The sequence below is a fragment of the Citrobacter cronae genome (assembly GCF_016893685.1).
GTDB lineage: Bacteria > Pseudomonadota > Gammaproteobacteria > Enterobacterales > Enterobacteriaceae > Citrobacter > Citrobacter werkmanii.
The window spans coordinates 4,213,120-4,270,790 of sequence record NZ_CP069763.1; the positions used below are offsets into that span (position 1 = coordinate 4,213,120).

Sequence of the window (57,671 nt, forward strand, 5' to 3'; positions counted from 1 at the left end):
AAGGATAAAAAAAGGCCCCTGTTGAAATTGCAGGGGCCTGGTACGAGCAAGCATCATATTGGGCGACATGATGCAACGGTAAAAATCAGCTGGCCTGATGGCGTGCCATGATTGCTTTCATTTCAGCAACCGCCGCTCCGTCTACCGCATAGCGAGAATACTCATCCGCCTGCGTATCCGAAGACATCGACAACCCCGAATGGCGATAACGCATTGGGGAAGCCAGCCATACTCCGGCAGAACTATGGACTTCCTGCACTCCAGCATCCAGGAACAGGGACAAATTCGAGGCGCGAACCCCCGCTCCGGCCATAATGATTGGAGCACCCGCCTGCGCAATAAGTTCCATTATTTTTGTTAAACCTTGCACTGCATCTGATTTTTGCCCGGAAGTCAGTACCCTGGCGATGCCCAATTGAGAGAGTTTTTGTAGCGCATTGAGTGGGTTAGCGCACATATCAAACGCCCGATGAAAAGTGACATTCAGCGGACCGGCAGCCGCCATTATTTTTTCCATGCGCGGCATATCGACATTGCCATCCACATCTAAAATACCGGTCACCAGCCCTGGAAATCCCAGTTCTCTGACTATCGCAATATCATCCAGCATTGCCGCGAATTCACCGTCGGTATAACAAAAATCCCCTCCACGCGGGCGGATAATCGGGTTGACGGGAATAGCAACATGCTGACGAACCGAACGCAATACGCCCAGTGACGGCGTTAAGCCCCCTTCTTTGGGCGCCGAGCAAAGCTCAATGCGATCCGCGCCGTTTTGCTGCGCCGTAAGCGCGCATTCCATGCTGTAACAGCAAACTTCCAGTAAGGCCATGTTTACTCCTGTCGCTCACTTGCCACAATGGTTTCAATCGACCACGGGTGAAACTTTATCGTCACACTGCCATCGCTGACTGCCAGCGTAGGATTGGGTAATCGCTCACGCTCTCCTTTCGGTGAGCTGGTTTTCACGAAAATGCCCGGCTGACTCAAGCCTTGATCGGAAAGCAGCGCCAACGCTCGCGCATTCAGCGTTTGTGCATCACCCGGCAGGACAATCTCAATATGCTCCCAACCTTCATGTGGATAACGCTTTTCTCCCGGCCACGGTAGCTCTACGATGGAAAATGTCCAGTGCAGTACGCAAACCGGCTCATGAAGTTTGAACAGGCAAATGGGTCTGCCATTGATGATATTCTCTGACAATAGTTCACCGCACTGCTCAAACCCACGACGCCAGCGCTCTGCGGTAGTATTTTGATGGCAACGCAAAGAAATGTGATCGGCTTCAAGCGGTGTGACATCCAGACCAAGACGGGTGGAAAGTTCTGTTAACGCCTGCGTGAAATGCGGTAAATCTGCGGAAATATCATGCAGTTCTGCAACTGTTTGCCAGTTCGCCATAATAAAAGCTCATATCCATGTTCAAAGCCGCTAATTTACTCTGTTGCACTGCGCCATCCAACCGCTGTTTTTTTCAAACGCGATATGCATAATTATACGTTATTGCGTTGCTTTCATTTCCGACAGCGCACTGTACTCGCAATGCTGACGGCAACGAGCATTTGCAGTATACTCCCGCCCTAAATTCTTAAACTGGCGCGGTGAATTTTATCCCGCTTCATAAATGTAAGGTATTCCGGTGAATATTCAGGCTCTTCTCTCAGAAAAAGTCAGTCAGGCCATGATTGCTGCAGGCGCGCCTGCAGATTGCGAACCGCAGGTTCGTCAGTCAGCAAAAATACAGTTCGGTGACTATCAGGCCAACGGCATGATGGCTGTCGCTAAAAAACTGGGTATGGCGCCGCGACAACTGGCTGAGCAGGTGCTGACTCATCTGGATCTCAACGGGATTGCCAGCAAGGTTGAAATTGCTGGCCCGGGCTTTATCAATATTTTTCTCGATCCGGCATTTCTGGCGCAGCATGTTCAGCAGGCGCTGGCCTCCGATCGTCTGGGCGTAACCCAACCGGCTAAACAAACCGTTGTTGTCGACTACTCCGCGCCTAACGTAGCGAAAGAGATGCACGTGGGTCACCTGCGTTCCACCATCATCGGTGACGCTGCGGTGCGTACGCTGGAGTTCCTCGGCCACAATGTTATTCGTGCTAACCACGTCGGCGACTGGGGTACTCAGTTCGGTATGCTGATCGCATGGCTGGAAAAACAGCAGCAGGAAAACGCCGGAGAGATGGCGCTGGCTGACCTGGAAGGTTTCTACCGTGACGCGAAAAAACATTACGACGAAGATGAAGCCTTCGCAGAACGCGCCCGTAGCTATGTTGTTAAACTGCAAGGCGGCGACGAGTACTTCCGTGAGATGTGGCGCAAACTTGTCGACATTACCATGTCGCAGAACCAGTTAACTTACGACCGCCTGAACGTCACGCTGACCCGTGACGACGTCATGGGGGAAAGCCTGTACAACCCGATGCTGCCTGGTATCGTGGCCGATCTGAAGGCGAAAGGTCTGGCTGTTGAGAGCGAAGGCGCTACCGTCGTATTCCTTGATGAGTATAAGAACAAGGAAGGCGAACCGATGGGCGTTATCATTCAGAAGAAAGATGGCGGCTATCTCTACACCACCACCGACATCGCCTGCGCCAAGTATCGTTACGAAACGCTGCATGCCGACCGCGTTCTCTATTACATCGATTCCCGTCAGCATCAGCACTTGATGCAGGCCTGGACCATCGTCCGTAAAGCCGGCTATGTGCCGGATTCCGTGCCGCTGGAACACCACATGTTCGGTATGATGCTGGGCAAAGACGGTAAACCGTTCAAAACCCGTGCGGGCGGTACGGTTAAACTGGCCGATCTGCTGGATGAAGCGCTGGAACGCGCGCGTCGTCTGGTGGCTGAGAAGAACCCGGATATGCCTGCCGATGAGCTGGAAAAGCTGGCGAATGCGGTCGGTATCGGCGCAGTGAAATATGCGGATTTGTCCAAAAACCGTACCACTGACTACATCTTCGACTGGGACAATATGCTGGCGTTCGAAGGCAACACCGCGCCGTACATGCAGTATGCCTACACCCGCGTACTGTCCGTGTTCCGTAAAGCGGAAATCGACGAGAGCACGCTGGCAAATGCGCAGGTCATTATCAATGAAGATCGCGAGGCCCAGTTGGCTGCGCGTCTGCTGCAGTTTGAAGAAACGCTCACCGTCGTGGCCCGTGAAGGTACGCCGCACGTGATGTGTGCCTACCTGTACGACGTAGCGGGTCTGTTCTCCGGCTTCTACGAACATTGCCCTATCCTCAGCGCGGAGAACGAAGAGATTCGTAACAGCCGTCTGAAGCTGGCGCAACTGACGGCGAAAACCCTGAAGCTGGGTCTGGATACGCTGGGTATCGAAACCGTAGAACGTATGTAAGTACGCAATGATTGAGGCCTGAGTCTGTAACGCGGACTCAGGCCTTTTTTATTTCCGTAACAGGCTATCTGTAACAACTCACAAGGAATGACACATTTCCGTAGAGATATGGAACATTTTTTGCCTGTCATCCCGTTTGAGCCTCCGTATCATTAGGCGGCGAATTAATCGGGTACGGGTCAATGACATTCAGAGATTTTGAGGCGGAAGAAAAACTCTTCCAGCGGCGTGTGATAGTGGCCTTTGGCCTTGTGGTTATCTGTTTTGGCATCCTGATTTACAATCTCTACAATTTACAAATCTGTCAGCACCAGTATTACACCACCCGCTCGAATGCAAACGACATCAAAATGCTGCCCGTCGCCCCAACGCGAGGCATGATTTACGATCGCAACGGCATCCCGCTGGTGCGCAACGTAACCTGGTACGACATTTCCGTTACGCCTTATAAAATCAGCGATATGGATACCCTAATCAGGCAGCTAACGCCGATCGTTGACCTCACCCCGGATGACATTGACCAGTTCCGCCATGAGTTAAAATCCAGCAGCCGTTATCGCCCGGTAGTGCTAAAAAATGCGCTGACCGATGTAGAAATCGCTCGCTTCTCGGTTAACCAGTTTCGTTTCAGTGGCGTCAATATCAATAGCTATGAAGACCGCCAGTACCCCTATGGGGCCGCACTGGCGCATGTCCTTGGCTATGTTTCAAAAATCAACGACAACGATCTGAAAGCACTGGATAAAAAAGGTCTGGCAGAAAACTACGCCGCCGATCACAACATCGGCAAGCAGGGTATTGAGCACTATTACGAAAACGAACTGCATGGAAAAACCGGTTATCAGGAGGTGGAAGTCGATAACCACGGACGCATCGTCCGCTTGATCAAGGATGTGCCGCCCGTTGCCGGGAAAGATATCCATCTGACGCTGGACTTACATTTACAGCAATACATTGAGAGTCTGTTGGCGGGCCAGCGTGCGGCAGTACTGGTGGAAGATCCGCACGACGGTTCCGTGCTGGCGATGGTCTCCAATCCCAGCTATGACCCCAATCCGTTTGTCAAAGGCATCAGCTATCAGGACTATAACAAGCTGTTGCAGGATAAAGACCTGCCTTTAATCAACCGCGTCACGCAGGGGTTATACCCTCCTGCCTCCACGGTCAAACCCTACATGGCGATGTCAGCGTTACTGAACGGCGTCATCACCCCGCAGACCAGTTTCTTCGGCGCGCCCACCTGGACGCTACCCGGCACCGAGCGACATTATCGTGACTGGAAAAAAACCGGTCACGGTATGCTGGACGTCACCAAAGCGATTGAAGAATCCGCCGATACCTTCTTTTATCAGGTGGCGTATATGATGGGGATCGACCGGATTAACAGCATGCTCAGCCAGTTTGGTTACGGTAAACCGACCGGTATCGATCTTGATGAGGAGTATAACGGCCTGCTCCCGAGCCGCGAATGGAAGCAGAAAGTACATAAAAAAGCATGGTATCAAGGGGATACCATTTCTGTCGGTATCGGCCAGGGCTACTGGATTGCCACGCCGATCCAGATGGTAAAGGCTATGGTAGCGCTGATTAACAACGGCAAAGTCATCGCTCCTCACCTGCTACTCGATGAAGAAAGCGGCAAAACCCTCACGCCATACCAGGCTCCTGAACCGCCGTCGCAAATCGCCTCTGCGTCGTCACCCTACTGGGGGCTGGTGCGTCAGGCGATGTTCGGCATGGCAAATGAACCAAACGGTACCGGGTATAAGTTCTTTCACACCGCACCTTACGGCATTGCGGCGAAAAGTGGCACATCGCAGGTCTTCAGCCTGAAAGAAAATCAGACCTACAATGCGAAAATGATTCCTGTCCGTTTGCGCGACCATGTGTTTTATACCGCTTTTGCGCCCTATAAGAACCCGAAAGTCGCCGTGGCGTTAATCCTCGAAAACGGCGGCAGCGACGGTGTTACCGCCGCACCGGTCATGCGGCAAATCATGGATCATCTGTTTGCGCCGCAGGATAATGCCGCGCAAACAGAGGTGAATCAACAATCAGGTCCGTTAGCGGCAGCCCCCTCTGCCAACGAGATCAAAAATACTTACGCAAGTATTCGGTAAGGCACAGTATCGCCATGGCCTGTCCATATGGCATGGAGGTCCGCGGGATATTGCGGTAAAAATCGAGATTGTGCCCCATTCCGGTGCCAAACGAGGTGTGCATCAATTCACCTTCTGGTGAGATATGTTGCACAATGCCTCTGATGGCTTTTTCGGCCACCGCGGCATAATCTTGACCGACATAGCGTTTACGTACCGCTTTGAGGATCCCATACGCAAATCCGGCGGTAGCTGACGCTTCCAGATACGACTGCGGATCGTCCAGCAGCGTGTGCCACAATCCACTTTCATCCTGGCACCTTGCCAGCGCCGCGATTTGCGCGTGCAGGACCTGCACCAGATAGCGGCGAACGGCACTGTTTTCTGGTAAATCGAGCAGTTCGAGGAAGTCCGGGATCACGATAGTTAACCAGCTGTTACCACGCGCCCAGCGGGCGTTGGCAAAATTATGCCGCCCTTCATAGCTCCAGCCGTGGAACCACAGCCCCGTTTCTTTATCCATCAGGTTCTGCACATGCAGCAGGAACTGATAGGTTGCCTCTTCAATATATTCTGGACGGTTGAGCAACTTGCCGATTTTCGCCAGTGGCAAAACCGTCATCATCAAGGTGTCATCCCACATTTGCTGATGATTCTCTTCCGCCAGCGTAATGTGCTGCATACCGCCGAATTCAGTACGCGGCATATCATGCATGGCCCACTCAGCCCAGCTGTCGAGCCACGGCAGATACGCGGGGTTACGCGTCTCTTCATAGCGATACGCCAGCGTTAAAAACGGCGCCATAGTGTTGACGTTTTTGGTGGTCGCACCTTCAGCAAAGCGATCGGCAAACCAGCTATCGATGATATCGCGCATCGTTTCATCGCCGGTTTGCTGATAATACTGATACATCCCGTACAGGCCGACGCCGTGCGTCCACTCCCATCCCGCCCAGCCTTTGGTATCAATAACGCGGCCGTCGTCCAGACGCAGCAGGAATTCGCCTGTCTCATCATGAATATTGACCAGGTTATGCGTCACTTTTTTGATCAACGTTTTTAATTCATCCCTGGCAATAAAATGGTCTGGTTGACGCAATAACGGGCTGTGTTTAACCGGGTAAACAATCATTTACTTCACCTCTGTCAATGTCGAATTCAATGCGGCACCCTTTTCCAGTTTCGGTGCTGCTGGCTTATTACGATTCAGGTAACCAATATTGTTGTTGCCCCAAAGTGATTCATATGGCATGCCCGACAGCATCTCTACGGTCGCGCGGCCTTTGGCGGAGAGCCCTTCCGGCACGGGGCGTCCCGATGCCCGCATTTTTGCGGTCTCTTCACGCAGGGTACTGTGGGTTTGCAGGTTCAGTTTGAAACGTAAGGAAACCAGGAAACCCAGCGCCAGAACAATTAGCGTACCGCAGCTCAGAATTAACAAAATGGTATGGCTGACCGCCGCAGGTTGTACGCTGTGACCGGAGACAAAACCGGACATCTGCATGACAATCCCAACCAGCATCACCGCTCCCGCTTGTGACGCCTTACGCGTTAAGGTCATAATGCCGGCGAAGATCCCTTCCCGGCGCTGGCCGGTAATCACTTCGTCAACGTCAGCAATATAGGTGTAGGTATTCCAGGGAACATAATTGATACCGCCGCGTCCCAGACCCGCAATGGCAGAGACCAGCAGCAACAGAGAATAAACATCGCTTAACCCGGCATAGTAAAGCAGCGCATAAGAGAGAGAGCTCGCGCCAAACAGGACAACCACCATCCGGTATGATGGCGCGGGTCCAAAGCGGATACACAATGGGATCATGGCGATAACGGCAATGAACTGGAAGATAGCCATCGTTCCCAGCAGGTTTGACGCCATCGAGGCTTCCTGCATCAGCACAAACACCACATAGTAAGTAAAGACGGCGTTAAAAACGTCCTGCGCTATATAGCCGCCGAGATACATTCCTAAATGCTGGCGGAAGATTCGGATGCGCAATGTTGAACTCAGTTCAACAAACAGACGGATCATGCTTTGGCTAAAGGTCAGCTTTTTCTTCTCTTCTTCGGCTCGCAGCGCGGCTTCAGTCCACTCAGCACGTGGGCGCTCCCAGGTAAAGAACCAGACGAAAATCAGCATCAGCGCGCACAGCACAGAGAACACCAGGCTGGCGTAGAAAAAAGACACCGGGTTATCTTTGCCAAACAGCGTCAGCAGAACGCCGGGTAAGAACGAGGCCAGAATAGCTGACATTTGCGCCATCGAAATACGCGCGCCGGAAAACTTGGTTTTCTGTTTGAAGTCATCGGTCATTTCGGGCACCAGCGTTTCATAAGGCACCAGAATCATGGTGTAGACCACGTCAAAAATCAGATAGGTCAGCAGGTAGTACCAGAAACCCATGTCACCCACCCACATCAGCGAGTAGCTAAAGACGCAGGGGATCCCCAACAGAATAAAAAACTTACGGCGCCCGAAGCGTTTACCGAGCCAGGTGGAACCAAAGTTATCGGTTAAAAAACCCATTAACGGGCTAACCACGGCATCCAGCACCCTGGCGGTGGCAAAAATGAAGGTCGCCTCGATAGGCGTCAGGCCACAAAACGTAGTGTAAAAATAGAGCAGCCAGGCGGCGGTTAATGCCGTGGTGCCTGCGCCCAAAAAATCCCCCGAACCGTAGGCAAAATAGTTAACCAGTCCGATTTTACGTGTCTTCATTGCCGTTACCCCTGCACATTATTGGGAGGCCCCGCAATCCTCGCGTTGATATTGGGCGTCCTTACAGGGTCACAGTAAAAGCTAACAGGAAGTGAAACCTTTCTGTTTCTGCCAGGGATGTTCGCGAAATGGCAACAGCACAAAGAGTCCGGCAACGTATGTCACCAATTTTATAAAACAGCGTTTCTTTTTAATCAAAGCGGCGGGCTAAAATTGCGAAGCAGCCAGCAGTTTCTGCTGCTGGCCTAATGAAGGAAGGCGTTAACGATAGTTTACTATTACCTGATTGCTCTGTACTTGTAAGGCGGGGATCAGACGACCGCCGCCGGGAACTTCCCAGACAAAATACATCGGTTCGATGGCGGGAACATTATTAAACCCGTTAGTGGTGCCACTTTGCCCGTCCAGCTCGACACAGCGGGACTGAGAACATAAACGCACACGTAACCCCGCAGGGGTTGGTCCATTAAGCGCATAGCGCCACGCCACCAGGGTCATCAAACCCGAGACGGGCTGACTGGGAACCAGAGGTGCGGACGAGGCTGATTGACCACGATGGTTTAAGGTGATGCCCATTCCGCTCGCCTGCCATGCCCCTTCTCCGGCCGCCTGCGCCACCAAAGGAAAAAGCAACAGCCACAGTAAGTTACGCATTATTTACCTCCAATGGTCGCCGTCATACGAATATGGCGGTTATCGGAAAGCTCCATGTTCGATAACACCACCAGTTGCGGTATGCTGCGGCGTAAAAAGCGTGCCAGTAACGGGCGCAACGCGTGATTAACCAGCAATACCGGCGGCGCACCCAACATTTCCTGGCGGGAGAGCGCTTCCTGAGTTTGGGCCAGCAGCCGGTCTGCCAGACCAGGCTCCAGACCGCCGCCGCCCTGTAATGCTTGCAGCAGCAAACGTTCAAGCGGGGTGTCCAGACCAATAACCTGAACCTCTTCATTACCCGGGAACCATTGCTGGGTGATGGCGCGCCCCAGCGCAACGCGGACTACCGCAGTAAGCTCATGCGGATCGTTTTGCAGCGGCGCATGTTCAGCCAGCGTTTCGAGAATGGTGCGCATATCGCGAATCGGTACTTTTTCGTCCAGTAAGTTCTGCAACACTTTGTGCAGTGTGGTCAGCGTCACAACCCCAGGGACCAGATCTTCTGTCAGTTTTGGCATCTCCTGTGAGACGCGGTCCAGTAGCTGTTGCGCTTCCTGACGCCCGAACAGCTCAGCGGCAAACTGACCAATCAGGTGATTCAGATGCGTAGCGACAACGGTACTGGCTTCAACCACCGTAAAGCCCTGAATCTGCGCCTGTTCCTTCAATGCGCTCTCAATCCAGATAGCGTCCAGACCGAAAGCCGGATCGACCGTTTTCTCTCCCGGCAACGAACCTGCCGCCGTCCCCGGGTTAATAGCCAGCCAACGTCCGGGATAGGCGTCCCCGCTGCCGATTTCCACCCCTTTCATCAGAATGCGATAGCGGGCGGGTTGCAGATCCATATTGTCACGAATGTGGACCACCGGCGGCAGGAAGCCCATATCCTGGGCAAATTTCTTACGAATACTGCGAATTCGCCCCAGTAGCTCGCCATCCTGCTGAAAATCCACCATTGGGATCAGGCGATAACCCACCTCCATTCCCAGTGAATCCTCCAGTTGCACATCGTTCCAGGTGGCTTCCACCACAGAGTTATTTTCCGGCATTTTTACCGGCTGAGGTTCAGCAGGCGCTTTGAGTTCGCGACCACGCATCCACCAGGCCAGGCCGAGTAATGCGGCGGTAAACATCAAAAATACCAGGTTTGGCATACCAGGTACCAGGCCCAGCAAACCCAGCACCGCTGCACTAAGCAGCATAACGCTTGGATTACTGAACAGTTGGGTCACCATCTGTTCGCCTACATCCTGGTCGGTACTCACGCGGGTCACGATAACACCCGCCGCCGTTGAGATAACCAGCGCGGGGATCTGCGCGACCAGGCCGTCACCGATAGTCAGCAAGGTATAACTTTCCGCGGCGCTGCCCATGCTCATACCATGCTGTAGCACCCCGACCAACAGGCCGCCAACCACGTTGATAACCATGATCAAAATACCGGCGATGGCATCTCCGCGTACGAATTTACTCGCACCATCCATCGAACCGTAGAAGTCCGCTTCCTGCGTCACTTCCGAACGGCGTTTTTTGGCTTCATCTTCGCCAATCAGTCCGGCATTTAAGTCGGCATCAATCGCCATCTGCTTGCCGGGCATACCATCCAGCACGAAGCGTGCGCCAACTTCAGCGATACGACCGGCGCCTTTGGTAATAACCATAAAGTTAATGATGACGAGAATAACGAAAACCACGATCCCGATGGCAAAGTTACCGCCCACCAGGAAGTGGCCAAAGGCTTCAACCACCTTCCCCGCCGCGGCCGCACCGGTATGTCCTTCCATCAAAATGATACGCGTCGACGCGACGTTCAGGGCCAGGCGCAATAATGTGGTGAACAGCAAAATCGTCGGGAATGCAGCAAACTCAAGCGTGCGCTGTGTAAACATCGCCACCAACAGCACCATGATCGACAGCGCAATATTAAACGTGAACAGCAGATCGAGGATGAAAGCCGGCAGCGGCAGCACCATCATCGACAGGATCAGCAGAATGAGGATCGGCCCGGCAAGGATTTGCCATTGCGTGGATTTGAGGTTGCCGGGCAGGCGCAGCATCGCGACCAGATTAGCCATCAGTATTCTTCTCGTTCAGGAAATCCAGTGCGTCAGGCACCGGAAGGTTTTCAGGTTGTGGTGGCGGATTGCCGCCTGCCAGACGCCAGCGTTTTAACTGCCATACCCATGCCAGCACTTCGGCGACGGCGGCATATAATTGCCCCGGTATTTGCTGACCAATCTCTGCATGACGATATAACGCACGCGCCAGTGGTGGTGCTTCTAGCGTGGGGACACGATGCTCGGCGCCAATCTCACGAATGCGTAACGCCACCAGCCCCGCGCCTTTGGCAACAACTTTCGGCGCGCTCATTTTGTTCTCGTCATACTGCAACGCCACCGAGTAGTGCGTGGGGTTGGTCACAATGACGTCCGCTTTCGGTACATCCGCCATCATGCGACGCTGTGCCGCCGCGCGCTGCATTTGGCGTATTTTGCCCTTAACGTGCGGGTCACCTTCGCTTTGCTTAAATTCGTCACGGATATCCTGACGCGACATGCGCAGCTTTTTCAGATGGCTATAAATCTGGAAAAAAACGTCGAACCCGACCATGGGAATGACGCCCAGCACCACCAACAGTGCGCACATACCGACTAAATCCAGGGCATTGCCCATCGCCGTAATCGGTGATTCCGCCATCAGCCGCATCATCGCCGGCCAGTTATGCCAGAGATAAAATCCGGCCACGCTTCCCACTAACGTGGACTTCAGTATCGCTTTGAGTAGTTCGGCACCGGTTTGCGCGGAAAACATGCGTTTAATGCCTGGCAGCGGATTCAACTTAGAGAACTTGGGTTGCAGAGATTTACCACTGAAGATCAAGCCACCAAGCATCACGGGTGAGATCAATGCCACCAGAACGACGCCAGTAATCAACGGCAACAGCGCAATCATCGCGTCTTTAATCAGCAGGATGATTTGGCTGAGGATCAGATTGGGGTCATTGACCATACTGTGGTCAAACCGTAGCCCAGCCGACAGCATGCCAGCCAGTCTGCGGGCCAGCGACTCCCCACCAATCCAGATAATGCACACTCCCACCAGCAAAATAAGCAGTGAAGTCAGCTCTTTGGATCGGGGGATCTGCCCTTCCTCCCGTGCTTTTTCAAGTCGGTGGGGTGTGGGGGCTTCTGTTTTGTCGTCGTCGCTTTCTTCTGCCACAGTACGTGCTCGTTACCCATTACGTCTGACTTATCATGCCAGCATGGTCCGTAAGCAATGGCGAGAAAAAACCGCGCAATCATGCTCTTTTCGGGGTTTACCCGGCGGATAGATCCTGCGCAATACCGTCTCATCGCGGCTAAAATCGCCATCACAGCATAATATTTATTAATTTGTGAATTAAGAAACATTAAAAAAAGACGAACATAACTCTGTTAACAGAACAAAATCGAATAAAAAAATAGCAATTCCGCCTAAGTTTTAGAAGAAAGCAATATAAGAAATACTTAACATAATCACATTATATATCATTCCCTTCAGACTCAATAATAAAATAAAAAATCATAAGCTTTAATTATAACCCACTTAACCCCGCCCTACTCCACAACGATTAAACCTCATGTATACTGGCGGCCGAATAATATTACCGTTGAGCTACGCCCATATTTTTATGGAATAAAATATTAACACTTACAGGGATTATCAAATCATGAAGATGAAGAAAAGCGCTGTATTTTTTGCTCTGCTGTCAGCATATTCATTTAATGTATTAGCCGCAGAAATGAATGCAGGGACGATTCATTTTACCGGAGAAATTATTGAACCAAGTTGTGTCATTGATGGAGATGATGGTACGGACAGTACTATACCGCTGGGTACGTGGCCGACATCATTATTTACCACTGTAGGTACAGAAACAGATCTTGTCGATGTCGATATAAAACTGACTGACTGTCCGGTGACGACTGAAGGTCTGACTTCCGTGCAGTTAACCTTTAATGGCCCTACCGCATTAACCAAGTCCAATACGCTTCTTGACGTCAGTCAGATCACGACCGCAGGAGAGACGGCAGCTACCGGAGTGGGTATTGCACTTAGCCCGATCAACTCACCAACAACATTGTTGGCCTTCGATGGTTCAGAGGGGCAAGTTTATATTCCGCTATCAACAGAGTCCACCGATACCATTCAGGCTCACCTTCAGGCTCGCTATAAATCGTTCGCAAAAGAAGTCACCGCTGGCCCGGCTGATGCGGATATGACAATTAATATTTTATATCGCTAACACTTTCTATTTTTACGCCTGGAATACTTCCAGGCGCTTAATACCATCGATAATATTTAACCTATTACGGGTCCATTTTATGCGCATCCTTATTATGGTGGCATTATTCCCTCCTCTCTTTTACTCGTGTTTTTGTCCGGCGAGTGGAATTCAGGTTGGCCGCACACGGATTATTTTTGACGCTAACAAAAAAGAGGTCGCGCTGGCGCTGACTAATACTGACACGCAACTGCCATGGTTAATTCAGTCGTGGACCGATACGGGGGATGAGAAGACGCGCGGACCTTTTATCGTTACCCCGCCGCTTTTTCGCCTCAACGCGCAAAAAGAGCAGAGCCTGCGTATCACCTGGAACGGCACGCCACTGCCAGAGAATAAAGAATCGCTGTTTTATATGAACGTGCGCACTATTCCGGCTACCGCCAAAGAAAATGAAAGTAAAAATATTCTTCGGCTAATCTATAAAACCCGTCTCAAACTGCTCTGGCGCCCTAAAAATATTACGGGTTCACCGGCACAAAGCTGCGAGAAGTTACAGTTTGTGCGTTCAGGTAACCAGTTACAGGTAACGAATAATAACGCCTTCTATACGGTTTTCGATAGCTTACACTTGGGCGCAGTTTCACTTCCGAAGGCGGATATGGTGGCACCTTTCAGCACCGCCACTTTCCCGCTGCCCGTGCAAGCTAACGGTGATCAGGTTACCTGGCATTGCATTACCGACTACGGAAATGCCTCGCAACAATACTCGGCCCCGTTGAGCAAGGGGGGTTAATGTTGCGACGTTCTACGTTTGCTCCTTCGAGGCTGTCGCTGCTAATCCGCGGTCTTCTCAGCATTGCATTTGTCGTTTCAGGCCATGCTTTCGCACGGGAATATTCCTTTTCCTCTTCATCACTGGAGGGCAACGAACTCTCGCAACAGGATATCGATTTGTCGCTTTTCTCCCGCGAAAATGCGCAACTGCCCGGTACCTGGCCTTCGCGGCTACAGCTCAATAAGACGTTGCTGGGTGAAGAACCGGTTACCTATACAAGTGCCACAGATGGTACGCTTCAGGCACAGTTCACGCCGGAAATGCTGCGCCACTGGGGCGTTAGAATTGAGAACTATCCAGCACTTGCGGATGCGCCAGCGAATGTACCTCTCCCACACCCTCTGGGGTATTACATCCCGCAAGCCTCATCATCGCTCGACTTTTCCACGATGACGCTCAATATCAGCATGCCGCAGGCCGCCATTGCGAATCCGGCCAGGGATGGTATTGACCCGTCACTGTGGGATGACGGCGTACCGGTTCTGTTTACGGATTACAGTTATTCAGGTTCACAGACCCGTGACGGTAACCATAATACCTCTGACAGCCAGTACCTCAATCTGCGTAGTGGTCTTAACCTGGGCGGGTGGCGGGTACGCAACTATTCTACCTGGAGCAAATCTGAAAGCATCAATGCCTGGGATGCCATTAATACCTATCTGCAGCATGATATTGATGTGCTACGCAGCCAGTTTACCGCGGGTGAAAACAGCACCCGTGGCGATGTCTTCGACAGTATTCAGTACACAGGTGTAAATCTGGCCTCCGATGACGAAATGTTACCGTTTAGCCAGCGTGGCTACGCGCCCGTTGTACGCGGGATCGCCAGTTCAAATGCGGAAGTCTCCATCCGGCAAAATGGCTATTTGATCTACCAGCAAAACGTTGCCCCGGGGGCTTTTGAGATTTCCGATCTCTACTCGACAACCAACAGCGGCGATCTGGATATCACGGTAAAAGAAGCCGACGGCACAGAGCATCATTTTACCCAACCTTACTCCAGCACCGCCGTGATGTTACGTCCCGGCAGGATAAAATACGAAGTCACCGCGGCCCGTTACCGGGCTGCCAGCAGCAGCGACGAGAAAGAACCCGAATTCGCCCAGGCCAGTTTTATCTACGGTTTGAACAATGCCGCAACGCTGTTCGGCGGAGTCACCTCTTCTGGTGATTATCAGGCTGCGAACGCCGGGATCGGTATAGCACTGGGCGAGTTGGGCGCCCTTTCGGCTGACGTCACGGCCGCCAGAGCCACGCTGGATAATGATCAAACAAGTTCCGGGCAGTCGTATCGCCTGCTTTACTCGGGCAAGATCGAGCGTACCGCCACCAACTTCACGCTCGCCAGCTATCGCTATTCTACGCAGGGCTATTACAGCTTCAGTGATGCCAATAAGAAATACAGCGGTAATGAAGATGACCTGATGTTCAGCTATAACAAACGCAACCGAATTCAGGCCAGCATCAGCCAAACATTGCTGGGCAGCAGCATCTACCTGAACGGTTATCAGCAGGACTACTGGGGAACCTCAGAAACTGAACGCAGCCTGTCTGCCGGAGTAAATACGACAATAAATGGGATTAGCTATCATCTGACTTATACCTACAGTAAAACCAGCGATCGACAAGACGATCAGATGCTCGCCTTTGGACTCAGCGTGCCTCTCAGCCGCTGGTTGCCCAACGCATGGTCGACCTATAACGTCAGCAGCAGCAAACATGGCTATACCCGCCATAATATCGGCTTGAACGGCACGCTACTTGACGATCAGCGTCTGAGCTATTCCCTGCAGCAAAGCCACAGCAATCACGACGGCGAAGATACCAGCAGTCTGTACAGCAGCTACCGCTCGCAATACGCCAGTTTGAACGCCGGCTATTACACTTCATCGGACCGCTCGCAACAGTTGAATCTGGGTGCCAGCGGCGCGATTGTCGCCCATCCTCACGGCATCACCTTTTCTCAACCATTGGGCGATCAGTTTGCCATAGTCTCTGCTCAAGGGGCAAAAGGCATCCGCTTTCAGAATCAGCGCGGTGTCCGCACCGACTGGCAGGGTAATGCTGTCATCCCCTCCCTGACGCCGTATCAGAAAAACAGCATCCGAATTGATACCACCAGTCTGCCGGATGATGTTGATACCGATGCAACTGCCACAACTGTCATTCCAAGCCGTAGCGCAGCGGTGGCGGCAAACTTTGTCGCGCACATCGGTTATCGGGCGCTTCTCCATCTCACCAATGCCAGGGGACAAGTGATTCCTTTCGGTGCAATGGTCTCCGTCGATAATGCCTCAATTCTCGGCATCGTTGATGATACCGGCACCGTCTACCTCGCAGGGGTTCCGGCGACCTTTCCGATAACCATTCAATGGGGTAAGGCTCGTGAACAACAATGCCATGCCAGCGTGGTCCTCCCTGAGCCCGAACACGCTGCGAATCTCGCAGGGATTCTCTCTACTCAGGCCATTTGCAAACAGGAATAATATATGCGCCACATTTTTGCGGTCGTATTGACCTCGGTTCTCTTTATATTGCCAGCCTCAGTCCAGGCTGCGATAACGCTATTATCAAATTGCTTTGGAGCATCTGCTGACTATTCAGTGTCATATGAGCATGAACTCAGCAGCACAGAAAATAACACAAATTATTCATACTTAACGGGGAGCTACATGCCAGGTACCGGGCCTGAGATCGAAGCCAATTGCACATGTCCCGCCAATACCACATCAGCATCGATGATTTATGAATACAACTTCGCCGGTAGTCCGCTGACGGCAGGCGTCAGTGGATACGGAGTCTTAACAGAGAACCTGGATATCAAGGTTTCGGGATTTAACGACGCTATCGACAATCCCGATGGCATGGGGTTAAGTGAGATCAAAATCACCGAGTACCCGACCCCAATCGGCAATATGGGCAGTCAAAAGGCAGACCAAAAACTTTCGGAAGGGACGGCAGATGTCTGTAACAACGAAACGCGACCGACCGGTGGCGCAACGGTCAAACGAAAGTTCAAGCTCAGCGTGATTCGCTTTTATCTGTACATTAAAAAACCGATATTGGGTGAAGAGATCATCGACCCCACGCTGGTTGTGCAAAGCTATGCCTGTCTGTATACAGGAAATGGTTCATGCCGCAACACCGATGCTCAACTGGTGTCCAATATCTGGCTGAGCGGTAAGCTTACCGCCCCTCTCAGTTGTACGATTAATGCTGGAAGCACCATTGAGGTTGATATGGGGAGTATTATCAGCAGTCAGTTTGTTAACCAGGGTCAACCGCCAAAAGGCTATACGCTGAAAGATGTCGATATCGCCTACCATTGTGACGGCCCCGCCATCAGCAACAGCGACAAGATTAAGCTGACGTTGACCGCCGATCAGGGCGTGGTAGAGGGTAGTCAGTCCTACATCGCCAAACTGATTGGCAGAAACGATCTCGGTATCAGAATGTTTGATGCAAATAATCAGAACGTAGTACTGGATGGTTCTGTGGACTTTCCGGTTACGCTGGATGAACAGGGAAATGGCATAATTAACATGACGGCCGCGCCGGTCTCTACCACCGCCAGCCGCCCGGAACCAGGAAGCTTTGAAGGCAACATGACCGTTAAAATGGATTTACGCTGAGAACTTTCCCCTCAGACCTACTCTGCGGCCTGAGGGGACTCGCGCAACAATCAGAACCCGAGACTATCCAGCAGGTCGTCAACCTGATCCTGACTTGCCACCACGCCGGCTTTTGAGGTGTCAACCTGTGGGCCGTTCAGCAAGCTTTCGTTTTCACGTTTTGGACGAGCGCCCTGCTCCGGAATGTTTTCCAGCAGAACCATCAGCAGCTGACGTTCAATCTCCTGGATAACATCCATCATACGCTTGATGACCTGACCGGTGAGGTCCTGGAAATCCTGCGCCATCATGATGTCTAACAACTGGGCATTGGTGAAGCTGGTATGTCCGGGCACGTCACCAAGAAACTGACGGGTGTCGGTGACCAGCTCCCGGGCGTCAGACAGCTCGATCGGATTGTCGAACCATTCATCCCAGCGTTTTGTCAGCTCTTTGGCCCCTTTTTCCATCGCGTCCTGGTGCGGTTGCGAAGCTTCCACGCTGTTCAGCGCGCGCTCTGCCGCCTGTGCAGTCATTTGCACAACGTAATCGAGACGATCGCGGGCATCGGGAATCGCTTCCGCCGCTTCGGCAATAGCCTGATCCAGCCCCAGTTCGCGCAGGCTGTCGCGCAGCATTCGGGTCAAACTGCCGATGCGCGCGATGATGTCCCCTGCTGAGTGTTCGTCAGCAGGTTTAATTTGTGGTTGCATCATCATTATCACACCCTCACATGCCCAGTTTCTCAAAGATCTTATTGAGTTTTTCTTCCAGCGTCGCCGCCGTAAACGGTTTAACGACATAACCACTGGCGCCTGCCTGTGCTGCCGCAATAATGTTTTCTTTCTTCGCTTCTGCCGTGACCATCAGCACTGGCAGGGAAGACATTCCGCCATCTGCACGAATGGTTTTCAGCAGTTCCAGGCCGTCCATATTCGGCATGTTCCAGTCGGAAATGACAAAACCGAATCCCCCAGTCTGCAGCTTATTCAGCGCATCCACGCCGTCTTCCGCCTCTTCAACATTGTTGAACCCCAGCTCTTTGAGCAGGTTACGCACGATGCGACGCATGGTGGAAAAGTCATCCACAACCAAAAACTTAAGCTCTTTATCCGCCATAAAAAATAGACTCCTGATTCAAATACGTATTGCCTGTCCGGCACTGATTTTCGCCAGCATTTGCTGGCTTACCTGGCTAAGATCGACCACTTCGCTTACGCCACCCATATTGATGGCCTCGCGCGGCATGCCGAACACCACACAACTTGCTTCATTTTGCGCAATGGTCCAGGCGCCAGCCTGGTTCATCGCTAACATTCCGGCGGCGCCGTCGTTACCCATGCCGGTCAGGATCACTCCCACCGCATTACGCCCCGCATGTTTTGCCACCGAATGGAACAGCACATCCACTGAAGGCCGGTGCCGGTTAACCGGCGGGCCGTCATGAATTTTGATTTGGTAGTTCGCGCCGCTACGCGCCAGCTCCATATGTTTGTCACCGGGCGCAATATACGCATGCCCCGGGAGAACGCGTTCCCCGTCTTCGGCTTCTTTCACCGTGATCTGACACAGTTTGTTCAGACGTTCGGCGAACGAGCGGGTAAATCCTGGCGGCATATGCTGGGTGATAAGAATACCTGGACTTGAAAGCGGCAATGGCTGGAGTACATGGCGAATTGCCTCTGTTCCTCCGGTTGAGGCGCCAATCACCAGCAATTTTTCCGAACTGAGTAATGGCCCTGCTTTCAAGGTCGTTGGTGCTGCCATGGGTTTATGAGCCGCCAGTTTTGCCCGCGACGCAGTGCGGATCTTCTCCGCGATCATTTCGCTGTAGGCCAGCATCCCTTCACGGATCCCCAACTGCGGTTTAGTGACAAAATCAATCGCCCCCAACTCCAGCGCCCGCAACGTGACCTCTGAACCTTTACCGGTCAGAGAAGAGACCATGACGACCGGCATCGGACGCAGACGCATCAACTTCTCAAGAAAGTCGAGACCGTCCATGCGCGGCATCTCCACATCCAGCGTCAGTACGTCGGGATTGTATTTTTTGATTAAATCCCGGGCGACCAACGGATCTGGCGCCGTCGCCACCATTTCCATATCACTGTGGCTGTTAATAATTTCGGTCATGATTTGACGCATCAATGCAGAATCATCAACCGACAACACCCTGATTTTACTCATGCTTTATCCTTACCTGGCGCATGCGCATACACGGTCTGTCCACGCAGGCTAAACTCGCGCACGAGGTTGCTAAAGTTTTCTGAATGACCTGCAAACAGCAGCCCATCTGGTTTAAGAAGTGGAACAAAACGGTGCAAAATGTCCTGTTGCGTCGTTTTATCGAAGTAGATCATTACGTTACGGCAAAATATGGCATCGAAGGGCCCAGGCACGTTGTACTGCTTATCCAGTAAATTCACGCTGGAAAATTCAACATGCCCCGCCAGTTCCTGCCGGACGCGTACCAGCCCTTCATGCGGTCCGGTGCCGCGCATGAAATAACGCTGCAACTGCTGGGGTGACAGCGTCTTTAGCTCATCAAGGCGGTAAATACCGCTTCTCGCCTTTTCCAGCACTTCGGTATCAATGTCGCTGGCAAAAACACGCCAGCGGCCCGGCGCCATACCTAAGGTATCGGCGAGCGTAATGGCGATGCTGTACGGCTCTTCTCCGGTTGACGCCGCCGCGCTCCAGACGCGGTATTCACCGCTACGCCGACGAGCATGATCCGACAGCACCGGAAAATGATGCCCTTCGCGAAAAAACGCGGTCAGGTTGGTGGTCAGAGAATTAATAAAAGCCTGCCACTCAGCACTGTTCTGGTTAGCTTCCAGCATGCTGAGATAGCGACCAAAGTCATCCAGACCCAGGGTTCGCAGGCGGCGGACCAGGCGGTTATAAACCATGTCCCGCTTATGGTCGGCCAGTACGATCCCCGCACGCTGGTAGATTAATTGACATATCCGACGAAAATGCGCGTCAGACAGCGCGAGGCGCTGTGTCATCTGTAACAATAATGACGTTTGCCCGGAGGGCAGAGATGATGTCATAGCGCCTTCTCAATCACATTCAGGATACAACGGGCACAACCTGCGGTTGCGCCAACTCTTGTTTTGCTACGTTTTGCTCTTCAAGCTTAAAAAATGCGACACAGGCAGAAAGATGATCGGCCTGCGTGGCGAGTTGTCCGGTGGCGGATGCGGCTTCTTCCACCAGCCCGGCGTTTTGCTGCGTCACGGAGTCCATCTGGCTGACGGCCTGCGCCACCTGTTCAATACCTCTGCGCTGTTCATCAGACGCCGAGGCAATCTCCCCCATGATGTCGTTCACCCGGGTCACAGAGCTGACAATTTCTGTCATCGTGCGCGCCGCCATATCGACCAACTGCGATCCCTGATGAACCCGGGTGACAGATTCCTCAATCAGTCCCTTAATTTCCTTTGCTGCCTGTGCGCTCCGGCTGGCCAGATTGCGCACTTCTCCAGCAACAACGGCAAAACCGCGCCCCTGTTCCCCCGCTCGGGCAGCCTCTACAGCGGCATTCAGCGCCAGGATATTGGTCTGAAAGGCAATGCTGTCAATCACCCCGATAATGTCGCCAATTTTCTGCGAGCTGGCGGAAATCTCATGCATAGTACTGGCGACCCGCGACGTCTGTTCGCCACCTTTATGGGCTGTGTCTGCCGCACTTTTAGCAATTCCTGAAGCCTGGCGCGCGTTATCCGCATTCTGCCCAACGGTGGCAGTGAGTTGTTCCATACTGGCGGCCGTTTGCGCCAGTGCAGCCGCCTGCTGTTCAGTTCGTGAAGACAAATCGTTATTGCCCATCGCGATCTCTGAAATGCCGCTGTGCATGGCTGAGCTACCCTGGCGAACTTCACTCACCGTTTCACGCAGCGCCTGCTGCATCTTCTTCAGGCTGGCAAAAATGGCCGAGATCTCATTGCGACCATAAACTGCTACCGGCCGTGCCAGGTTACCCGCGGCAATGCTGTCGAAATGGCTACCGATAATCGCCAGCGGCTGGACAATCATCTTGCGCGACCAGTACAACGCCGCACTGGTTAACAGCACCGCCAGTACCACCATGACGGCGAAAATCACCCCCGACATATGATAATTTCGCTGGTTGAGATCCCCTGCTGTTTGCAACACGCGGTCGATGTTGCTCTGCCACGCGTTAACATTCGCATCAAAAGCAGCCTGCGAAGCCTGCACCGGCGCGGTCAGAAAATCTGACAATTGGTTGTTCTCAAGCCAGGTTGCCTGATGAACCAGATCGCTGTGCCATTGGCTAAAGCTTTTCTCCGTCGCGCCAATCAGCGCCTTCTCTTCTTCTGTGGTATCCGACGTCGCCATAAAGCGTTTAAACATTGACTCGGACTGCGCCAGGCTATCGCGCGCAAGCGTCATCAAGGCTTTGATATCCTCTGGCGGATAGCTCAGTGCAGTCAGCGTTCCTGCCTTATTAAGGGCCGTACTGGCCTGTAATAACACAGCGCGGGTTTGGGCCAGCGCAGCGCGTTGTTGGTTACTCCGTTCGACCTGATTCAGGTTTTGAAAACCGTCCCGAAATGCCCAGAAGGACAAGCCATTACTGCCAATCTGCAAAACACCGCAGAGGATTAAAATCAAAAACAGCGTGGTCGAAATTCGAATACGATTAAACATCAACGCTCCCATCGGGCGGCGCAGGCCGCGGTTTAACTACCAGTCAAAATGTTTCCCAATTCGTATCTTGTTCACTATTCTGGCGCGGAGATGATGCAGTCGCATTCGCCGCCGCAGGTAACCGTGTGTCACGGGGTTTAGCCGACGTCGGACGTGACGCGAGACGGAAAATCGACACCGACTGGGTTAAGCGACTGGCCTGTTCTTCGAGCGCTGCCGCTGCGGCGGCCGATTCCTGAACCAGCGAGGCGTTCTGTTGCGTCACACGATCCATTTCAGATACTGCGAGCGCAACCTGATCTATCCCGCGGCTCTGTTCGTCTGAAGCGGAGGCGATTTCCCCCATAATGTCGGTCACCCGCGTCACCGCATTGACGATGTCATTCATGGTTTCCCCGGCGCTCTCTACCAGGACAGAACCGGTATCCACTCGGGAAACAGAGTCTTCAATCAATGCTTTGATCTCTTTCGCCGCCTGCGCACTACGGCTCGCCAGATTACGCACTTCGCCTGCGACCACGGCAAAACCGCGCCCTTGCTCACCGGCACGCGCCGCTTCAACCGCCGCATTCAGTGCGAGAATATTGGTCTGGAAAGCAATGCCATCGATGACGCTGATGATGTCGGCAATTTTCTTCGAGCTATCGGCAATTTCATGCATGGTGTTCACCACGCGATCAACCACTTTGCCGCCATGTTGTGCGGTATCAGAGGCGCTTTTCGCCAATTGAGAAGCCTGACGCGCGTTATCCGCGTTTTGCTTCACGGTTGCGGTCAGTTGTTCCATGCTGGCGGCGGTCTCTTCCAGCGCAGATGCCTGTTGTTCTGTACGGGATGAAAGATCGGTGTTACCACTGGCAATTTCGCTGGTACCGGAATAAATCGCATCAGAACCTTCACGTACCAGGGTGACGGTTTCCGTCAGCGAACGCTGCATATGGTCAACCGTACTGGCCAGCTCACCAATTTCGTTACGTCCGTGGACCGTCAACGTCGCGGTTAAATTACCGCTGGCGATCTCACGGATATGAGCAATAACGCGCGCCAGAGGGTTGAGCAAGGTATGACGGATGCCGTACCACACCACCACCAGAATCAGCACCAGCACCACGGCCAGAATGCCGAGCTGCCATTGGGCGAAGTGGTAATCACGCGCGCTTTGATCGAACGCCTGAACGTAAAGCTTCTCGCTAACGCTGGCATACTTGCCCAACGCCTCGCCGAGCGCGTTTTGCATTCCCTGAGTAGGTTGCGCGAAATAGGCGTCCATATTGCCGTTTTCCAGAAACTGGACCAGTTCTGATAAGGCCGCATGGTACTGCTGATACTTCTCATCAACGTTGCCGCTGGCTTCTGCCATCTCCGGCAACGGCGTGATGTTTTTAAATTTTGCGTAATGCGTTTCTGCCTGCGCCAGCGATGCTTTCGCATTCTTTAGCAGATCGTTTTTCGCGCTGCTTTGCTGATTGGACGCATCCATCATCATACGCGCGGAAGAACGGCTTAAATTAATTCGTGTTTGCAGCATCAGATCCCATGTCGAGGTGAGTTCGCTTTGCTGCTGTCGAAGATCGTTAGAAATAACAAAACTTTGCTGATTCTGCTGCAATGAAGAAAACAACAGACCACCGGAAACAAGCTGTAGCAGTGCGAAAACCCCCAGCACCATCATCAGCATTGTGACAACGCGGATACGGTTAAACATAAGGCACCTTCCTGAAAACGAGTTATCAACGTTATCGGCACTCGCTGAGATAACTTTACGTTTGCGCAAGGGAAATACGGGAGGGAAATACAGTCAGGCAGAACCACTGAGCAGCAGTTGAACAGCCACCACAAGTCATTCACATAAAAACATCATAATTATCATGTAAATAACATTCATATTTGCCTGTTTTTAAGGTCAGATGAGAACAATCATGCACTTTTTCGTGATTCAGATCACATATCCTCTTCCTAAATACCACAACAAAATGAATAAAAAATTAAAAAAAGTTGTATCCGATTACGCTTTAATCCAATTTATATGATGAATATTTTGTTACCACTTAATAAGTATAAAAAATGAGTAACCGAACAATAAATGTTAAATCCTTACTGAGGGCTTTTTAGTGGCAAATGCAAACAAACTCACGTTGTTTATTGTGATCTTCATGCTGGCGGGGATCCTGTCGGGTGCAGGGATCCACTCTTATGCCTCGCCCGGCGTTGTTACCGCCTGGGCCGATAATATTACGCTTCTCACCGACATCTTTTTGCGCCTGATTAAGATGGTGATTGCGCCTTTAGTCTTCAGCACCCTGACCGTGGGTATTATGCGCCTGGGCGAAACCTCAACCATCGGGCGCGTGGGTGGCAAAGCGATGATCTGGTTTATCAGCTCTTCTATTCTGTCTATTCTGGTCGGTCTGTTTGTGGTCTCCCTCGAACAACCCGGCAGCGGCCTGAACCTGGCGATCCCGCTGGAAGCCACCGATACCGGCCTGGCCGTAGGCGGTATGAGCCTGAAAGGTTTTCTGACACATACCATTCCCACCAGCATCGCTGAGGCGATGGCCAACAATGAGATTCTGCAAATCGTCGTGTTCTCGATGTTCTTCGGCATCGGTGGAGCTTCGCTCGGCGAAAAATTTAACGCCCCGCTGGTTGCCGCGCTGGATGTCGTCTCCCACATTATGCTGAAGGTGACCGGTTACGTGATGTATGTTGCGCCGCTGGCTATTTTTGCCGCAATATCTTCCGTTATCTCCACCCAGGGCCTGGGGATCCTGCTCAACTACGCGTCGTTCATTGGCGGTTATTATGTGGCCATTTTGCTGACCTGTCTGGTCCTGCTGGCCGTGGGTTATGTGATGCTGAAAAAAGAGGTGTTCCGTCTGGTCAGCATGCTGAAAGACCCGGTGCTGGTCGCCTTCACCACCAGCAGTTCCGAAGCCGCTTATCCGAAAACGCTGGAGCAATTAACCAAATTTGGCTGCTCGCCTAATATCGTGTCATTTGTACTGCCTATCGGTTATTCGTTTAACCTGGTGGGTTCTATGGTCTACTGCTCATTTGCATCTATGTTTATCGCACAGGCCTACAATATCCATCTCTCCTTTGCAGAAATCACCGTCCTGATGTTGACCCTGATGCTGGCGTCCAAAGGGATTGCCGGTGTGCCGCGTTCTGCGCTGGTGGTGCTGGCGGCAACCATCCCAAGCTTTAATATTCCGGTTGCAGGAATTTTGTTACTGATGGGTATCGATCATTTCCTCGATATGGGGCGCTCAGCGATCAACGTATTGGGTAACGGGATTGCAACGGCGATGCTGGCACAGGATGAAGGTTTACTGGAAGAAGAACCGGAACTGGTTGAACGAGAAGCGTAAGAAGGAAAGGTGTCGGATGCGCTACGCTTATCCGGCCTACAATAGCAATTATTGTAGGCTGGATAATATGTTTACTTATTTACGCCATATGAGCAGCGGCAATATCTAACAACGCCATCTCTTCGCTGTTCAGCAGTTTCTCAATGTTGACCAGAATCAGCATCCTCTCTCCCAGCGCGCCCAGTCCCGTCAGATATTCCGTTGACAGCGTAACCGCGAATTCCGGTGCCGGTCGGATTTGATCGGTTGTCAGCGACAGCACGTCAGATACGCCGTCAACCACAATCCCAACCACCCGTTGCCCCAGATTCAGTACAATCACCACAGTGTTTTCGTTGTAATCCACATCGCTCTGGCTAAACTTCACGCGCAGATCAACAATCGGCACAATCACACCGCGCAGGTTTGTAACGCCTTTGATAAACGCTGGCGTGTTAGCAATGCGGGTTACCTGATCGTAACCACGAATTTCCTGCACTTTCAGGATATCGATACCGTACTCTTCATCCCCCAGCGTAAACACGAGGAATTCCTGACCTGACGGTTCGCCGGCCAGTTTAGTTACATTACTCATACCGGTCATATTATTCCCTTTCTTACTCAATCAGGCGGCTGTGATCGCCACACGTTGTTCGCGGTTTAACCCCTGCAATGCAGACACATCAACAATCAACGCGACGCTACCGTCGCCGAGAATCGTTGCAGCAGAAATACCTGGCACTTTGCGGTAGTTGCTTTCCAGGTTTTTGACCACCACCTGGTGTTGGCCAATTAACTGATCGACAAGCAGCGCATAGCGACGACCTGCGCTTTGTAAAATCACCACGATGCCCTGCGTTGCTTCGGTTTTTGCGCCTTCAACTTCGAAGACTTTCCACAATTCAACCAGCGGCAAATATTCGCCACGCACTTCCAGAACGCGCTCTCCTCCGGCCAGCGGATGGAGATCTTCTTCGCGCGGTTGCAGTGACTCCATCACGGCATTCAGCGGCAGAATAAAGACTTCGTCCGCCACGCGTACGGACATCCCGTCAAGGATCGCCAAGGTCAGCGGCAGCAAAATTCGGATGGTCGTCCCCTGTCCTTGCTTCGATTGGATCTCAACATGGCCGCCCATCTCCTGGATATTTCGCTTCACCACGTCCATCCCCACACCGCGACCAGAGACATCCGTCACCTGTTCAGCCGTCGAGAAGCCCGGGGCGAAAATCAGCATACCGACTTCGTCATCGCTCATGTTTTCGTGGATCGGCATCCCCTGGGAGATGGCTTTGGCGAGGATTCGTTCGCGGTTCAGACCAGCGCCATCATCGGTCACTTCAATACAAATATTCCCGCCCTGGTGTTCGGCGGAAAGCGTCAGATTGCCGATGGGGCTTTTCCCGGCTTCGAGACGTTTTTCCGGCAGTTCAATACCGTGGTCCAGACTGTTACGCACCAGGTGCGTCAATGGATCGATGATGCGTTCAATCAGGCTTTTATCGAGTTCTGTTGAACTCCCCACCTGCGTCAGCTCAACCTGTTTACCCAATTTACCCGCCAGGTCGCGGACCAGGCGTGGGAAGCGGCTGAACACGTACTCCATCGGCATCATACGAATCGACATCACCGACTCTTGCAAATCACGGGCGTTACGTTGTAACTGCCCCATACTGGTGATGAGATCGCCGTGATTGACCGGATCCAGTTCATTAGAACGCTGGGCCAGCATTGACTGGGTGATAACCAGTTCACCGACTAGGTTAATGAGCTGATCAACCTTCTCAACCGCTACGCGGATGCTGGTTGATTCACTGGCGCGGGCAGGCTTATCACGTTCCGCGCGGGCGTGTGGCGCTTCACTGGCGGCGGTTTTGACCGCAGGCGCGACGGCAACCGGCTGCGGCGTCGCGACTACGGCTACCGCTTCAGTTTCCGCTTTCGCATCAACCGCCACGGGCGCTGCGCTGACGGTTTCGAATTCAATCTGATCCGCTTCAATTACGAAGCAAAGCACCGCAATAATGTCATCTTCCGCAAGGTTGCCATCCAGCGTTGCAGACAGCGTATCGCTTCCTTTTACCACGTCGGTTAAGGTCGCCAGATTCCCCAGCTCCTCTTCCAGCAGATCGACTTCACTGGATTTCAGGCGCGAGAGAATAATCCGTTTCTTGACCTCTTTACTGGCCGGAGCGGGATTGGCAACGGTTTCTTCCTGCATCGCCGCCCCGTCAACAACGCTCAGCTTTGCGGTATTGACGAGCGCGGCTGAGGTTTCACCTTTTGCTTCAAGCGCTAACTGTCGTAACGCATTACAAATGTACTCAAAGCTGGCGGCATCCGGCTCTTCTGAGTTTTTATAGGCGTCGAGCTGTTCCTGCATAATATCTTTCGTTTCCAAAAACAGGTTGATAATGTCGGCATTAAGCTGCATCTCGCCACGCCGTGCTTCATCCAGCAGGTTTTCCATCAGATGGGTCGTTTCCTGCAAAATGGTAAAGCCGAAGGTGCCCGCCCCGCCTTTTATCGAGTGCGCGGCACGAAAAATGGCATTCAGCTGTTCGGAATCCGGGGCTTCAGGAACCAAATCGAGCAGGTGTTGCTCCATGTCGGCCAACAGTTCGTCGGCTTCATCAAAAAAAGTCTGATAAAAATCGCTAATATCCATGCTCACGCTATCACCTCGGATTGGCTGGTGGCGATGTGGGAACGCTTGCCGGCGGAAGTTCCGCTGGCTGTTGTAAGACACTTACCGGCTCATTCTGGCTTTCAGCGTTTTCATGCAAAATGGCCTCTTCTGCCTGCTTATTGAGAACCAGCAGGCTAATACGGCGGTTGATGGCGTCCTCAGGACCGCGATCGCTCAGACGCATCGTGGCGGCCATGCCTACCACCCGTAATACTTTTCCATCATCCAGACCGCCGCTAACCAGCTCGCGGCGCGACGCATTAGCGCGATCGGCAGACAGTTCCCAGTTGCTGTACCCTTTCTCACCGTTGGCGTAAGGGTAATCGTCTGTATGTCCGGAAAGACTGATTCGGTTAGGGATGCCGTTGAGCACTGGCGCAATAGCCCGCAGGATATCGCGCATATACGGCTCAACTTCAGCACTGCCGGTCTTAAACATTGGTCGGTTCTGACTGTCGATAATCTGAATACGCAGCCCTTCCTGAACTAAATCAATTTTCAAATGCGGGCGCAGCGCACGCAGTTTAGGGTCCGATTCAATCAATTGATCGAGATCGCCGCGAAGTTTGCTTAAACGGCTTTGCTCCATGCGTTTTCTCAAATCATCAATATTCGGCTGCTTGTGCACTTCTCCCTGCTGCTGGGTGTAATCATCCCCTCCACCAGGGATGGGGCTTTGGCTATTCGAAATACGATTGCCGCCTGTCACCGCGGTAGCCAGTGGAGTACGGAAATATTCGGCAATCTGGATCAATTCTTTAGGGCTGGAGATGGAAATGAGCCACATCACCAGAAAGAAGGCCATCATGGCGGTCATAAAATCGGCGTAGGCGATTTTCCACGAACCATGCGCCCCACCACCGTGACCTTTATGTTTGCGTCGCTTTACGACGATAATGGGATGGGCCTGATTTTTCATGCGTCCTCGGTCGTTTGCTGCGCAGCTGGATTTCTCACCGCACGAACATGCTCTTCCAGTTCGATAAACGAAGGACGTTCGCTGGAATACAATGTCTTACGACCAAATTCGACGGCAATCGGCGGGGCGTAACCATTCAGGTTGGAGAGCAGCGTTATCTTCACGCACTGCATCATCTTGGTGGTTTCAGCGCTTTTCTGACGCAGGACACTGGCAAGTGGAGAAATAAAGCCATAGGCCAGTAAAATACCGAGGAATGTCCCCACCATCGCATGCGCAATCAGCGAACCCAGTTCAGCCGCCGGGCGATCGGCGGAAGCCAGCGCATGGACAACGCCCATGACCGCCGCCACAATCCCGAATGCCGGTAGCGAGTCGCCAACCATCGCCAGGCTATTAGCCGGAACTTCGGCTTCGCTCTCATGAGTCTCAATTTCTTCGTCCATCAGCGCTTCAATCTCAAACGTATTCATGTTGCCGCTGATGATCAGTCGCAGATAATCGACAATAAAATCAAGCATCACGGCATCTGCAAGAATGCGTGGATAGCTGGCGAAGATTTCACTCTCTTTAGGGTTTTCGATGTCACGTTCGAGCGAGAACATGCCCTGCTGACGTGACTTGGCCATCAGGCGATATAGCAGCGCCAGCAGATCCATATACATCGCTTTGGTGTATTTCGAACGACGGAAAAGCATCGGGATCGCTTTCATCGTTCCCTTAATGGCTTTCCCGTTATTGCCGACGATGAATGCCCCAATACCTGCGCCACCGATAATCACCAGCTCAGCCGGTTGATAGAGTGCCCCAAGGTGTCCGCCGGTCATCATGTAACCGCCGAAAACTGTACCAATAACAACCAGGTAACCTAATAAGATAAGCACGACATCATCCTTTCGCAATTGACTATGACAGGATGCGCAGTCGGGAAGTTAACTTGAGGTCAGGACAAAAAAAAGCAGCGGTAATCGCTTACCGCTGCTGGAGTGTTTATCCACACCGTATCAGTTAAACAGCCTGTTCGATCTGTTCATCCAGCAGTTGTGGAATAATATCGGCAGCATTCTGGGAAAGTTTACGTCTTTTTACGGCCCGTGATGGCGGCTGGCATAAACTGCAGGCAAAGCTGCCTGCGGGTTGGTGTGCGTGGGTGATAAAGTTCCCGCCGCAGCAGTTGCATGTGGACAATTCCAGCAATCCGCTGTCGACAAAACGTACCAGCGTCCATGCGCGAGTTAACGCCAGCAGTGGACCATCTTCCTGCTGCGGACACTGCTCAAGATATAAACGATACGCTTTAATTACGGCATCCACACCGCTACACAACCCTGTTTTGAGCAGGAATTGCCATGCATTGCAAAACATCGAGGCATGGATATTTTGTTCCCACGTCATAAACCAATCGGTGGAGAAAGGAAGCATCCCTTTTGGCGGAGGACTGCCGCGTAATTCTTTGTACAGCTTGATAAGACGACCACGACTTAATTGCGTTTCGCTTTCCAGCATTTGCAAACGGGCGCCCAATGTGATTAATTCCATTGCCAACTGGATATCACGCGCTTCCTGAACAATGCTTTTTTCGCTCATCATCAAGCCCTTTTCTTGCGCGCGGCATCATCGATGTCGCTTAACAGTCGCGTAGAAAGCATGATGCCGGTATGAATTTGCTGGAGATCGTCAACGCGGGAGTCTTGCGTCAGGCGAGTAACAGTCTGGTGATCGTCGAAACGGAAGTGACACACCAGTTGGTTTGTTTCAGCCAGTTTGACCATTTGAGGAAGAGTTAATGTTGCCAACGTGTCCGCCATCTCTTCGCTGATACCAAGGCGAAACATCGCAGATGCTTTGTCCTGAACGATCAAACGTTGTGCAAGCAATAAATATGACAAATTGATGTCATAAATGTGTTTCAGCAACTCGGATGTATGCATTATTTGCATCCATAATAACCAACATTATTTTCATGCGGTGAAACCGCACCCCGTGATGTCGCCGGGAAGTCCCGGTAAAAAAAAGCAAAAGGTCAAATACATAGCAGCGTGACGACACATACACGTTGTGTAAATCAGCCCTTTTGAAGAATGCGCACTTCTTACAAGCTCACATCAATTCTTACAATTGTCTAAGATTTTTCCTAATTCGACGCAACTCTACCCGCCGCCAGTTACACATACAACGGAACCGTGCTGCGAATTTAAAGAATATGTGACGCAGATCACATAAATCAACTAAACACTTAACATAAATCCATCAGCGCAGCTTTTACTTTGCCTATTTTTTAAACCGACATTCATCTTTTCGATTCCTGGCGTACGAATATTCTTGCAATAAAAGCGAATAGTATTTTGTTCACAAACGTTAATATCACACTATGAAATAGCGAGCTGGATCACATATTTTATGTAAAACGACTTTTCAATTAAATTGTTTATAAACAATAACTTAAATATTAAGGGTGATTAATTAATACCGCGCAGTGATAACCCGTCAAATGTTAATATTTGTTTATTTTTTATTAACACATTGTTTTCATTGGCGGTGAGTTTTACTTAAGTGACCAGAACCTATTTGCAATTTATATGAAGCGATTATTCTATTTATAAGAATAATTAATGAATAATAATGATGGGATTCACACTATCCTGGGGAGAAACGTTGCAGTATGGAGTAAGCTGAGTAAAGCAGAAAAGTTCTCTCATAATTCTTGAAAAAAAGGAGCGAGTTATGAGCTATGCGCACATTCTGGTGGCGGTTGCCGCCACCCCTGAAAGCCAGCAATTGTTAGCCAAGGCAGTTTCTATCGCTCGCCCTGTCAACGCCCGTATTAGCCTGATCACATTGGTCTCAGACCCTGAAATGTATAACCAGTTTGCCGCCCCCATGCTGGAAGACCTGCGTGAACTCATGCAAGAGGAGACCCAGGATTTTATCGATAAACTCAGCAAAGAAGCCCAGTACCCCATCGAGCATACTTTTATTACCTATGGGGCACTGAATGAACATATTCTCGACGTTTGCCGTAAACACGCAGTCGATCTGGTCATTTACGGCAACCATAACCAGAGCTTCTTTTCGCGCGCTTCGTGCTCAGCAAAAAGCGTGGTCGGCGCCAGCCAGGTGGATGTTCTGCTGGTTCCTCTGGCTGGAGATTAATACCGTCTTCAGGTCGTTACGCCAGTTTCGAACAGGAAGGCACACTGTCTGACAACTGGCGCTTACTCTGACGCGACGTAACTTTTCTTAGATCGCATATAAATCTCGCCTGCCAGTTGTCGATATCGTTTTTAATGATAGTCTCAAGCATTTCAGCATGACGAGAGATACGTTCAGCAAGCGACATTGTCAGCGCCTGGTTAAGTGCGCCAGCCACTTCATCCCGGTCATAAGGATTCACAATAAGCGCAGAAGTTAACTCATTCGCCGCCCCGGCAAATTGCGATAACACCAGAACGCCGGGGTTGGCCGGATCCTGTGCAGCCACATACTCTTTCGCCACCAGGTTCATACCATCGCGCAATGGCGTCACTAACCCTACGTCAGAATAGCGGAATATTTTCATCAGCAATTTGCGGTCAAAATACTGGTTCAGATAGTAAAGCGGCGTCCAGCCCAACTGCCCATATTTACCGTTAATCCGCCCGGCCTCTGTCTCCAGTTGATGGCGAATGTCCTGGTAGGCCTGCACCTCTCCGCGCGAGGTTGGCGCTATCTGCGTATAGCGAATTTTGCCATGGTGCTGCGGGTAATGCTCCAGCAGCGCCTCATAGGCCTGGAAACGCTCTGGCAAGCCTTTGGAGTAATCCAGACGCTCAACGGAGAATATATTCTTCACATTCTTAAGCTCTGCCTTTAACTGCGCCATTTTTGGCGGCAGAGGACCTGAGGCCTGGCGTGCGATTTCCTCCGGCTCGATGCCAATTGGATACACTTCTGTGCGAAACGCTTTATCCCATGCTTTGTGGCGCTTATCGCTGTGGGTAGTTACCTGAGTCTGGACAGCCAGACAGTCCAGAAAAGCCTGGCGATCGTTTTCGGTCTGGAAACCCAGTAAATCAAAATCACACATCTGCTCAAGCAGAGCCTGGTGTGGAGGGAGCGCGTTAAAAATTTCCGGCGTCGGAAAAGGGATATGCAGGAAAAAACCGATGCGATTATTCACGCCGCGTTTACGCAACTCGTAGGCAAACGGTAACAGGTGGTAATCATGAACCCAAATAATGTCATCTTCGCTCAGCAGCGGCAGCAGTTTATCTACCAGCAAGGCATTAACCCGCTGATACCCCTCCCAGGCCGGGCGCTGAAACTGAACTAAATCCAACCGGTAGTGGAATGCAGGCCATAAAACGGCATTCGAAAACTGACAGTAATACTCTTCATAATCCTGCTCGCTCAAATTAAACGAGGCCCAGGTAATATTGCCACGAGTGACCTTTTTTAACGGTTTATCCTCATTACCGATATCGCCACTCCAGCCAAACCACAATCCACCAGCAGTTTTTAACGCGCCCAACACACCGACCGCGAGCCCACCTGCGCTCCCTTTGTCATCTGGCGAGGCGATACGATTAGATACTACGACTAAACGACCCATAGTCACCTCTTCTGTTGTTTGTTGTATTCGATTGTTGCTGCGAAGAGTTAATTTGCTCCAGCCAACGCCAGACATCGCTGACGCCATCCAGACGCCATGTCGCCAGCGTCGCCCCGCTCCCCACCTTCACTGAAATACCGCCTGCGCGGTTAACTACCTCAAAGCCAGTTTCATCCGTTAGATCATCACCGAAAAATACGGGGATCCGTCCGGCAAAAGGCGCTTCCTGCATAAATGCAGCAATCGCATCACCTTTATTCGTACCTTTCGGTTTTATTTCAACGACACATTTTCCATGCTGCAATGCAAGCTGCGGCCATGTATGCGTGATGCATTCCGCCAGCGTTACCAGCGCTGCTTCATGCTCTGGCGCCTGACGATAGTGCAGCGCGAAAGCCATACCTTTTGCTTCCAGCGTCGTGCCAGGCAGTTTCGACAACGCCGTCTGTAACAGCGCGCCGGCTTCACGTTCAATACCCGCGGGCAGGCGCACTATATGGGTTTGACCATTGATGTCACGGCGTTCTGCCCCATGCACTCCGGCAAGCGGAAAACGAAAGGGAGTGGTGAGGCCGTCAAGCTCAGCCATCGAGCGCCCTGAAATCAATGCCAGCGCACCCGCGTTATGCGTCGCCAACTGATGTAGTAATTGCAGGATTGTCTTAGGGACAACGACCTGGTCAGGATAGGGCTTGATCTCAGCCAGTGTCCCATCGAGATCAAAAAAATAAGCACAGTTTGCAGATTGTTCAGGGGGTAATGTCAGTGATGCTGTCACCCGGTTATCCTCCTCATCATGGTTTGTACGCCGCGCGGATCGCGCCGTATAGATGATGTATGACGGATATAAGTATAGACAGTGTGACCATGCTCGCCATTTGGAAAAACAATCGCCAGCCGGGTAGCGGCTGGCGATTAGCTGAGGCTAGACTAAAAAGTTAGGGCTTAAATCATTAAATGGTACGCTTCGCTTTTTGCTTGTAACGGTCGAAGATTACCGCCGCCAGCAGGATGAGACCACGTACGACGTACTGTGCAAAAGGAGAGATATTCAGCAGGTTCATCGCGTTCTCAACCGTCCCCAGAATCAATACCCCGGCAACCACATATGAGATTTTTCCGATGCCGCCTTTCAGCGAAACGCCCCCTAATACACATGCAGAAATCACGATCAGCTCATAACCGATTGAGGTCATTGGCTGACCGCTGGTCATGCGCGATGCGAGGATAATGCCGGCAATTGCGGATACCAGACCGGAAAGAATAAAGATAATAATCTTGGTGCGAACAACCGGAACCCCGGCCAGGCGCGCAGCCTCTTCATTCCCTCCAATAGCCAGCGTGTTACGACCAAACGTGGTTTTATTCAACAGTAAGCCAAATACGATGAAACAAACGATCGTTATCCAGATAGGTGCCGGCAGCCCGAACCAGTTAGCATAGCCAAGGGTGAAGAAACGCTCGTCTTCAATCCCGACCGCCTTACCGTCAGAGATAATGTAGGCCAGACCGCGGACAATCTGCATCGTCGCCAGAGTGGTGATCAGGGCATTGATTTTTAACCGTGCAATCACAAACCCATTCACCAGACCGCATAAAATCCCCAGCAACAGCCCGGCAGCGACGCCAATCCACAGGCTCTCGGTCATGTTGATGACCACGGCAGTAGTGACCCCCGCACAGGCAATGACGGATGCAACGGACAGGTCGAAGTCACCGGATGCCAGGCAAAAGAGCATCCCACATGCGACCATACCCGACATCGATACCGCCAGTCCCAGCCCCTTCATGTTGATGAAGGTGGCAAAGTTTGGCACGAAGATGGCACAAACCAGGAACAATGCCGCGAACACCACCAGCATCCCGTATTGATCCCAAATGCGGCCAAGATTTAGCGCCGATTTCGCAGCACCTGAACCCGATGTAGAAACGGAAGACATCATACTCTCCTTATTCAGGCCACAGCCTGGCTGACTTTAGGCATTGCAAGGCTCAACGCCTGGCGTTCATCCGCCTGTTCATGAAGTAACTCCCCGGCAATCTCGCCTTCTCTCATCACCACGATACGATCGGCGACACCGAGAACTTCTGGCAGGTCACTGGATGCAAACAGCACGGCCACGCCGCGCGCCGCAAGGGCATAAATCACGTTATAAATTTCATGCTTGGCGCCCACATCAATGCCGCGGGTAGGTTCATCCAGCAAAATCACTTTCATCTCTTCCGATAACCACCTGCCAAGAATAGCCTTCTGTTGATTACCGCCAGAGAGGTTCATGATCAGTTGCTCCGCCCCCGGTGTTTTGATGTTGAGCGAACGAATATGGTGATCGGCATTGGTTTCTTCCCAGCCGTTATTGATCACGCATCCCCCCAATACATGTTTACGACGCGCGCTAATGTTGATGTTGTTACGCACCGAATGAACCGGAATAATCCCTTCAGCTTTGCGATCCTCCGGGCACAGCATCATCCCCGCTTCAATGGCGTGGCTCGGTTTGCGAATATCAATTGGCTGTTCATCAATAAACACCTGGCCTGCGGTGATACGCGTGCCGCCAAACAATCCTTTCATTAATTCGCTACGTCCAGCGCCCACCAGCCCAAACAGTCCGACGATTTCACCGCTACGCACCGATAAACTGATCGGCGTGCGCACGCCTGGGGCTTTGACCTCATGCAAACGCAGGCGCTCTGCGCCATAAGGCCTGGATTTCCAACCATAAATATCACCAAGGTCACGCCCTACCATCGCTTGCACCAGCGCATCGTGATCGACCTGCTGCATGTCCGTAAACGTTTTAACGTAGTGCCCATCTTTAAATACGGTAATGGCATCGCTAAGGGCAAAAATCTCCTCCATACGGTGCGAGACATACAGAATGATGCGCCCTTCGTTGCGCAGCTCACGGATAACGCGAAACAAATTCTCAATCTCGCGTGCCGACAGGGAACTGGTCGGTTCATCAAAGGCGATAATTTTGGCGTTACGCGCCAACGCTTTTGCAATCTCTACCATCTGCCATTGACCAATGGAGAGGTATTTCAGTGGCGTGTCGGGATCGATATCCATGCCCAGATGCTTAAGCTGTAGCCCCGCTTCATAGTTCAGCAGCGACCGATTCACAATGCCGCCTTTATGCGGCAGTTGCCCTAAATAGATATTTTCGGCAACGGTCATTTCCGGGACGAGATGCAGTTCCTGGTAAATAATGGCGACACCAGCGTTCAACGCGGCTGTGGTATCCGCAAACGAAACTTCTTGTCCGCGGATCGCCAGGGATCCCGTCGTTGGCGCATAGTTACCACTGAGAATTTTTAAGAGTGTTGATTTTCCGGCGCCATTTTCGCCCATCAGCGCATGCACCTGACCGGCATAGCAATCGAAACTGATATCCGTAAGCGCTTTAACGCCGGGGAACGTTTTGCCAATGCCGCGAAATGAGAGATACGGGGTAGACTGTTGCATAACGTCTCCGTGATTCAGATCTTTATACCGGATGGCGGCTTTGCCTTATCCGGCCTACTGAGTGCGTAATTCGTAGGCCGGATCAGACGCTTTGGCGACGCATCCGGCATTTATGTTACTTACCGCCTAAACCTTTCTTCGCCAGTTCTTCTTTGAAGTTATCGCGGGTAATCAGCACCACATCCGTCACTTCAGTAAACATCGGTGGCTCTGCACCTTTCGTTACCCAGTTGTAGAGCATTTGGCTTGATTTATAGCCGTGAACGTCCGGGCTTGGCAGTAATGAACCGTAGAACCCGGTCGCTTCGCCCTTAGAGAGTTCACTCACCGCGTCAACGCCGTTAATACCGATACCGATCACGTTCGGCGCTTTAAAGCCTTGCCCTTCGGTCGCACGTACGCCGCCCAGCACGGTGTTGTCGTTCATCCCCACGATCAGCCAATGTTTGACTTCAGGATGCTGAACAAGCATGGAGTTGGCGGCGTCGAATGCGCCAGGGATATCATTCGATTTGGTTGGAACCTGGTAGATCTGTTTTTCCGGGAAGCCCGCAGCTTTAAGCGCTTCCATTGAGCCTGAAGTGCGGCGGCGCGCGGTATCCAGTTCGTTCGCGGTAATGGCCATTACCGCGGTGGATTTCACATCCCACCCGCGCTTTTGCATCTCCTTGTACAGCTCCTGACCCTGGCGTTCACCAATTTTTGTTGCCGCCATCATGACCAGCGGCACGGTGTCCATCGGTTTCCCTTTCGCGTTGGCAAACTGGTCATCGACAGCAATGACTTTCATATCGTAGCCGCGCGCCTTCGCCATAATGGCAGGCCCGAGTTTGGGATCCGGCGTACAAATAACAAACCCTTTCGCACCGCTTGCAGCCAGGCTGTCAATCGCGTTAAGGGTTTTCTCACCATCCGGGACGGCGATTTTTATCACCTCAAAACCAAGGTCTTTACCGGCCTTATCGGCAAATTTCCATTCAGTCTGGAACCACGGTTCTTCCGGTTGTTTGACCAGGAAACCGAGCTTCATGGACTCAGCGATAGCGGATTGTGACATAATGGCAGCCAGGCCGATGGCCGCCAGCGCTTTAGTGAATTTGTGCATGGTCAACTCCAGCTTTAACGTTCTTTTATGTAGGGTAAAATCAGACGATTTTTTGTAATTCGGACGTAAAACAAGGCATTACCTTTTATTGATAAGATCAATGCCAGTGCTGAGAGTATTTTTAGCGGGAAATTGATTCTCCATAAGAGAGCGGCATCACACCACAGAATTACAGTAATTGCGTACATAAATTCAGCGATAAATGACATAAAAAAACGCGATTTTGACGACGAAGAAAAAGAGGAATAGCAGATTAGTCCATAACATCAGTCAGCAAATCCTTGTCCCCGAATGCTGAAGCATTCGGGAAAACAATGTTTACCATGGGTAGTAAATGTGGTCGGCGTGATCGCGAACCGGAATATCATCTCCCAACAGACGCGCCGAAAGCGTAAACGCAAAATCAAAAATATGCCCTAATCCTTTGCCGCTAATAAGATTGCCATCCTCAACAACGGGCGCATCGATATATTCGCCATCCGTGACGTTTTGCCATAAATCTCCCGAGCACACGTAGCGACGCCCCTTTAGCAGACCGTTGCCGCCCAGTACGCGCGCGGCCGTAGAGCACACAGGACAAATCAGTTTTCCCGCCTCATCATGGCGGGTGACAAACTGGATGACTGCCTCGCTGGCGGCAAGATTAACGCTACCTTGCGGCCCCCCAGGCAACACGACGGCATCGTAGAGATGGGCCTGACGCGCAGTCAACGTACTGTCGGTCACCATCGGTACGTCATGATAGCTCACTACCGCACGCGACTCCGCGCAGGCCAGCGTTTCGACTTCAATATTCAGGCGACGCAGAATATCAATGGTAACAATCGCTTCCGCCTCTTCAAAACCAGGCGCCAGCAGCACCGCAACCTTTTTCATAGGTAACTCCTCGATTTCCCCACATTCACCAAACAATAAATGCCGAATCGTACAGGTCGTTAAATTTATTAATTTCAGCAAAAATGATCTGGCGCAAAATATTAACTACCAGATAGTTTTCATTTACCTTACCCAATCGTGAAATCGCTACCAGCCGGGACTTCATAATCAGCGAGGTCAAGACAATAGCGTATTGTTAAATTTAATTTTGTGATATGAAACAACATTTCATTACCAGAATATTGCTTTAAATACTTAAATATCAATCAATTACATTCACGCATCTTATATGACGAAATGCAGGCATTAAGAATATTGCTATGACAATATGTAAAAAAACATAAATATGCAGATTTAAGGATTTTCTTATGTCAGATCACGCGCTATGCTGAATCTCGATCGGAAGCGGATATAATCCGTGATCACTAAAGGACCGGCGGAACGGATTTATTCTGCTAACAGTTTTAATTGTACGTAGATGTGAAGTGCGGCGACAGCCCGTTGCACTGACGTGAGTAACGTACATTCTCCTTTCTGGAAATAAGGATATTGATATGGCTGCAGTTGGAATTGTTCATAAACTCAACACGCAAATGAATCTTGAGTTCTACGCATCGAATCTTTACCTGCACCTTAGCGAATGGTGCTACGAACATAGCCTGACAGGTACCGCAACGTTTCTACGCACGCAGGCGCAGGGTAACGTAACTCAAATGATGCGTATGTTTAATTTTATGAAAAGCGCCGGGGCTAACCCCATCGTCAAGGCCATCGATGTTCCGGGTGATGAACTGACTTCCCTTGAAGAACTGTTTCAGAAAACACTGGATGAGTACCAACAGCGTTCGAGTAAGCTTTCACGCTTAACCAATGAAGCTGAAGCATTGAACGATGAGCCAACCGTTGATTTTCTCCACGATCTGGAAAAAGAGCAGCAGCAGGATGGCGTACTGTTACAAACCATTCTTGATGAAGTCCGCAGCGCGAAACGCGCGGGACTGTGCATGGCGCAAACCGATAAACATCTGCTGAACGTCGTAAACTACCAACATCACTAATCTTCAATTTTCATAACGCTAGCCGGATAGTCATGCCACGCATCTTATCCGGCTAGCGCTCAATGATCGCTACGCTCGCGCCTCTCATTCTCAAAGGCACAAAAAACCTTTCTAAAACCTGAAACAACGGTTTATTTTAGTGAGACTCATTCTGCGGCGTGAATTTCAACTCGATCAAGGCAACTGCTTTTTGTATTGCGCGCATAGTAACCGGATCGGCACCTGCAGGGTGACTTGAAAAGTCGATGCTTTTCAGTTGGCTGGACATTTTCTCCCGGACTTCTACCGGGGCGATAACATCAATGACATCCAGAATTTGTTTGATAACCAGCTGACAGGCAACAACGTCCGAGAGCAGTTCCTGATCGGCATTCAGTGTTTGGGACATAATGAGCTCCTTATAGAAAGGTCGTCATAGTACCCATTCAGCGATCGAAACGGTAGCGGCGTACGCATAACGGATACGCTGAAAATAAAAAACAGACCCGGTCAGTTTCTTTTGAGATGGCAAGCACAACATGAGTGAACATTTAGCAGTTGAGAATAAACGCGGTCTCTCCCCGGCGGCATTACTTGTAGCCGGCGCTTTCTTTATGGAGTTTATTGACGGTACGGTGATCGCTACCGCCCTGCCCGACATGGCCAAAAGCTTTGGCGTACAGGCGGTTGACCTGAATATTGGTATTAGCGCCTACCTGATCACCCTCGCCGTACTTATCCCCGCCAGCGGCTGGATTGCGGACCGCTTTGGCGCCAGAAAAGTGTTTACCCTCGCACTGGCGATATTTACCCTCGCCTCGGTCTTATGCGGTTTGTCCACCAGTCTTGAAAGCTTTGTCGCCATGCGAATCTTACAGGGCGTGGGCGGCGCATTAATGGTTCCTGTTGGCCGCCTTGCGGTATTACGCACCACGCCTAAACATCAGTTAATCACCGCCATTGCGACTCTGACCTGGCCCGCGTTAGTCGCGCCCATCATCGGTCCTCCGCTTGGCGGATTCATCACCAGCTATGCCAACTGGCGGTGGATCTTCTTCATTAACGTCCCATTGGGAATACTGGCGATAGCGCTGGCGCTACGTTTTATTCCGGATATTCATGACGACGAGCACCGTCCGTTTGATATAGCGGGGTTTGTCGCGACCTCTGTTGCCATGGTAAGTCTGGTGTATGCCATGGAGTTGCTGGGAACCCAGCAGCCGCAGGGTTGGCTAACTGCCGGACTTCTCACGCTGGGAATAGCGACTTTCCTGTTTGCCCTACGCCATTTTCGCCGCGCCGCCTGGCCGATGATTCGTCTTGATGCCATGAGCGTCCCGACTTTTCGCGTCACGATGTATGGCGGATCGCTGTTTCGCGCCTCTATCAGCGCCGTACCATTTCTGCTGCCGTTAATGTTCCAGGTAGGTTTTGGCATGAACGCTTTTCACGCAGGTTCGCTGGTGCTGGCGGTGTTTGTAGGCAATCTGACGATAAAACCTGCCACCACGCCGTTGATACGCTGGCTGGGCTTTAAGAAATTGCTGTTGATCAACGGGGCCCTTAACGTCCTGGCGCTGCTGGCCTGTGCATTGATAACGCCGCAAACGCCCGTATGGGTTATTTTGCTGGTGCTGTATCTGGGCGGTGTGTTCCGTTCAATCCAGTTTACCGGCGTCAGTACGCTTGCGTTTGCGGACGTCCCCGCGTCGCAAATGAGCTACGCCAATACCCTGTTCAGTACGGCAACACAGTTAGCAGTGGGACTGGGAATTTCATTAGCCGCTATTGGGATCCGCATCGGCGCTGAAGTCAGTGAATGGCTGGCGCTGGGCAATATTCCGGGGATCAGCTTCCGCCTGGCCTTTGTGGCTATCGCCATAATTTGTCTGGTCGGTATGGTGGATACGCTGCGGCTTACCCATGATGCCGGAAGTGCGGTGTCAGATAAGAACAGATAGCCCGGCGGGAGAACACCGCCGGGCCAGCAGGATTTAGCCAATAATCTCGCGCACAAACGCTTCGATTGACTTGTCCTGGCAGTTTTCAAAGAAGCACTGCTGGAAGCGTGGACCCGAGACGGCGGTTTTCACCAGTTCAGGATCGATAGCGCGCAGCGTATCCAGATAATTCTCTTTTACCACTGCCGCTTTCACCTGATTCAGAATACCGGCGTTACGCACCTGCGGCTCTTTACGTTCCGGTGGATAACCTTCCCCGGTACGTCCAGTAAACGCTTTTTCAAACATATAGCGCACATTCAGCTCGGCGCCCCAGCCAAAGCCTTTGGCAAAGGCCAGAGAAAGCGCATTCCCATTGTTGATCTGAGAAAACAAGAATGCGTCCGCCGGATCGAGGCAGTAACCGCATACGACTCCCGGATGGATATTCAGTGACATCATTGCGCCCTGACCCGTACCACAGCCGGTGACCACAAAATCCACGGCTTTGGAATTCAGCAGGATGCTGGCCATAATCCCTAAATGAATGTAGGTCAGATGATGGTCATTTTCATTGCTCATGCCGACGTTATAAACGGGAAAACCTTTCTCATCCGCAACGGCTTTAAGCTCGTTATGAATGATGGCGTTTTTGCTTGCCTGGCTGTTTTCCATCATCAATGCAATTTTCATTCTGTCATCTCCTGAATGCGTAGCTTGGACTGCTGAAAGTCATAACATTCAGGCCACATTACTATTTTGCAAACCCACTTTCAAATTTAATGAAATTTTGTTTTATAAAGTAATGAAGGGCTCACATTTTTCCCTCAGCAGCTCAGAATGGCCTCAAGAAAGTAACGTCGTTGCGATTAATCGCAGGTGATCTTCAGGCTATTCAAGCCATTGATACGTCGAAAGGCATGCCATGATAGACTATCTCCGAACTTTCAGAGCGATCTCATGAAGACCTTTATCATTGCCCTTTTGCCGCTCGTGCTGACAGGATGCACTATTACTAAACAGGCGCAGGTGAGCGAAGCCAGCGCCATCACCGGCGTGGTTCGCCTGACTTACAACCAGGCCATGTTGCAAACGGCACGAACCGATGACTACGTAACCCAGGGAACCGCCACCAAAGAGTGCCAGCGTATGGGTTATGCCAGCGCCGTTGCGTTTGGGCAGCCAGTGTCAACCTGTAGCGTATATGCCGGTTCTTTGTGTTTGAACACCAAAATTACGCTCGCCTGGCAGTGTCACGGCGTCGCGGTATCTCCAGCGTCCTCATTCAATTACTAATATTTTCGACCAGCATTTTTTTGCTGGTCATTTGTTACTTCGGTATTTATATCCTCCGCTCAATAGCGTTAATGCGTTTTATTCCCATTCGTATTTTTAATAAATAAATTTATTATTTTACCTTTTGCAAATAATTAAATAACAAATTATAGTGGCGCCACGTAATATATAATAACGTTTGTGGAGCAGAACCATGCTGAAAACAGAAATGATCGACCAACTGAATGAGCAAATGAATCTTGAATTATATTCATCTCTGCTCTACCAACAGATGAGCGCGTGGTGCAGCTATCACAGCTTCGAAGGTGCTGCCGCGTTTCTGCGCCGTCACGCCCAGGAAGAGATGACGCATATGCAGCGTCTGTTCGACTACCTGACTGACACCGGTAGCTTACCGCGTATTAATACCGTCTCTTCCCCCTTCGCTGAATATGCTTCTCTGGACGAACTGTTCCGTGTCACTTACGAACACGAACAGCTGATCACCCGGAAAATTAATGAACTGGCTCACGCGGCAATGACCCACCAGGATTATCCGACGTTTAATTTCCTGCAGTGGTATGTTGCCGAGCAGCATGAAGAAGAGAAATTATTTAAATCTGTTATTGATAAGCTATCGCTGGCAGGAAAAAGCGGTGAAGGTCTTTATTTCATCGACAAAGAGCTGGCTACGCTCGATACGCAGAATTAATTCTGTTGGATAACGGTGGTGAGATGCCACCGTTATTCGATAATCTTAATGGCGGCAGATCTTGCTTTCGTGCGTAGAGAAGCCGTCTTCTTTTGCAATAAACTTCCCCTTCGCCGCTAAAAATGCCACCAGCTCAGCCGCCGTCATTCCTTGCGCAGAACAGGTGTGAAAACGTGCCCGCTCGCCAAAACGAGCCGTAATCGCCGCTTCAAGACTGGCATTTGAATACTGCTCGCCAGATTCAATCATCATGTTGAGCACTTCATGCCCGTGAATAGATTCCATACTACCTCCTCAATAAAGGGCATAGCCTAATGTGAAGCGCAGGGCGCTGCTTTGCGCTAACACAGGTTTACCAGCAGATAAATGTCATTTCCCATACATCTTAAAATCACCCAATAATCGTAAAGATTAATGTACATGCATTGTAACGGTGATTTGACGAAAATAATGTTTTGCCTTAACCTGCGCCGCAGATATAACCGTTGATTATCTCTGGGACAGAGGAAAGCGTGAAAAACAGAACCCTGGGTAGTATTTTTATCGTGGCGGGAACCACGATTGGTGCCGGTATGTTGGCAATGCCGCTGGCTGCGGCAGGCGTGGGGTTTAGCGTCACGCTGGTATTGTTAGTCAGTCTGTGGGCGTTAATGTGCTACACCGCGCTGTTGCTGCTTGAAGTGTATCAACACGTACCGGCTGACACCGGGCTGGGTACCCTGGCGAAACGTTATCTTGGCCGTTACGGACAATGGGTAACGGGTTTTAGCATGATGTTTTTAATGTACGCGCTGACGGCGGCGTATATCAGTGGCGCAGGTGAACTGCTGGCCTCCAGCATCAGCGACTGGACCGGGACAGCTATCTCGCCATCAACAGGTGTACTGCTGTTCACCTTTGTTGCCGGTGGTGTGGTTTGCGTTGGGACGTCGCTGGTCGATCTGTTCAACCGTCTGTTGTTCAGTGCCAAGATAATTTTCCTGGTGGCGATGCTGGCCCTGTTAATGCCGCATATCCATAAAGTGAATCTGCTTACGCTGCCGCTTCAGCAAGGGCTGGCGCTGTCCGCGATCCCGGTTATCTTCACGTCGTTCGGTTTTCACGGCAGCGTTCCGAGTATCGTCAGCTATATGAACGGTAACATCCGTAAACTGCGCTGGGTATTTATTACCGGTAGCGCCATTCCTCTGATCGCCTATATTTTCTGGCAACTGGCAACGCTGGGCAGCATTAACTCGTCCACGTTCATGGGGCTGTTAGCCAACCACGCTGGTTTAAACGGATTGCTACAGGCATTACGTGAAGTCGTGGCATCGCCGCACGTTGAACTGGCGGTACATTTGTTTGCCGATCTCGCACTGGCGACCTCTTTCCTCGGTGTCGCGCTGGGGCTGTTTGACTATCTGGCAGACCTTTTCCAGCGCCGAAATACCGTAGCAGGAAGGATGCAAACCGGCGTGGTGACGTTCATGCCGCCGCTGGCATTCGCGCTGTTCTATCCACGTGGTTTCGTGATGGCGCTGGGATATGCGGGCGTTGCCCTCGCGGTACTGGCGCTACTGATCCCCGCCATGCTGGCATGGCAAAGCAGAAAACATAACCCGCAGGCTAACTACCGCGTGGCGGGTGGCGCACCGGCGCTGGCGTTGGTGTTTATGTGCGGCATTGTGGTGATAGCGGTACAGTTTTCCATTGCAGCAGGGTTACTGCCTGAAGTGGGTTAAACAAAAGGGGCTTTACGCCCCTTTCTGTTAATGCAGACAGCACTGCTTGTATTTTTTCCCACTGCCGCACGGGCACGGGTCGTTACGTCCTACCTTGGCATCCACTTTTACCGGCACCTTCACCGGCGTTTCCTGCGGATGCGCCATCCACCAGGCATGCAGATCCAACGCCGCCAGACGGATAGCGTCCACGCTTTCCTCAAACTCTTCTGGCGTCAGTTTCTCAACCACCGCGAAGTTTTCTTCTGTACCGTGCAGCGCAATAGCCTCGAGCGCCGGTTTCAACGTATCCGGTAATGTGGACCAGTCCGACAACGCGACGCCGCGCATATAACCAAAGCACCACTCTTCTACGATGGTCAGTTCATGCTCGTCAATTTCACGCAGACCAAACAGCGGCTCAAACTGCTCAGGGTATTCATCCAGACGATCGGCCGTATCCGCCATGTGCTGAAACGCCAGGTTCATGAAGCGCGTCATTTCTTTTTCGGAGGACCAGCGAGGGACATACTGCGCACCACCCCAAATTGCGACCAGCCACTGCTCCGGTTCAATTTCATACGGTGAACTGAGCACCGCCGTCAGCAAACCATCCAGTTCTGACACATCCAGAATAGCCTTGTCCGTATTGTACTTAGTCAGTACATCATCCAGCCATTCCAGTTCGCTCTCGTTTAATGGTCCCGTTTTCATAACGCTTTTCCTTAGTCAAAAATTCTCGCCTGTAATCATCCTACATGGCTGGAGGGATAACAGATACAAATGGGCGTGTGCGGCTTACAACTGCCGCCAGTTCAGGTTAACAGGAAACGAGGGGAATTCCGGTAGTTAACGCACAAAAGAGAACACCAGGCCGCCGGGCATCATACCGGGAAAACAGAACAAAACCACCCGTAGGTGGTTATTGTTGCTCAATACGGTTAAGCGTCGCGCTATACCCGGTTTTTGCTACCGCTTTAAGCAAAGTCTCGGTAGGAAAACCTTCAGGCACGATCGCTTCTGCCTGCCTTGTCTTGAGTGAGGATTTGGCCTTAATGACGCCATCGGTTTCGCGTAATGCCTGATTGACCGAAATTACGCATAACGAGCAGGTCATATTTTGTATATCCAGCACCACTTTTTGATTGGCCGCCTGAACCCACAACGGCAATAATAAGCCTGCAACTAACGTGAAAATCTTCATTCAAACACCTCATAAAACCAGGCAACCAGCGTTGGGTAAAATAACACCGGCAAAATCAACGCCAGCGCACACCAGTAGAGAACGCGCGCTTGTTTCAGGGTTAGCCAGCCAGAACACCACAACCGTTTGGAAAAATAGAGTCGCCAGAAAACACGCAGTAATAATCCCAATGACAGCAGCATCAAAGGAATTCGTAAAAACTCAAACCGGGTTAAAACAGCAAAGCTCGCCGCTGAAATACCAAATAACAGATATAACAGCGGCCCAACGCAGCATAAGCCGGCAGTGACGGCAGCCGCCGCGGCCGTCAGCAGGGTCAGTCCCGCGCCTTTAGCGTTGTTCTGTCGCGACATAGCGGTAGGAGAACACTTTAGGATCGTAGAAATTGATCGGGTCGCCATCGACTTCTGCGTAAGGATAACCAAAGTTGTTCATGGCGCCCTGCTCTGTCGCCGGATACAACTCGAAATCACGTCCGTAGTTGAATCCTACCCAGTTCATTTCCCAGTTACCAAACAGGTAAGCGTTGACGGCCTGGACATCGGCGTCCTGATGCGATTTTTTCTCAGTCAGACGCATTTTGGTCACGTCAGCGGGATCGCACGGTAACCAACCGTAACCTGCCAGATAGAATTCGGCGCGACAGTGCTGTCCACCGCTGACATCGGCAACGCCTGCGCTATCGGCCTTGCCAAAGGCGCTTGTCGAGTAGCGCTCGAGCTTATTGGCTTTGCCCAGACGGATGCCAAACAGTTCACGCGCCGGAATACCGCTGGCCCTTGCCAAAGCAACAAAAACGGAGCTCATATCGGTACATTTTCCCTTGAGCTTGCCGCTTTTTAAGATCTCCGCCACATCACCGGTACCGCAGCCAATAACGTCATTATCTCGTTCCATATGGCTACTCACCCAGTCGTAAATGAGACGCGCTTTTTTCAGCGGATCTTGCTCATTACCGGTAATTTTGCGCGCGGTTTCCAGAACCAGCCCATCAACAGGCGTATGTGCCGTCGGTAACAAGTAGGGTTTTACATCCAGCGGATAAATAATCTGCTCCGGTACTTGCCAGGTTTTTAGCGCATCCTGCTTCAACGGCTCCCAGTCGGCGGTTTCAATGTCGATATCAACGTTAATCAACAATTCGCTCTGGGAGTCTGGCCAGGTGGCGAACAGCGTCTTCGCGCCATAGGCATTGTTGGTGGTGACATACGCCTGATGATAGTTACCGCTAAAGGCAAGGGCTGTCATTTGTTGAAACGCGGTATCTACAGGTAGCGGGATCCAGAGTTTCACCACACCGCGCGATCCCTCAGGAGGGTTGAGTTTATACGTTTGTGATAAGACAAAGCGTCGACGCGCGACAGGCGCGACTGTTGGCTCCGCGGCATGTACCGTCTGGCTAAGAACCGTAGGCCCGACTAAACCGGCGGCGGAAAGGAGAACGCTATTTTTGAGAAATTGTCGACGTTGCATTGCTGTCTGTCCATGTTGTAAGAGTTGAGCTACGGCCCGTTGGGAAACCGGCGATCATCACAGCAGACAGACGCTGACTTAAAAAGGCGAGTCGATGGAGATTATTCATCAATAACAGACCTGTTAACTGTGAATGAAATGAGAGACTACAAGGTCGCTATTAAGCCATTTACAGGCAAAAAAGTACAGTAGCAAGCGGATATCAATCTGCCAGATCACCCTGTCGCATGAAGCAAACGCAGCAGAAATCCGGCCTATATTTAAATGCATGCAATAGTAGAAATAACCCAATCCATAATCCCGTTTCATATTCTGGGAGGAAGTAAAAATGGCAATGAGAATACTGTCTATTGATGGCGGCGGGATCAGAGGCATCCTGCCGGGTATGCTACTTGTGGCACTGGAGAAGAAATTGCAGGATATATCAGAAAATCCTGCCGCCAGAATTGCGGATTACTTCGATCTGGTTGCCGGTACCAGTACCGGGGCCATTCTGTGTTCTGCTTATGTTTGCCCTGACACAAAAGGAAAACCAAAGTTCTCCGCTCAGGAAGCCGTCAATTTCTACCTTCAGGATGGGGATGAAATTTTTGATGTCGGTGTCTGGAAAACAATCAGTTCACTGGGTGGCGCTACCGATGAGAAATATTCTGCAAAGGAGCTGGAGCGAGTATTAAAAATGGCATTCGGTGAAACAAAACTCAGTGAATTATTAAGACCAACCTGCTTTGTTTCTTATGACGTGAGCAGTCGTCTTCCTGTCATTTTCAAACAACATTCAGCCCTCGCCAAAAATCGGGACTTCCTGGTCAGGGACGCTTTACGGGGTACCTCTGCGGCTCCCACCTATTTCGAAGCAGCGCGTATTTATTCATTGCCCCCTGTTCCCGAAAAATTTGTCCTGGTTGATGGCGGTGTGGTAGCAAACGACCCCGCGCTCTGTGCCTATTCCGAAGCGATTAAATTCAGTAATGTCGCTGGCATTAAGGATATGATTATTGTCTCACTGGGAACCGGCAAGAAATTGCAGGGGTATTCCTATTCCGAAGTTAAGGACTGGGGCCCCTTTGGCTGGGCAAAACCGGCTATTGATATCGCGCTTGAGGGGGGGCCGCAGATGACCGCGTATTATCTGCAACAAATTGCCTCAACGGTAAAAAATTCTAAATACTACAGAATACAGCCTGAACTATACGGCGCCGATCCAACGCTGGATAACGCATCGCGTGAAAACTTAGAACTTCTGCGCCAGGCAGGTCTACAAAATGCCGCCGTGTATGATAAGACATTGACTGAGATCGCTAAGTTATTAATCAATAGTGGAGGCAATTTTAAATATCAGGACGCTCATTAATCCCCAACGCTGACTGAACTCAAAATATATGCACCTTCGTTGCCAGTTTACGGGCTAACCCTCTTGCCCCCTCACGCATGACCGTATTGTGATTCCAGCGAAATACGGGTGCCGCCAGCGGGGCAAGATAATTCATCCAACGGATAGTGGTTCGGACATTCCAGTCATATTTGACAATAGTCTCTTTGCCACTCGCAGTAAAAGACCACACACCTCGCCCTTCTACCGCCCCGCTGGCTTGTCCTTCAAGCATAGAGCAAGGGAGAATATTCAATACGTTGATATCAAAGGTTAAACGATAAGGAAGCGCCCCTTTCCAGGTATAACGATGTAGCGCGCCAATGCCCTGTAAATCCCCCTTCTTGATCTCCACAATTCTTTCCAGACTTCCCCACCATTCCGGCCACTGGTCCGGATGGGAAAAAATATCCCATACCTCCTGGATTGAAGCCTCAACCCGCCAGATCGTGGAAAACTGATACTCAGCCATAGTACGGGCTCCCTCAAGGCGTGAAGAAATTAGCGGGAAAACGGATGTTGATAACCATAGCTTCCAGAAGAACGGTTTCTAATCGCCGCCCATCTGGGGCATAGCCGATCACTTTGGCAGGGAATCCGTGATAATTATCCAGCCAGACGTCGTAGCGGTGAACGCCATCCACTGTCATTATTCCTGGCCCAACCACAGACACATGCGTCGTCTCCCGCCCCGCTAGACGCTCCTGAGCAACAACCGTCGTTGTTCCCTCGCGCTGCAGATGGCGAATATTGCCTAACAACACGCCGATATCAGAACGATCCACCCGATGACCGCGCTCATCCTGGATCAATGAATTGGTCGGCGACAGGTGCAAAATGGGCAACGACCCCACACCAAATGGCCATAATGTCACTTTACCGGTGACGGGATTAAAGATGAGCACCGCGCCTGAATGCGGCTGGGTAAAATCCATTCGTACGTAGCCGGGTTTCTGATAGCTGTAGCGAATGATTTTATTCTCATCCTGCGCAGATGAAGATCGCAGCATGACCTGATAAGAGCTCATGTTGTTAAATGACTGCAGCGAAAATGCAACAGGATCCGTGGCTCTGGCTCGCGGTGATAATCCCCCTCTTTCTTCCACCGACCATACTGAGCAACTAAAGACAAGCAATGCGGTGAACGTAACTAGCGGAAAAAATGAGACGCTCATGGCCGCCCCCTGTATCTGTACTATCTGCCAACAGGAGTCATCGCCTGTCGACTGTTATTATAGTTCTTAACCGCGTGGCGCTACTCTCCCGGCTTCTCAGACGCAGTAGGAACAGTTGGTTAAATTGTTGGTTTTCTTTTCAGTTGAGATGACAACATCAAGCTATACTTTAATAGCCACACTCTTAACAGGTATTAATCATGAAACTGCCATCGGTATTTTCATGCGCCGTTCTCATCTTATTGCTGCTGGCGTCATCATCTGCCGCAGCCAGCGCGTTACAAAACCAGGCCGCGAGTGAGCAAGCGTTAAGCGCGGCACTCCGTGCCGGTAATGGCATCATCATCATTGGTGGTACAGATGATTTCGCTTTCACGTTCAGGGCACCAAACCGAATCCACAGACATTTAGCGATTCAGGATAGCTTTGGCGATCCCACCATGATAAATGGTTTCCAGGACCTCAACGATAATCCTGCCCGAAATGGGTTTATCAACAACCCTGCCCGAGGACGATTTATGCTTAACGCACCGATTCGTCGATAGAGTGATTATCTATTGCAAATGTTTGAAGGGCATTTTACGTATCAGGCAGGATAAAACGACGAATTACAGGCACAAAAAAACCACCCGTAGGTGGTTTCACGACACTGCTTATTGCTTTGATTATTCTRTTCTTTCCCATGGTACCCGGAGTGGGACTTGAACCCACACAGCGCGAACGCCGAGGGATTTTAAATCCCTTGTGTCTACCGATTCCACCATCCGGGCTCGGGAAGAAATTGGAGGCGCGTTCCGGAGTCGAACCGGACTAGACGGATTTGCAATCCGCTACATAACCGCTTTGCTAACGCGCCGAAATCTTCTGGCTTTTCAGCCGACATCCGCTATTGCCGATGCCTTTAATTTGGAGCGGGAAACGAGACTCGAACTCGCGACCCCGACCTTGGCAAGGTCGTGCTCTACCAACTGAGCTATTCCCGCATCACCAAGTAACTTTGTTAATCACTTGATTTTGTTATCGTCTGGCAATCAGTGCTGCCGTTCGATGCGTTGCATTCTACTTACCTGACGCAATGAGTCAACGATATTTTTCACCACTGACGATCGTTTGCTGAAATTTGCGCCGAAACGATCACTGTTCAAGCAAATCTCCCCATGCAGCGCTCAAATACTGGAACATTGACCACAAAGTCAGTACCGCAGCGACGAAGAAAAGTGCGATCCCGGCATACTCTACCCAAATATTTGGACGCCACAGCAACCACGCCAATGCGGCCATCTGCGAAGTGGTTTTCACTTTACCGATCCAGGACACTGCCACACTGCTGCGTTTACCCAGTTCTGCCATCCATTCACGTAGCGCAGAGATGATAATTTCACGCGCGATCATCGTGGCGGCAGGAAGCGTCACCCACCAGCTGTGATAGTGCTCCGTCACCAGCACCATCGCGATAGCAACCAGCACTTTATCGGCAACGGGGTCGAGGAAGGCGCCAAAACGCGTGCTTTGGTTCCAGCGACGCGCCAGATAGCCATCAAACCAGTCGGTGACCGCCGCAATACAGAAGATCAGCGCACAAACAAAGGGAGCCCAGGTGAATGGCAGATAAAACGCCAATACAAAGAATGGGATCAGGATGACGCGAAACAGCGTGAGCAACGTAGGGATATTAAATTGCATATGACGGATAACTATCTGTTGTCAGTGAAATTACCCCTATGTTGCTACAGAGGGCCTAATGTTTCAACGAGTAGAAGATCTTTTCTGCCAGAGCTTGCGAAATACCCGGCACTTTTGCAATTTCTTCAATACTTGCGTTACGAAGACCTTGCAAACCGCCCATATATTTCAACAACATCTGCCGACGCTTAGGCCCAACGCCTTCAATGGTCTCAAGCGTGCTGGTACTTTTCACCTTCGCGCGTTTTTTCCGGTGTCCGCTGATCGCATGATCGTGAGATTCATCGCGGATATGCTGTATCACATGCAATGCGGGCGAATCCGGCGGCAGGCTAAAGCCCTCTCCTTCCGGCTCAAAGAATAGCGTTTCCAGACCCGCTTTACGATCGGCCCCTTTCGCCACCCCCAGCAAAAGTGGGTGCTGTTTATCCCAGGGAACATCCAGCTCAGCAAAAACGGCTTTCGCCTGTCCCAACTGACCTTTACCGCCATCGATCAATATGACGTCCGGAACCTTACTTTCTTCTATCGCCTTACCGTAACGCCGACGCAGAACCTGATTCATCGCCGCATAATCGTCGCCCGGCGTAATGCCGGTGATGTTATAACGACGATACTCTGCGCGCAGTGGGCCATTGGCATCAAAAACCACGCAGGAGGCGACCGTCTGCTCGCCCATCGTATGGCTGATGTCAAAACATTCCATGCGTTTTACAGCGGGTAACTTCAATACCGATGCCAGCGCCGTCAGTCGCTGAGTAATGGTCGACTGCTGAGAAAGCCTGGTGGTTAACGCTACTGCCGCGTTGGTACGCGCCAGCTTCAGATAACGCGCACGATCTCCGCGCGGTTTCGTCTGAACATTAATCTTCCGCCCGGCCAGGTCAGACAATGAATCCGCCAGCAGAGTTTTATCGCTAAGATTAAAATCGAGCAGGATCTCGCCGGGTAAGGTACGCATCTGACTTCCCTGCAAATAAAACTGCCCGACAAAGGTTTCCACCACCTCGCCGAGTTCTGTTCCATTCGGTACTTTCGGGAAATAGCTGCGACTGCCCAACACTTTACCCTGACGAATGAACAGTACGTGCACACAAGCCATGCCAGCGTCAAACGCCACCCCGATAACGTCCAGATCGTCTCCGGAATTCGAGACAAACTGTTTTTCGGTGACGCGACGTACAGCCTGAATTTGGTCACGAATACGCGCGGCCTCTTCAAATTCGAGATTTTGGCTGGCCTTTTCCATCCGGGCGATCAGTTGGGTTAATACCTGATCGTCTTTCCCGGACAAGAATAAACGGACGTACTCGACCTGCTGTGCATACTCTTCCTCACTCACCAGGCCCGCCACACAGGGACCGAGGCAACGGCCAATCTGATATTGCAGGCAAGGTCGCGAGCGATTGCGATACACGCTGTTTTCGCACTGGCGGATGGGAAAAATTTTCTGCAGCAGCGCCAGCGTTTCTCGTACGGCATAGCCGTTGGGGAACGGTCCAAAGTACTCGCCTTTGGCATGCTTGGCCCCACGATGCATCGCCAGGCGTGGATGAGTATCGCCGCTGAGGAAAATAAAAGGATACGATTTATCATCGCGCAGCAATACGTTATAGCGCGGCTGATACAGCTTGATGTAGTTGTGTTCAAGCAATAACGCTTCGGTTTCGGTGTGTGTCACCGTGACATCAATCTGCTGGATTTGCGCGACCAACGCTTCGGTCTTACGCGACGCGAGATTATTACGGAAGTAACTGGAAAGCCTTTTTTTCAGGTCTTTCGCTTTCCCGACATAGATAACCGTCCCGGCGGTATCATACATACGATAAACACCGGGCTGACTGGTTACGCTCTTCAGGAACGCTTTGGCATCAAACTGATCGGTCACTGGCTTGTTAATGTCTCCGCATTACACAGGCCATGGCGAATTGCCAGGTGAGTCAACTCGACATCGCCGTGAATGTTTAATTTACTGAACATTCGATAGCGATAGCTGTTCACCGTTTTAGGACTAAGATTCAGTTGTTCTGAAATCTCATTGACCTTCTGACCTTTGGTGATCATCAGCATAATCTGCAACTCGCGTTCAGACAAACTGGCAAACGGGGTTTCCGTTTTCTCAGGTTCAATCTGGCTGAGCGCCATCTGCTGAGCGATATCGGAGGCAATATAACGTTGCCCGGAATAAACCGAACGAATGGCACTCACAACTTCCTGGGGGGCGGCTCCTTTGCTGAGATACCCCGCGGCACCTGCCTGCATGACCTTTGCAGGTAACGGGTTCTCGGTATGTACCGTCAGCATAATCACTTTAATGTCTGCCGTTGAACGCGCAATTTTGCGGGTTGCTTCGAGACCGCCAATACCGGGCATATTCATATCCATCAGCACAACGTCCACGGTATTTGAGCGGCACCATTTCACCGCATCTTCACCGCAGCACGCTTCGCCGACAACTTTTATGCCTTTTATATCTTCCAGAATGCGTCGTATCCCTGCGCGCACCAGTTCGTGGTCATCAACAAGAAAAACGTTGATCAAAGGAATATCTCCAGAATAGGGATAACGCTACCGATAGTTAATCGGTCCTATGTTAACGGGTTTTATCTCAACTTTGAAATGTAAAAAACGTCCGACTTTCGATTTTGCTCTCGTTTTTGGAAATTAGATTGTACGGCGGGTGGAAAATTTCAGGCCTCATAGCCTGCTGCCACGGTTATATCTGCATAGCTGTTTCAGAATAGTGACAAAAAATTCATATTCCTGCGCTGAATGCAAAACAGGCAGCCAAAGTTGTAACAATAATTAACGAGTAAAATACTCGAAATAAACAACAAGTGGAGAAAATATATGCACTGCAACATGTTGTTTATTTTAATGTCCATCCCTTTAGCTTGCACAAAAAACAACCACTGATATTTTTAGCCTCGCTTATGGTATACTCCGCCGCCTTAAGATCTGACATCGCACTTTTTCATTGAAACATAACGAGGAAAATAAATGAGTACGCCTGACTTTTCCACTGCTGAGAATAACCAGGAACTGGCCAATGAAGTCACCTGTCTGAAAGCCCTGTTAACACTGATGCTGCAGGCAATGGGTCAAGCCGATGCTGGACGCGTGATTCTTAAAATGGAAAAACAGATCGCGCTGATTGAAGATCAATCACAGGCTGCGGTATTTTCCAGCACTGTTAAGCAAATTAAACAGGCCTACCGCCAGTAACAAGAAACCGGCTGACAGCATTGCTATCAGCCGGTTTTGCGTCTGACACTCAGAACGATAATTTATTCAGATAAGCCCGGTCGCAGCGGCGTAACACGCTATCTGCGTTTTGTTTGGCGCATTGAATTTCTTTTGCATATTCTTCTGGTGAAAGTTGACGGTATTTTCAGAAATCGACAGTATTATCGCTATCTCCGAAGACGTTTTCCCCTCTGCGGTCCACTTCAATATTTCTTTTTCCCGCTTGCTAAAACGCATCTCTGGCACCATGACCATGTCATCTTCCAGCCGCGTCAGCACCGACAGGCTTTCCCGCACCAGAAGCTGCATTCTGAGTTCCACTTCATCATTCGCAAAACGACTATTTTGGACACTTGCTCGCGATACCGATAAAAATCCCAACGCCCGATTCGGCAACATTAAACATTGCGTCATCCCTTTGCGTAAACCGTGATTGCGTGCGGCGTCCCACAGGGGTTGCGCATCACGAAACAAGCTATCGTCCCAAGGTAAATGCCCCTGGCTGAAGTTTTCAGGCTTCAGCACCGGATCAATCGCGAAATAATTCTCGGACTGATAATGTGCCACCCACGCTTTGGGATAGGTCGTATGAAGTGACGTTTTAGGACGGGTAAAGGGTACGGGATGACGAACACAGAGTGCGTAGAAATCGAACTCTAAATGCTGCGTCTGTTGTTGTAACTCATTATAGACATCCTCTGCCGTCGCCATTTCCTGAAAGCGTAACAGCATGCTCCGTCGCCAGGTAAAGAAATCATGATCCTGCATACTAAGTGGTAATGCCCCTGCGATTGATAATCATCCAAACATATGAAACAAGCTAACACATAAATGTATTTTATATATGCAAATTATCGGACAAATGAAAAATTACTTGAGCGTGACTCAATCGCCAGAGTAAGCAACAGAATCAAGCATTAATAATAAAGCAATATTTATAAATAGTTATGCGCACAGCACTCACCATAAAACAATGCCGGTGAGTGCTGCTTGTACTATTTATTGCATGAGGAATTTTTCGAGAAACTGACGGGTTCGCGGCTGTTGCGGATGCGTAAATAAAGATTTAGCGGGTCCCTGCTCCACTATCCGTCCTTGATCCATAAATATCGCCCGGTCAGCCACATCACGCGCAAAGCTCATTTCATGCGTCACAATCACCATGGTGCGTTTTTCCTGCGCCAACTGGCGAATGGTATTAAGCACCTCGCCAACCAGTTCAGGGTCAAGCGCTGAGGTGGGTTCATCGAATAAAATAACCTCTGGTCGCATCGCCAGCGCCCGGGCAATCGCCACGCGCTGCTGCTGCCCACCGGACAGGCGGCGCGGATAGCTGGTTTCTTTTCCCGCCAGCCCGACTTTTGCCAGCAGTTCGCGCGCACGGACTGTCGCTTCGGCTTTAGGTTCGCCTTTGACAATCACCGGACCTTCAATAATGTTTTCCAGCACCGTTCGATGGGGAAACAAATTAAAGTTCTGGAACACAAAGCCTACGTGCTGGCGCAACTGGCGAATCAGTCCTTTCTGCTGAGTTAACGACCGCGCGGTATCAATGGTTATCTCACCCACTTTAATGGTGCCCGCCTCCGGTTGCTCCAGCAAATTAATGCTCCT

The 57,671-nt window shown here is 51.1% G+C and carries 56 protein-coding genes and 3 tRNA genes (1 of these 59 running past the window's edge); 17 read left to right on the forward strand and 42 right to left on the reverse strand.

Annotated features, from left to right (window positions below; translation table 11 throughout):
• Positions 1–85: 85 nt before the first annotated feature.
• Together cutC and JSN25_RS18315 are read right to left on the reverse strand one after the other, a co-directional pair.
• Entirely contained in the window at positions 86–832 is a 747-nt protein-coding gene (gene cutC, locus JSN25_RS18310) for a copper homeostasis protein CutC (protein WP_204525220.1), read from the reverse strand.
• A 2-nt stretch (positions 833–834) separates the two neighbouring features.
• Positions 835–1,401: a VOC family protein gene (locus JSN25_RS18315; protein ID WP_038641445.1), complete on the reverse strand. Its 567-nt coding sequence runs from the start codon at positions 1,399–1,401 to the stop codon at positions 835–837.
• 238 nt (positions 1,402–1,639) lie between these two features.
• On the opposite strand from JSN25_RS18315, the gene argS reads away from it, so the two are divergent.
• Both argS and mrdA read left to right on the forward strand, forming a co-directional pair.
• Positions 1,640–3,373, forward strand: a complete 1,734-nt coding sequence (argS, locus tag JSN25_RS18320) for an arginine--tRNA ligase (protein ID WP_038641447.1) — start codon at positions 1,640–1,642, stop codon at positions 3,371–3,373.
• 182 nt (positions 3,374–3,555) lie between these two features.
• Complete coding sequence (gene mrdA / locus JSN25_RS18325; RefSeq protein WP_038641449.1) at positions 3,556–5,493, forward strand: penicillin-binding protein 2; 1,938 nt, start codon at positions 3,556–3,558, stop codon at positions 5,491–5,493.
• Here the strand turns inward: mrdA and bglB are convergent.
• The 5 genes from bglB to flhB all read right to left on the reverse strand — a co-directional run bounded on the left by bglB (position 5,465) and on the right by flhB (position 12,067).
• Complete coding sequence (bglB, locus tag JSN25_RS18330; protein WP_204525221.1) at positions 5,465–6,604, reverse strand: beta-galactosidase BglB; 1,140 nt, start codon at positions 6,602–6,604, stop codon at positions 5,465–5,467. The two genes, mrdA and bglB, sit on opposite strands and share 29 nt — an antisense overlap.
• On the reverse strand, positions 6,605–8,191 hold the full coding sequence (locus tag JSN25_RS18335; RefSeq protein ID WP_087856048.1) for an MFS transporter: 1,587 nt from the start codon (positions 8,189–8,191) through the stop codon (positions 6,605–6,607).
• Between the two features lie 261 nt (positions 8,192–8,452).
• Complete coding sequence (gene flhE, locus JSN25_RS18340) at positions 8,453–8,845, reverse strand: flagellar protein FlhE (RefSeq protein ID WP_087856047.1); 393 nt, start codon at positions 8,843–8,845, stop codon at positions 8,453–8,455.
• The gene (gene flhA, locus JSN25_RS18345) at positions 8,845–10,923 is read right to left on the reverse strand and encodes a flagellar biosynthesis protein FlhA (RefSeq protein ID WP_006684120.1); all 2,079 of its coding nucleotides are present in this window, start codon (positions 10,921–10,923) and stop codon (positions 8,845–8,847) included. The genes flhE and flhA overlap by 1 nt, the downstream gene beginning before the upstream one ends.
• A complete protein-coding gene (gene flhB / locus JSN25_RS18350) occupies positions 10,916–12,067 on the reverse strand; it encodes a flagellar biosynthesis protein FlhB (protein ID WP_038641457.1) in 1,152 nt (383 codons plus the stop codon). The genes flhA and flhB overlap by 8 nt, the downstream gene beginning before the upstream one ends.
• A gap of 490 nt (positions 12,068–12,557) precedes the next feature.
• On the opposite strand from flhB, the gene JSN25_RS18355 reads away from it, so the two are divergent.
• The 4 genes from JSN25_RS18355 (at position 12,558) to JSN25_RS18370 (ending at position 17,582) form a co-directional block, all read left to right on the forward strand.
• Positions 12,558–13,133: a fimbrial protein gene (locus JSN25_RS18355; RefSeq protein ID WP_038641461.1), complete on the forward strand. Its 576-nt coding sequence runs from the start codon at positions 12,558–12,560 to the stop codon at positions 13,131–13,133.
• A gap of 79 nt (positions 13,134–13,212) precedes the next feature.
• Positions 13,213–13,908: a fimbrial biogenesis chaperone gene (locus JSN25_RS18360; protein ID WP_038641463.1), complete on the forward strand. Its 696-nt coding sequence runs from the start codon at positions 13,213–13,215 to the stop codon at positions 13,906–13,908.
• Positions 13,908–16,436, forward strand: a complete 2,529-nt coding sequence (locus JSN25_RS18365; protein ID WP_204525222.1) for a fimbria/pilus outer membrane usher protein — start codon at positions 13,908–13,910, stop codon at positions 16,434–16,436. The genes JSN25_RS18360 and JSN25_RS18365 overlap by 1 nt, the downstream gene beginning before the upstream one ends.
• 186 nt (positions 16,437–16,622) lie before the next feature.
• Entirely contained in the window at positions 16,623–17,582 is a 960-nt protein-coding gene (locus tag JSN25_RS18370) for a fimbrial protein (protein WP_223229514.1), read from the forward strand.
• Between the two features lie 50 nt (positions 17,583–17,632).
• Here JSN25_RS18370 and cheZ read toward each other — a convergent pair whose 3' ends face one another.
• The 6 genes from cheZ to tar are packed head-to-tail and all read right to left on the reverse strand — an operon-like array spanning position 17,633 to position 23,943.
• Positions 17,633–18,277, reverse strand: coding sequence for a protein phosphatase CheZ (gene cheZ, locus JSN25_RS18375; RefSeq protein ID WP_204525751.1), 645 nt, complete (start codon positions 18,275–18,277; stop codon positions 17,633–17,635).
• Between the two features lie 13 nt (positions 18,278–18,290).
• The gene (cheY, locus tag JSN25_RS18380; protein ID WP_038641468.1) at positions 18,291–18,680 is read right to left on the reverse strand and encodes a chemotaxis response regulator CheY; all 390 of its coding nucleotides are present in this window, start codon (positions 18,678–18,680) and stop codon (positions 18,291–18,293) included.
• 18 nt (positions 18,681–18,698) lie between these two features.
• A complete protein-coding gene (locus JSN25_RS18385) occupies positions 18,699–19,748 on the reverse strand; it encodes a protein-glutamate methylesterase/protein-glutamine glutaminase (protein ID WP_038641470.1) in 1,050 nt (349 codons plus the stop codon).
• The gene (cheR, locus tag JSN25_RS18390; protein ID WP_038641472.1) at positions 19,745–20,617 is read right to left on the reverse strand and encodes a protein-glutamate O-methyltransferase CheR; all 873 of its coding nucleotides are present in this window, start codon (positions 20,615–20,617) and stop codon (positions 19,745–19,747) included. Before cheR ends, JSN25_RS18385 begins: the two co-directional genes overlap by 4 nt.
• 19 nt (positions 20,618–20,636) lie before the next feature.
• Complete coding sequence (gene tap, locus JSN25_RS18395; protein WP_204525223.1) at positions 20,637–22,238, reverse strand: methyl-accepting chemotaxis protein IV; 1,602 nt, start codon at positions 22,236–22,238, stop codon at positions 20,637–20,639.
• 43 nt (positions 22,239–22,281) lie between these two features.
• Positions 22,282–23,943, reverse strand: coding sequence for a methyl-accepting chemotaxis protein II (gene tar / locus JSN25_RS18400; RefSeq protein ID WP_204525224.1), 1,662 nt, complete (start codon positions 23,941–23,943; stop codon positions 22,282–22,284).
• A 406-nt stretch (positions 23,944–24,349) separates the two neighbouring features.
• On the opposite strand from tar, the gene JSN25_RS18405 reads away from it, so the two are divergent.
• Positions 24,350–25,609: a dicarboxylate/amino acid:cation symporter gene (locus JSN25_RS18405; RefSeq protein WP_085048027.1), complete on the forward strand. Its 1,260-nt coding sequence runs from the start codon at positions 24,350–24,352 to the stop codon at positions 25,607–25,609.
• Between the two features lie 79 nt (positions 25,610–25,688).
• Here the strand turns inward: JSN25_RS18405 and cheW are convergent, their stop codons facing one another.
• The 6 genes from cheW to flhD all read right to left on the reverse strand — a co-directional run bounded on the left by cheW (position 25,689) and on the right by flhD (position 31,127).
• Positions 25,689–26,192: a chemotaxis protein CheW gene (gene cheW / locus JSN25_RS18410; RefSeq protein ID WP_038641481.1), complete on the reverse strand. Its 504-nt coding sequence runs from the start codon at positions 26,190–26,192 to the stop codon at positions 25,689–25,691.
• Between the two features lie 21 nt (positions 26,193–26,213).
• Complete coding sequence (cheA, locus tag JSN25_RS18415) at positions 26,214–28,262, reverse strand: chemotaxis protein CheA (protein ID WP_121529173.1); 2,049 nt, start codon at positions 28,260–28,262, stop codon at positions 26,214–26,216.
• A 4-nt stretch (positions 28,263–28,266) separates the two neighbouring features.
• Positions 28,267–29,196 (reverse strand): flagellar motor protein MotB, encoded by a 930-nt coding sequence (motB, locus tag JSN25_RS18420; protein ID WP_038641486.1) that lies wholly within the window; start codon positions 29,194–29,196, stop codon positions 28,267–28,269.
• Positions 29,193–30,080 carry a flagellar motor stator protein MotA gene (motA, locus tag JSN25_RS18425; protein ID WP_032939611.1) on the reverse strand — a complete coding sequence of 296 codons (888 nt, stop codon included), beginning with the start codon at positions 30,078–30,080 and terminating at the stop codon, positions 29,193–29,195. The genes motB and motA overlap by 4 nt, the downstream gene beginning before the upstream one ends.
• A gap of 124 nt (positions 30,081–30,204) precedes the next feature.
• A complete protein-coding gene (gene flhC / locus JSN25_RS18430; RefSeq protein WP_170973258.1) occupies positions 30,205–30,789 on the reverse strand; it encodes a flagellar transcriptional regulator FlhC in 585 nt (194 codons plus the stop codon).
• Positions 30,786–31,127, reverse strand: a complete 342-nt coding sequence (gene flhD / locus JSN25_RS18435) for a flagellar transcriptional regulator FlhD (RefSeq protein ID WP_003034622.1) — start codon at positions 31,125–31,127, stop codon at positions 30,786–30,788. The genes flhC and flhD overlap by 4 nt, the downstream gene beginning before the upstream one ends.
• A gap of 793 nt (positions 31,128–31,920) precedes the next feature.
• Here flhD and uspC point away from each other — a divergent pair.
• Positions 31,921–32,349: a universal stress protein UspC gene (gene uspC, locus JSN25_RS18440; protein ID WP_038641488.1), complete on the forward strand. Its 429-nt coding sequence runs from the start codon at positions 31,921–31,923 to the stop codon at positions 32,347–32,349.
• Between the two features lie 16 nt (positions 32,350–32,365).
• Here the strand turns inward: uspC and otsA are convergent, their stop codons facing one another.
• The 6 genes from otsA to JSN25_RS18470 form a co-directional block, all read right to left on the reverse strand.
• A complete protein-coding gene (gene otsA, locus JSN25_RS18445; protein WP_069323586.1) occupies positions 32,366–33,787 on the reverse strand; it encodes an alpha,alpha-trehalose-phosphate synthase in 1,422 nt (473 codons plus the stop codon).
• Entirely contained in the window at positions 33,762–34,565 is an 804-nt protein-coding gene (otsB, locus tag JSN25_RS18450; protein ID WP_087856039.1) for a trehalose-phosphatase, read from the reverse strand. The genes otsA and otsB overlap by 26 nt, the downstream gene beginning before the upstream one ends.
• Positions 34,566–34,740: 175 nt before the next feature.
• The gene (gene araH, locus JSN25_RS18455; RefSeq protein WP_042307755.1) at positions 34,741–35,727 is read right to left on the reverse strand and encodes an L-arabinose ABC transporter permease AraH; all 987 of its coding nucleotides are present in this window, start codon (positions 35,725–35,727) and stop codon (positions 34,741–34,743) included.
• Between the two features lie 14 nt (positions 35,728–35,741).
• Positions 35,742–37,256 (reverse strand): arabinose ABC transporter ATP-binding protein AraG, encoded by a 1,515-nt coding sequence (gene araG, locus JSN25_RS18460; RefSeq protein WP_038641495.1) that lies wholly within the window; start codon positions 37,254–37,256, stop codon positions 35,742–35,744.
• 115 nt (positions 37,257–37,371) lie between these two features.
• Positions 37,372–38,361 carry an arabinose ABC transporter substrate-binding protein gene (locus JSN25_RS18465; RefSeq protein ID WP_038641497.1) on the reverse strand — a complete coding sequence of 330 codons (990 nt, stop codon included), beginning with the start codon at positions 38,359–38,361 and terminating at the stop codon, positions 37,372–37,374.
• A gap of 318 nt (positions 38,362–38,679) precedes the next feature.
• Complete coding sequence (locus JSN25_RS18470; protein WP_204525225.1) at positions 38,680–39,237, reverse strand: DJ-1/PfpI family protein; 558 nt, start codon at positions 39,235–39,237, stop codon at positions 38,680–38,682.
• Positions 39,238–39,791: 554 nt separating this feature from the next.
• Between JSN25_RS18470 and JSN25_RS18475 the strand changes: the two genes are divergently transcribed.
• Positions 39,792–40,295: a non-heme ferritin-like protein gene (locus tag JSN25_RS18475; RefSeq protein ID WP_038641501.1), complete on the forward strand. Its 504-nt coding sequence runs from the start codon at positions 39,792–39,794 to the stop codon at positions 40,293–40,295.
• A 136-nt stretch (positions 40,296–40,431) separates the two neighbouring features.
• On the opposite strand, the gene JSN25_RS18480 is transcribed toward JSN25_RS18475, so the two are convergent.
• Complete coding sequence (locus JSN25_RS18480) at positions 40,432–40,683, reverse strand: DUF2766 family protein (RefSeq protein ID WP_005127709.1); 252 nt, start codon at positions 40,681–40,683, stop codon at positions 40,432–40,434.
• A gap of 130 nt (positions 40,684–40,813) precedes the next feature.
• Between JSN25_RS18480 and JSN25_RS18485 the strand changes: the two genes are divergently transcribed.
• Positions 40,814–42,235 (forward strand): MFS transporter, encoded by a 1,422-nt coding sequence (locus tag JSN25_RS18485; RefSeq protein ID WP_204525226.1) that lies wholly within the window; start codon positions 40,814–40,816, stop codon positions 42,233–42,235.
• 33 nt (positions 42,236–42,268) lie between these two features.
• On the opposite strand, the gene JSN25_RS18490 is transcribed toward JSN25_RS18485, so the two are convergent.
• A complete protein-coding gene (locus tag JSN25_RS18490) occupies positions 42,269–42,907 on the reverse strand; it encodes an RpiB/LacA/LacB family sugar-phosphate isomerase (RefSeq protein ID WP_204525227.1) in 639 nt (212 codons plus the stop codon).
• Positions 42,908–43,174: 267 nt separating this feature from the next.
• On the opposite strand from JSN25_RS18490, the gene JSN25_RS18495 reads away from it, so the two are divergent.
• Together JSN25_RS18495 and ftnA are read left to right on the forward strand one after the other, a co-directional pair.
• On the forward strand, positions 43,175–43,510 hold the full coding sequence (locus tag JSN25_RS18495) for a YecR-like family lipoprotein (RefSeq protein ID WP_038641508.1): 336 nt from the start codon (positions 43,175–43,177) through the stop codon (positions 43,508–43,510).
• Positions 43,511–43,703: 193 nt separating this feature from the next.
• A complete protein-coding gene (gene ftnA, locus JSN25_RS18500) occupies positions 43,704–44,201 on the forward strand; it encodes a non-heme ferritin (RefSeq protein ID WP_038641510.1) in 498 nt (165 codons plus the stop codon).
• A gap of 45 nt (positions 44,202–44,246) precedes the next feature.
• Here the strand turns inward: ftnA and JSN25_RS18505 are convergent, their stop codons facing one another.
• The gene (locus JSN25_RS18505; protein WP_038641513.1) at positions 44,247–44,486 is read right to left on the reverse strand and encodes a YecH family metal-binding protein; all 240 of its coding nucleotides are present in this window, start codon (positions 44,484–44,486) and stop codon (positions 44,247–44,249) included.
• Positions 44,487–44,713: 227 nt separating this feature from the next.
• On the opposite strand from JSN25_RS18505, the gene tyrP reads away from it, so the two are divergent.
• On the forward strand, positions 44,714–45,925 hold the full coding sequence (gene tyrP / locus JSN25_RS18510; protein WP_204525228.1) for a tyrosine transporter TyrP: 1,212 nt from the start codon (positions 44,714–44,716) through the stop codon (positions 45,923–45,925).
• Positions 45,926–45,952: 27 nt separating this feature from the next.
• Here tyrP and JSN25_RS18515 read toward each other — a convergent pair whose 3' ends face one another.
• The 4 genes from JSN25_RS18515 to JSN25_RS18530 all read right to left on the reverse strand — a co-directional run bounded on the left by JSN25_RS18515 (position 45,953) and on the right by JSN25_RS18530 (position 48,581).
• On the reverse strand, positions 45,953–46,618 hold the full coding sequence (locus JSN25_RS18515; RefSeq protein ID WP_038641516.1) for a YecA/YgfB family protein: 666 nt from the start codon (positions 46,616–46,618) through the stop codon (positions 45,953–45,955).
• A gap of 208 nt (positions 46,619–46,826) precedes the next feature.
• A complete protein-coding gene (locus tag JSN25_RS18520) occupies positions 46,827–47,108 on the reverse strand; it encodes a heavy-metal-associated domain-containing protein (RefSeq protein ID WP_038641518.1) in 282 nt (93 codons plus the stop codon).
• Complete coding sequence (locus JSN25_RS18525; protein ID WP_038641520.1) at positions 47,105–47,461, reverse strand: mercuric transporter MerT family protein; 357 nt, start codon at positions 47,459–47,461, stop codon at positions 47,105–47,107. The genes JSN25_RS18520 and JSN25_RS18525 overlap by 4 nt, the downstream gene beginning before the upstream one ends.
• A complete protein-coding gene (locus tag JSN25_RS18530) occupies positions 47,439–48,581 on the reverse strand; it encodes a transglutaminase-like domain-containing protein (protein ID WP_204525229.1) in 1,143 nt (380 codons plus the stop codon). Before JSN25_RS18530 ends, JSN25_RS18525 begins: the two co-directional genes overlap by 23 nt.
• A gap of 328 nt (positions 48,582–48,909) precedes the next feature.
• Here JSN25_RS18530 and JSN25_RS18535 point away from each other — a divergent pair, with 328 nt between their 5' ends.
• Entirely contained in the window at positions 48,910–49,935 is a 1,026-nt protein-coding gene (locus tag JSN25_RS18535) for a patatin-like phospholipase family protein (RefSeq protein WP_085048015.1), read from the forward strand.
• Positions 49,936–49,954: 19 nt separating this feature from the next.
• On the opposite strand, the gene JSN25_RS18540 is transcribed toward JSN25_RS18535, so the two are convergent.
• Both JSN25_RS18540 and JSN25_RS18545 read right to left on the reverse strand, forming a co-directional pair.
• Positions 49,955–50,425, reverse strand: a complete 471-nt coding sequence (locus JSN25_RS18540; protein ID WP_110497615.1) for an SRPBCC family protein — start codon at positions 50,423–50,425, stop codon at positions 49,955–49,957.
• A gap of 13 nt (positions 50,426–50,438) precedes the next feature.
• Positions 50,439–51,128: a LolA family protein gene (locus JSN25_RS18545; protein WP_204525230.1), complete on the reverse strand. Its 690-nt coding sequence runs from the start codon at positions 51,126–51,128 to the stop codon at positions 50,439–50,441.
• Positions 51,129–51,328: 200 nt separating this feature from the next.
• Between JSN25_RS18545 and JSN25_RS18550 the strand changes: the two genes are divergently transcribed.
• Positions 51,329–51,673, forward strand: a complete 345-nt coding sequence (locus JSN25_RS18550; RefSeq protein WP_159120908.1) for a hypothetical protein — start codon at positions 51,329–51,331, stop codon at positions 51,671–51,673.
• A gap of 138 nt (positions 51,674–51,811) precedes the next feature.
• Here JSN25_RS18550 and JSN25_RS18555 read toward each other — a convergent pair.
• The 6 genes from JSN25_RS18555 to uvrY all read right to left on the reverse strand — a co-directional run bounded on the left by JSN25_RS18555 (position 51,812) and on the right by uvrY (position 55,352).
• Positions 51,812–51,898, reverse strand: a tRNA-Leu gene (locus JSN25_RS18555).
• A gap of 12 nt (positions 51,899–51,910) precedes the next feature.
• A tRNA-Cys gene (locus tag JSN25_RS18560) sits at positions 51,911–51,984 on the reverse strand.
• A gap of 51 nt (positions 51,985–52,035) precedes the next feature.
• Positions 52,036–52,111 (reverse strand) — tRNA-Gly (locus JSN25_RS18565).
• A 151-nt stretch (positions 52,112–52,262) separates the two neighbouring features.
• Complete coding sequence (gene pgsA / locus JSN25_RS18570) at positions 52,263–52,811, reverse strand: CDP-diacylglycerol--glycerol-3-phosphate 3-phosphatidyltransferase (protein WP_038641531.1); 549 nt, start codon at positions 52,809–52,811, stop codon at positions 52,263–52,265.
• Positions 52,812–52,866: 55 nt separating this feature from the next.
• Positions 52,867–54,699, reverse strand: coding sequence for an excinuclease ABC subunit UvrC (gene uvrC / locus JSN25_RS18575; RefSeq protein WP_137350774.1), 1,833 nt, complete (start codon positions 54,697–54,699; stop codon positions 52,867–52,869).
• On the reverse strand, positions 54,696–55,352 hold the full coding sequence (gene uvrY, locus JSN25_RS18580) for a UvrY/SirA/GacA family response regulator transcription factor (RefSeq protein ID WP_038641535.1): 657 nt from the start codon (positions 55,350–55,352) through the stop codon (positions 54,696–54,698). Before uvrY ends, uvrC begins: the two co-directional genes overlap by 4 nt.
• A 296-nt stretch (positions 55,353–55,648) precedes the next feature.
• Between uvrY and JSN25_RS22580 the strand changes: the two genes are divergently transcribed.
• Both JSN25_RS22580 and JSN25_RS18585 read left to right on the forward strand, forming a co-directional pair.
• Positions 55,649–55,792: a hypothetical protein gene (locus JSN25_RS22580; protein WP_470261520.1), complete on the forward strand. Its 144-nt coding sequence runs from the start codon at positions 55,649–55,651 to the stop codon at positions 55,790–55,792.
• Between the two features lie 19 nt (positions 55,793–55,811).
• Entirely contained in the window at positions 55,812–56,036 is a 225-nt protein-coding gene (locus JSN25_RS18585; protein ID WP_006684077.1) for a DUF2594 family protein, read from the forward strand.
• A 66-nt stretch (positions 56,037–56,102) separates the two neighbouring features.
• Here JSN25_RS18585 and sdiA read toward each other — a convergent pair whose 3' ends face one another.
• Positions 56,103–56,825, reverse strand: coding sequence for a quorum-sensing transcriptional regulator SdiA (gene sdiA / locus JSN25_RS18590; protein ID WP_038641538.1), 723 nt, complete (start codon positions 56,823–56,825; stop codon positions 56,103–56,105).
• A 231-nt stretch (positions 56,826–57,056) separates the two neighbouring features.
• Positions 57,057–57,671: the 3' portion of an L-cystine ABC transporter ATP-binding protein TcyN gene (tcyN, locus tag JSN25_RS18595; protein ID WP_137350775.1), read on the reverse strand. It continues 138 nt past the right edge of the window; only the last 615 of its 753 coding nucleotides appear in the window; its start codon lies off the right edge, out of view; the stop codon is at positions 57,057–57,059.

What these genes read in the sequence shown, in the direction of transcription:
- JSN25_RS18360 (WP_038641463.1), top strand. Translation starts at nt 13,213, where the DNA reads ATGCGCATCCTTATTATGGTGGCATTATTCCCTCCTCTCTTTTACTCG.
- bglB (WP_204525221.1), bottom strand. Translation starts at nt 6,604, where the DNA reads ATGATTGTTTACCCGGTTAAACACAGCCCGTTATTGCGTCAACCAGAC.
- motB (WP_038641486.1), bottom strand. Translation starts at nt 29,196, where the DNA reads ATGAAAAATCAGGCCCATCCCATTATCGTCGTAAAGCGACGCAAACAT.
- JSN25_RS18585 (WP_006684077.1), top strand. Translation starts at nt 55,812, where the DNA reads ATGAGTACGCCTGACTTTTCCACTGCTGAGAATAACCAGGAACTGGCC.
- tap (WP_204525223.1), bottom strand. Translation starts at nt 22,238, where the DNA reads ATGTTTAATCGTATTCGAATTTCGACCACGCTGTTTTTGATTTTAATC.
- cheZ (WP_204525751.1), bottom strand. Translation starts at nt 18,277, where the DNA reads ATGATGCAACCACAAATTAAACCTGCTGACGAACACTCAGCAGGGGAC.
- JSN25_RS18545 (WP_204525230.1), bottom strand. Translation starts at nt 51,128, where the DNA reads ATGAGCGTCTCATTTTTTCCGCTAGTTACGTTCACCGCATTGCTTGTC.
- JSN25_RS18475 (WP_038641501.1), top strand. Translation starts at nt 39,792, where the DNA reads ATGGCTGCAGTTGGAATTGTTCATAAACTCAACACGCAAATGAATCTT.
- mrdA (WP_038641449.1), top strand. Translation starts at nt 3,556, where the DNA reads ATGACATTCAGAGATTTTGAGGCGGAAGAAAAACTCTTCCAGCGGCGT.
- cheW (WP_038641481.1), bottom strand. Translation starts at nt 26,192, where the DNA reads ATGACCGGTATGAGTAATGTAACTAAACTGGCCGGCGAACCGTCAGGT.
- JSN25_RS18385 (WP_038641470.1), bottom strand. Translation starts at nt 19,748, where the DNA reads ATGAGTAAAATCAGGGTGTTGTCGGTTGATGATTCTGCATTGATGCGT.
- flhD (WP_003034622.1), bottom strand. Translation starts at nt 31,127, where the DNA reads ATGCATACATCCGAGTTGCTGAAACACATTTATGACATCAATTTGTCA.
- JSN25_RS18355 (WP_038641461.1), top strand. Translation starts at nt 12,558, where the DNA reads ATGAAGATGAAGAAAAGCGCTGTATTTTTTGCTCTGCTGTCAGCATAT.
- JSN25_RS18335 (WP_087856048.1), bottom strand. Translation starts at nt 8,191, where the DNA reads ATGAAGACACGTAAAATCGGACTGGTTAACTATTTTGCCTACGGTTCG.
- JSN25_RS18495 (WP_038641508.1), top strand. Translation starts at nt 43,175, where the DNA reads ATGAAGACCTTTATCATTGCCCTTTTGCCGCTCGTGCTGACAGGATGC.
- flhE (WP_087856047.1), bottom strand. Translation starts at nt 8,845, where the DNA reads ATGCGTAACTTACTGTGGCTGTTGCTTTTTCCTTTGGTGGCGCAGGCG.
- tar (WP_204525224.1), bottom strand. Translation starts at nt 23,943, where the DNA reads ATGTTTAACCGTATCCGCGTTGTCACAATGCTGATGATGGTGCTGGGG.
- sdiA (WP_038641538.1), bottom strand. Translation starts at nt 56,825, where the DNA reads ATGCAGGATCATGATTTCTTTACCTGGCGACGGAGCATGCTGTTACGC.
- araH (WP_042307755.1), bottom strand. Translation starts at nt 35,727, where the DNA reads ATGTCTTCCGTTTCTACATCGGGTTCAGGTGCTGCGAAATCGGCGCTA.
- araG (WP_038641495.1), bottom strand. Translation starts at nt 37,256, where the DNA reads ATGCAACAGTCTACCCCGTATCTCTCATTTCGCGGCATTGGCAAAACG.
- JSN25_RS18485 (WP_204525226.1), top strand. Translation starts at nt 40,814, where the DNA reads ATGAGTGAACATTTAGCAGTTGAGAATAAACGCGGTCTCTCCCCGGCG.
- JSN25_RS18530 (WP_204525229.1), bottom strand. Translation starts at nt 48,581, where the DNA reads ATGCAACGTCGACAATTTCTCAAAAATAGCGTTCTCCTTTCCGCCGCC.
- otsA (WP_069323586.1), bottom strand. Translation starts at nt 33,787, where the DNA reads ATGGGTCGTTTAGTCGTAGTATCTAATCGTATCGCCTCGCCAGATGAC.
- JSN25_RS18470 (WP_204525225.1), bottom strand. Translation starts at nt 39,237, where the DNA reads ATGAAAAAGGTTGCGGTGCTGCTGGCGCCTGGTTTTGAAGAGGCGGAA.
- JSN25_RS18520 (WP_038641518.1), bottom strand. Translation starts at nt 47,108, where the DNA reads ATGAAGATTTTCACGTTAGTTGCAGGCTTATTATTGCCGTTGTGGGTT.
- JSN25_RS18550 (WP_159120908.1), top strand. Translation starts at nt 51,329, where the DNA reads ATGAAACTGCCATCGGTATTTTCATGCGCCGTTCTCATCTTATTGCTG.
- JSN25_RS18315 (WP_038641445.1), bottom strand. Translation starts at nt 1,401, where the DNA reads ATGGCGAACTGGCAAACAGTTGCAGAACTGCATGATATTTCCGCAGAT.
- pgsA (WP_038641531.1), bottom strand. Translation starts at nt 52,811, where the DNA reads ATGCAATTTAATATCCCTACGTTGCTCACGCTGTTTCGCGTCATCCTG.
- cutC (WP_204525220.1), bottom strand. Translation starts at nt 832, where the DNA reads ATGGCCTTACTGGAAGTTTGCTGTTACAGCATGGAATGCGCGCTTACG.
- cheR (WP_038641472.1), bottom strand. Translation starts at nt 20,617, where the DNA reads ATGACATCATCTCTGCCCTCCGGGCAAACGTCATTATTGTTACAGATG.
- JSN25_RS18525 (WP_038641520.1), bottom strand. Translation starts at nt 47,461, where the DNA reads ATGTCGCGACAGAACAACGCTAAAGGCGCGGGACTGACCCTGCTGACG.
- JSN25_RS18535 (WP_085048015.1), top strand. Translation starts at nt 48,910, where the DNA reads ATGGCAATGAGAATACTGTCTATTGATGGCGGCGGGATCAGAGGCATC.
- cheY (WP_038641468.1), bottom strand. Translation starts at nt 18,680, where the DNA reads ATGGCGGATAAAGAGCTTAAGTTTTTGGTTGTGGATGACTTTTCCACC.
- flhA (WP_006684120.1), bottom strand. Translation starts at nt 10,923, where the DNA reads ATGGCTAATCTGGTCGCGATGCTGCGCCTGCCCGGCAACCTCAAATCC.
- JSN25_RS18370 (WP_223229514.1), top strand. Translation starts at nt 16,623, where the DNA reads ATGCCAGGTACCGGGCCTGAGATCGAAGCCAATTGCACATGTCCCGCC.
- uspC (WP_038641488.1), top strand. Translation starts at nt 31,921, where the DNA reads ATGAGCTATGCGCACATTCTGGTGGCGGTTGCCGCCACCCCTGAAAGC.
- JSN25_RS18480 (WP_005127709.1), bottom strand. Translation starts at nt 40,683, where the DNA reads ATGTCCCAAACACTGAATGCCGATCAGGAACTGCTCTCGGACGTTGTT.
- ftnA (WP_038641510.1), top strand. Translation starts at nt 43,704, where the DNA reads ATGCTGAAAACAGAAATGATCGACCAACTGAATGAGCAAATGAATCTT.
- JSN25_RS18465 (WP_038641497.1), bottom strand. Translation starts at nt 38,361, where the DNA reads ATGCACAAATTCACTAAAGCGCTGGCGGCCATCGGCCTGGCTGCCATT.
- JSN25_RS18505 (WP_038641513.1), bottom strand. Translation starts at nt 44,486, where the DNA reads ATGGAATCTATTCACGGGCATGAAGTGCTCAACATGATGATTGAATCT.
- JSN25_RS18540 (WP_110497615.1), bottom strand. Translation starts at nt 50,425, where the DNA reads ATGGCTGAGTATCAGTTTTCCACGATCTGGCGGGTTGAGGCTTCAATC.
- JSN25_RS18490 (WP_204525227.1), bottom strand. Translation starts at nt 42,907, where the DNA reads ATGAAAATTGCATTGATGATGGAAAACAGCCAGGCAAGCAAAAACGCC.
- JSN25_RS18515 (WP_038641516.1), bottom strand. Translation starts at nt 46,618, where the DNA reads ATGAAAACGGGACCATTAAACGAGAGCGAACTGGAATGGCTGGATGAT.
- JSN25_RS18365 (WP_204525222.1), top strand. Translation starts at nt 13,908, where the DNA reads ATGTTGCGACGTTCTACGTTTGCTCCTTCGAGGCTGTCGCTGCTAATC.